Annotated in this window: 48 protein-coding genes (1 of these 48 running past the window's edge); 17 read left to right on the top strand and 31 right to left on the bottom strand. The window is 61.3% G+C overall.

Annotation, left to right across the window (positions count from 1 at the left end; genetic code table 11):
- The 4 genes from VGU25_14665 to VGU25_14650 form a co-directional block, all read right to left on the bottom strand.
- Nucleotides 1-1,125 carry the 5' portion of a glycosyltransferase family 39 protein gene (locus tag VGU25_14665; protein ID HEV2578444.1) on the bottom strand. It extends 489 nt beyond the left edge of the window, so 1,125 of the gene's 1,614 nt are visible here — the first part of the coding sequence; it begins with the start codon at nucleotides 1,123-1,125; its stop codon lies beyond the left edge, outside the window.
- Complete coding sequence (locus tag VGU25_14660; protein ID HEV2578443.1) at nucleotides 1,115-2,722, bottom strand: glycosyltransferase family 39 protein; 1,608 nt, start codon at nucleotides 2,720-2,722, stop codon at nucleotides 1,115-1,117. The genes VGU25_14665 and VGU25_14660 overlap by 11 nt, the downstream gene beginning before the upstream one ends.
- Nucleotides 2,719-3,765: a UbiA family prenyltransferase gene (locus VGU25_14655; protein HEV2578442.1), complete on the bottom strand. Its 1,047-nt coding sequence runs from the start codon at nucleotides 3,763-3,765 to the stop codon at nucleotides 2,719-2,721. The genes VGU25_14660 and VGU25_14655 overlap by 4 nt, the downstream gene beginning before the upstream one ends.
- 174 nt (nucleotides 3,766-3,939) lie before the next feature.
- Nucleotides 3,940-4,983: an NAD(P)-dependent oxidoreductase gene (locus VGU25_14650; protein HEV2578441.1), complete on the bottom strand. Its 1,044-nt coding sequence runs from the start codon at nucleotides 4,981-4,983 to the stop codon at nucleotides 3,940-3,942.
- A 119-nt stretch (nucleotides 4,984-5,102) separates the two neighbouring features.
- Here VGU25_14650 and VGU25_14645 point away from each other — a divergent pair, with 119 nt between their 5' ends.
- Both VGU25_14645 and VGU25_14640 read left to right on the top strand, forming a co-directional pair.
- The gene (locus tag VGU25_14645) at nucleotides 5,103-6,809 is read left to right on the top strand and encodes an NAD(P)/FAD-dependent oxidoreductase (GenBank protein ID HEV2578440.1); all 1,707 of its coding nucleotides are present in this window, start codon (nucleotides 5,103-5,105) and stop codon (nucleotides 6,807-6,809) included.
- Nucleotides 6,806-7,183, top strand: a complete 378-nt coding sequence (locus VGU25_14640) for a hypothetical protein (protein HEV2578439.1) — start codon at nucleotides 6,806-6,808, stop codon at nucleotides 7,181-7,183. Before VGU25_14645 ends, VGU25_14640 begins: the two co-directional genes overlap by 4 nt.
- 4 nt (nucleotides 7,184-7,187) lie before the next feature.
- Here VGU25_14640 and folK read toward each other — a convergent pair whose 3' ends face one another.
- From folK to add, 3 genes are all read right to left on the bottom strand, one after another.
- On the bottom strand, nucleotides 7,188-7,658 hold the full coding sequence (gene folK, locus VGU25_14635; protein ID HEV2578438.1) for a 2-amino-4-hydroxy-6-hydroxymethyldihydropteridine diphosphokinase: 471 nt from the start codon (nucleotides 7,656-7,658) through the stop codon (nucleotides 7,188-7,190).
- A gap of 16 nt (nucleotides 7,659-7,674) precedes the next feature.
- Complete coding sequence (gene lpxC, locus VGU25_14630) at nucleotides 7,675-8,589, bottom strand: UDP-3-O-acyl-N-acetylglucosamine deacetylase (GenBank protein ID HEV2578437.1); 915 nt, start codon at nucleotides 8,587-8,589, stop codon at nucleotides 7,675-7,677.
- 144 nt (nucleotides 8,590-8,733) lie between these two features.
- Nucleotides 8,734-9,768: an adenosine deaminase gene (gene add, locus VGU25_14625; GenBank protein ID HEV2578436.1), complete on the bottom strand. Its 1,035-nt coding sequence runs from the start codon at nucleotides 9,766-9,768 to the stop codon at nucleotides 8,734-8,736.
- A gap of 35 nt (nucleotides 9,769-9,803) precedes the next feature.
- Between add and VGU25_14620 the strand changes: the two genes are divergently transcribed.
- The gene (locus VGU25_14620) at nucleotides 9,804-10,361 is read left to right on the top strand and encodes an HPP family protein (protein ID HEV2578435.1); all 558 of its coding nucleotides are present in this window, start codon (nucleotides 9,804-9,806) and stop codon (nucleotides 10,359-10,361) included.
- 2 nt (nucleotides 10,362-10,363) lie between these two features.
- On the opposite strand, the gene VGU25_14615 is transcribed toward VGU25_14620, so the two are convergent.
- The 8 genes from VGU25_14615 to VGU25_14580 all read right to left on the bottom strand — a co-directional run bounded on the left by VGU25_14615 (nucleotide 10,364) and on the right by VGU25_14580 (nucleotide 18,468).
- Entirely contained in the window at nucleotides 10,364-11,059 is a 696-nt protein-coding gene (locus VGU25_14615) for a Bax inhibitor-1 family protein (GenBank protein HEV2578434.1), read from the bottom strand.
- 57 nt (nucleotides 11,060-11,116) lie between these two features.
- Nucleotides 11,117-11,878 carry a DUF2071 domain-containing protein gene (locus tag VGU25_14610; GenBank protein HEV2578433.1) on the bottom strand — a complete coding sequence of 254 codons (762 nt, stop codon included), beginning with the start codon at nucleotides 11,876-11,878 and terminating at the stop codon, nucleotides 11,117-11,119.
- A gap of 3 nt (nucleotides 11,879-11,881) precedes the next feature.
- A complete protein-coding gene (gene efp / locus VGU25_14605) occupies nucleotides 11,882-12,454 on the bottom strand; it encodes an elongation factor P (protein HEV2578432.1) in 573 nt (190 codons plus the stop codon).
- A 28-nt stretch (nucleotides 12,455-12,482) separates the two neighbouring features.
- The gene (locus VGU25_14600; protein ID HEV2578431.1) at nucleotides 12,483-12,965 is read right to left on the bottom strand and encodes a hypothetical protein; all 483 of its coding nucleotides are present in this window, start codon (nucleotides 12,963-12,965) and stop codon (nucleotides 12,483-12,485) included.
- Nucleotides 12,966-13,002: 37 nt separating this feature from the next.
- Nucleotides 13,003-13,533 (bottom strand): protein-tyrosine phosphatase family protein, encoded by a 531-nt coding sequence (locus VGU25_14595; protein ID HEV2578430.1) that lies wholly within the window; start codon nucleotides 13,531-13,533, stop codon nucleotides 13,003-13,005.
- Between the two features lie 98 nt (nucleotides 13,534-13,631).
- Nucleotides 13,632-15,218, bottom strand: coding sequence for an amino acid permease (locus tag VGU25_14590; protein ID HEV2578429.1), 1,587 nt, complete (start codon nucleotides 15,216-15,218; stop codon nucleotides 13,632-13,634).
- A gap of 200 nt (nucleotides 15,219-15,418) precedes the next feature.
- Complete coding sequence (locus VGU25_14585) at nucleotides 15,419-15,574, bottom strand: hypothetical protein (protein HEV2578428.1); 156 nt, start codon at nucleotides 15,572-15,574, stop codon at nucleotides 15,419-15,421.
- A 47-nt stretch (nucleotides 15,575-15,621) separates the two neighbouring features.
- Nucleotides 15,622-18,468: a UvrD-helicase domain-containing protein gene (locus VGU25_14580; GenBank protein HEV2578427.1), complete on the bottom strand. Its 2,847-nt coding sequence runs from the start codon at nucleotides 18,466-18,468 to the stop codon at nucleotides 15,622-15,624.
- Between the two features lie 171 nt (nucleotides 18,469-18,639).
- Between VGU25_14580 and VGU25_14575 the strand changes: the two genes are divergently transcribed.
- A complete protein-coding gene (locus VGU25_14575) occupies nucleotides 18,640-18,984 on the top strand; it encodes a hypothetical protein (GenBank protein HEV2578426.1) in 345 nt (114 codons plus the stop codon).
- A 64-nt stretch (nucleotides 18,985-19,048) separates the two neighbouring features.
- Here VGU25_14575 and VGU25_14570 read toward each other — a convergent pair whose 3' ends face one another.
- Complete coding sequence (locus VGU25_14570; protein ID HEV2578425.1) at nucleotides 19,049-19,675, bottom strand: ribonuclease T; 627 nt, start codon at nucleotides 19,673-19,675, stop codon at nucleotides 19,049-19,051.
- A gap of 42 nt (nucleotides 19,676-19,717) precedes the next feature.
- On the opposite strand from VGU25_14570, the gene VGU25_14565 reads away from it, so the two are divergent.
- Both VGU25_14565 and VGU25_14560 read left to right on the top strand, forming a co-directional pair.
- A complete protein-coding gene (locus VGU25_14565) occupies nucleotides 19,718-20,269 on the top strand; it encodes a TIGR00730 family Rossman fold protein (protein HEV2578424.1) in 552 nt (183 codons plus the stop codon).
- 20 nt (nucleotides 20,270-20,289) lie between these two features.
- Nucleotides 20,290-20,721: a DUF971 domain-containing protein gene (locus tag VGU25_14560; protein HEV2578423.1), complete on the top strand. Its 432-nt coding sequence runs from the start codon at nucleotides 20,290-20,292 to the stop codon at nucleotides 20,719-20,721.
- Here VGU25_14560 and VGU25_14555 read toward each other — a convergent pair.
- The 3 genes from VGU25_14555 to VGU25_14545 are packed head-to-tail and all read right to left on the bottom strand — an operon-like array spanning nucleotide 20,718 to nucleotide 22,553.
- The gene (locus tag VGU25_14555) at nucleotides 20,718-21,530 is read right to left on the bottom strand and encodes an ATP-binding cassette domain-containing protein (protein HEV2578422.1); all 813 of its coding nucleotides are present in this window, start codon (nucleotides 21,528-21,530) and stop codon (nucleotides 20,718-20,720) included. The two genes, VGU25_14560 and VGU25_14555, sit on opposite strands and share 4 nt — an antisense overlap.
- On the bottom strand, nucleotides 21,530-22,009 hold the full coding sequence (locus VGU25_14550; GenBank protein HEV2578421.1) for a DUF4440 domain-containing protein: 480 nt from the start codon (nucleotides 22,007-22,009) through the stop codon (nucleotides 21,530-21,532). The genes VGU25_14555 and VGU25_14550 overlap by 1 nt, the downstream gene beginning before the upstream one ends.
- Before the next feature lie 55 nt (nucleotides 22,010-22,064).
- Nucleotides 22,065-22,553 (bottom strand): nuclear transport factor 2 family protein, encoded by a 489-nt coding sequence (locus VGU25_14545; protein ID HEV2578420.1) that lies wholly within the window; start codon nucleotides 22,551-22,553, stop codon nucleotides 22,065-22,067.
- Between the two features lie 54 nt (nucleotides 22,554-22,607).
- On the opposite strand from VGU25_14545, the gene VGU25_14540 reads away from it, so the two are divergent.
- From VGU25_14540 to lepA, 5 genes are all read left to right on the top strand, one after another.
- Complete coding sequence (locus tag VGU25_14540; protein HEV2578419.1) at nucleotides 22,608-24,764, top strand: molybdopterin-dependent oxidoreductase; 2,157 nt, start codon at nucleotides 22,608-22,610, stop codon at nucleotides 24,762-24,764.
- A 67-nt stretch (nucleotides 24,765-24,831) separates the two neighbouring features.
- A complete protein-coding gene (locus tag VGU25_14535; GenBank protein HEV2578418.1) occupies nucleotides 24,832-26,481 on the top strand; it encodes a peptidase S10 in 1,650 nt (549 codons plus the stop codon).
- A gap of 125 nt (nucleotides 26,482-26,606) precedes the next feature.
- Nucleotides 26,607-27,152: a sigma-70 family RNA polymerase sigma factor gene (locus VGU25_14530; GenBank protein ID HEV2578417.1), complete on the top strand. Its 546-nt coding sequence runs from the start codon at nucleotides 26,607-26,609 to the stop codon at nucleotides 27,150-27,152.
- A 24-nt stretch (nucleotides 27,153-27,176) separates the two neighbouring features.
- A complete protein-coding gene (locus VGU25_14525) occupies nucleotides 27,177-28,121 on the top strand; it encodes an energy transducer TonB (GenBank protein HEV2578416.1) in 945 nt (314 codons plus the stop codon).
- 135 nt (nucleotides 28,122-28,256) lie between these two features.
- Nucleotides 28,257-30,059, top strand: coding sequence for a translation elongation factor 4 (lepA, locus tag VGU25_14520; GenBank protein HEV2578415.1), 1,803 nt, complete (start codon nucleotides 28,257-28,259; stop codon nucleotides 30,057-30,059).
- Between the two features lie 25 nt (nucleotides 30,060-30,084).
- Here lepA and VGU25_14515 read toward each other — a convergent pair whose 3' ends face one another.
- On the bottom strand, nucleotides 30,085-31,011 hold the full coding sequence (locus VGU25_14515) for an alpha/beta hydrolase-fold protein (protein HEV2578414.1): 927 nt from the start codon (nucleotides 31,009-31,011) through the stop codon (nucleotides 30,085-30,087).
- Nucleotides 31,012-31,104: 93 nt separating this feature from the next.
- Here VGU25_14515 and VGU25_14510 point away from each other — a divergent pair, with 93 nt between their 5' ends.
- Entirely contained in the window at nucleotides 31,105-32,538 is a 1,434-nt protein-coding gene (locus VGU25_14510) for an aminotransferase class V-fold PLP-dependent enzyme (GenBank protein ID HEV2578413.1), read from the top strand.
- Here VGU25_14510 and VGU25_14505 read toward each other — a convergent pair.
- A complete protein-coding gene (locus tag VGU25_14505; protein ID HEV2578412.1) occupies nucleotides 32,535-33,725 on the bottom strand; it encodes an acyltransferase in 1,191 nt (396 codons plus the stop codon). The two genes, VGU25_14510 and VGU25_14505, sit on opposite strands and share 4 nt — an antisense overlap.
- A gap of 127 nt (nucleotides 33,726-33,852) precedes the next feature.
- Entirely contained in the window at nucleotides 33,853-34,539 is a 687-nt protein-coding gene (locus tag VGU25_14500; GenBank protein ID HEV2578411.1) for an OmpH family outer membrane protein, read from the bottom strand.
- Between the two features lie 1,224 nt (nucleotides 34,540-35,763).
- Between VGU25_14500 and VGU25_14495 the strand changes: the two genes are divergently transcribed.
- The gene (locus VGU25_14495) at nucleotides 35,764-36,915 is read left to right on the top strand and encodes a response regulator (protein HEV2578410.1); all 1,152 of its coding nucleotides are present in this window, start codon (nucleotides 35,764-35,766) and stop codon (nucleotides 36,913-36,915) included.
- A gap of 117 nt (nucleotides 36,916-37,032) precedes the next feature.
- On the opposite strand, the gene VGU25_14490 is transcribed toward VGU25_14495, so the two are convergent.
- The 3 genes from VGU25_14490 to VGU25_14480 all read right to left on the bottom strand — a co-directional run bounded on the left by VGU25_14490 (nucleotide 37,033) and on the right by VGU25_14480 (nucleotide 40,945).
- Entirely contained in the window at nucleotides 37,033-38,187 is a 1,155-nt protein-coding gene (locus VGU25_14490; GenBank protein HEV2578409.1) for a hypothetical protein, read from the bottom strand.
- 212 nt (nucleotides 38,188-38,399) lie between these two features.
- Complete coding sequence (gene mnmG, locus VGU25_14485; GenBank protein HEV2578408.1) at nucleotides 38,400-40,460, bottom strand: tRNA uridine-5-carboxymethylaminomethyl(34) synthesis enzyme MnmG; 2,061 nt, start codon at nucleotides 40,458-40,460, stop codon at nucleotides 38,400-38,402.
- A gap of 32 nt (nucleotides 40,461-40,492) precedes the next feature.
- The gene (locus tag VGU25_14480) at nucleotides 40,493-40,945 is read right to left on the bottom strand and encodes a DUF1569 domain-containing protein (GenBank protein HEV2578407.1); all 453 of its coding nucleotides are present in this window, start codon (nucleotides 40,943-40,945) and stop codon (nucleotides 40,493-40,495) included.
- Nucleotides 40,946-41,115: 170 nt separating this feature from the next.
- On the opposite strand from VGU25_14480, the gene VGU25_14475 reads away from it, so the two are divergent.
- A complete protein-coding gene (locus tag VGU25_14475) occupies nucleotides 41,116-43,947 on the top strand; it encodes a pitrilysin family protein (GenBank protein ID HEV2578406.1) in 2,832 nt (943 codons plus the stop codon).
- Between the two features lie 64 nt (nucleotides 43,948-44,011).
- Here the strand turns inward: VGU25_14475 and VGU25_14470 are convergent, their stop codons facing one another.
- The 3 genes from VGU25_14470 to VGU25_14460 form a co-directional block, all read right to left on the bottom strand.
- Nucleotides 44,012-44,386 (bottom strand): four helix bundle protein, encoded by a 375-nt coding sequence (locus tag VGU25_14470; protein ID HEV2578405.1) that lies wholly within the window; start codon nucleotides 44,384-44,386, stop codon nucleotides 44,012-44,014.
- Nucleotides 44,387-44,431: 45 nt separating this feature from the next.
- Nucleotides 44,432-45,529 (bottom strand): ACP S-malonyltransferase, encoded by a 1,098-nt coding sequence (locus tag VGU25_14465; GenBank protein HEV2578404.1) that lies wholly within the window; start codon nucleotides 45,527-45,529, stop codon nucleotides 44,432-44,434.
- A 188-nt stretch (nucleotides 45,530-45,717) separates the two neighbouring features.
- On the bottom strand, nucleotides 45,718-47,241 hold the full coding sequence (locus VGU25_14460) for a hypothetical protein (GenBank protein ID HEV2578403.1): 1,524 nt from the start codon (nucleotides 47,239-47,241) through the stop codon (nucleotides 45,718-45,720).
- Between the two features lie 962 nt (nucleotides 47,242-48,203).
- Between VGU25_14460 and VGU25_14455 the strand changes: the two genes are divergently transcribed.
- From VGU25_14455 to VGU25_14445, 3 genes are all read left to right on the top strand, one after another.
- Complete coding sequence (locus VGU25_14455; protein ID HEV2578402.1) at nucleotides 48,204-49,253, top strand: arabinofuranosidase catalytic domain-containing protein; 1,050 nt, start codon at nucleotides 48,204-48,206, stop codon at nucleotides 49,251-49,253.
- Between the two features lie 385 nt (nucleotides 49,254-49,638).
- On the top strand, nucleotides 49,639-50,565 hold the full coding sequence (locus tag VGU25_14450) for an A4/G1 family peptidase (GenBank protein ID HEV2578401.1): 927 nt from the start codon (nucleotides 49,639-49,641) through the stop codon (nucleotides 50,563-50,565).
- 116 nt (nucleotides 50,566-50,681) lie between these two features.
- On the top strand, nucleotides 50,682-51,887 hold the full coding sequence (locus tag VGU25_14445) for a glycoside hydrolase family 5 protein (GenBank protein ID HEV2578400.1): 1,206 nt from the start codon (nucleotides 50,682-50,684) through the stop codon (nucleotides 51,885-51,887).
- 25 nt (nucleotides 51,888-51,912) lie between these two features.
- Here the strand turns inward: VGU25_14445 and VGU25_14440 are convergent, their stop codons facing one another.
- From VGU25_14440 to VGU25_14430, 3 genes are all read right to left on the bottom strand, one after another.
- Nucleotides 51,913-53,340: an ATP-binding protein gene (locus VGU25_14440; GenBank protein ID HEV2578399.1), complete on the bottom strand. Its 1,428-nt coding sequence runs from the start codon at nucleotides 53,338-53,340 to the stop codon at nucleotides 51,913-51,915.
- A 23-nt stretch (nucleotides 53,341-53,363) separates the two neighbouring features.
- Nucleotides 53,364-54,179, bottom strand: a complete 816-nt coding sequence (locus VGU25_14435) for an alpha/beta hydrolase (GenBank protein ID HEV2578398.1) — start codon at nucleotides 54,177-54,179, stop codon at nucleotides 53,364-53,366.
- 84 nt (nucleotides 54,180-54,263) lie between these two features.
- Nucleotides 54,264-57,671 (bottom strand): efflux RND transporter permease subunit (locus tag VGU25_14430; protein ID HEV2578397.1); only part of this gene is annotated, 3,408 nt, incomplete at its 5' end.

Genomic DNA, 57,671 nt, shown 5'->3' with positions numbered 1-57,671 from the left:
CACAATCGCTATAGCGAGGCAGGCGATGGTTGCGCGATAAGCCGATTCCTTACGCAGGGAGGCGCCGATGGCGATGCCGGTTAGTGCGGAGATTCCGAGAAGCGCACCGAGGACGTAGCGCAGCTCCATGCTGTGCGTGACAAAACGGCCGAGGAAATAGCCGAGGATGGGCAGCCCGGCGAGGATAAGCAGGAAGACGAACTCATTCCATGGAAGCGAAATCGCAGCGCGATGGCGAAGGCGAAAGCAGGTCGCCAGCACGATGATGCCGCAGAGAACGATCGCAATCATCATGAGGCGGAGAATCGTTCCGGGTAAGAAGAAGTCGATCAGCAGATTTCGATAGGCGATGACGATCGTGTGCACATTGATGGCGCCGATGTTGTAGTAGTGCTGCCTGAACGGCCGAAGGGCAGGTTGCAGCGGGAGGATCGCAAGGAGGCCCAACAGGCCAAGCGCGATGGCTGCGATGACGGGCCAGTCGAACCGGCGCGTGAGCAGCGTGCGAACAAATTCCGCAGAGACTATAGGGACGAAGAGCAGCACGCCGAAATAGTGGGTGTTGGGGGCCAGCGCCAGCGACAGCGCCAGACAGACCAGCGCGGGGCGAGTGTGGATCCGCCGGGTTGCGGCCTGATAACTGAGCGCGGCGATTCCAAATACTCCGAGCAACATGCCGTAAGGTCGGCCCTCGGTTGCGTAGTAGAGGGTGCCGGTAAGCGCGGGGAGGGCCATGGCGATGACGGCGGCGCGATTGCCTGCGATGTGTCGAGCAAAAAAGAAGAGACAGAACTGCATCACGAGGAAGCCGCAGAGCGATGGCAGGCGAATCGCGAATGCGTTGGCGCCGAAGATCAGGGTGCAGAGATGCGATGCGAAGTGGTAAGCGAGCGGATCGAGCGATATGGGTTGAACGCGCTGGATGTGGGCGATCTCGCGGAAGCCGCCTGCGATGTCAGTGCGGAGGACCAGGAACTCGTCCATCCACATGAGCTTGTTGTAGGACCAGAGCAGCGCGAGAGCGGCGGTCAGCAGAAGCATGCCGGTGGCGGCCAGGGGAAAACCGCCGGGGAAGATTGTGCGTCGGCGTTTTTCCGGAGGCGATGATTGGCTCTTAGTCAGCATGATTCACCGCGCTTGTTGCATTGCAGGGAGACGGGGCATTTATGCGGACAAGCTGCCCCCGCATGACGGGGCCAAGTGATTTTGCTGAGATGCCGGTGGCAGCCATCTCTTGATCGATCCAGGACCATGTGTCCGGATACGAGATCAACAGCGGTTTGTCCTGCTGCAGGAATTGGCAGTATGGCATGACGCGAAGTTGAGAGAAGCGTCCTAGATAGACGGCGGTAATCGCGTTTGTATTGTGTCCCAGCCAGTGAACTTCGCGCGGCTCGTCGTAGACCAGCGTGAGGCGTTGAGCGAGAGCCGGAGTGCGGGCGTAGTAAGTGTCCAGGAAAAAGTCGGTGAGGCTTTGCGTGTAGAGACGCTCGGAAGGATGCGTGTCCAGCTCCTGCTGAAGGCTGGAGGGGATGGTCATACTGGCCAGCAGAGAGGCTCCGCTCGCGCGGGCGGCAGCGATCTGCGCGGAGGTGATCGATATTGCCAGCAGAAGAATGGCGAACTCGAGGGCAGCGAAGAACGGCGTGGAGCGGAGGAAGCGATCGAGCACCAGGGCAGCGACTACCGCGAACGGGATGATGGTGGCGGCGACGTAACGGACCTCCATGGTGTGCGTGATGAAGCGACCGAAGAGAAAGCTGAAGAATGGAAGCGCTGCGAAGGCGAACAATGCTATCCACAGGGATTTGGATTCGCTGGCAGGGCGGCGAAGAAAACGACGGCGGCCTGACCAGAACAAAACAAGCACGCATACGACAAGAGTGAGCGCAGTGAGCCGCTGGGCTGTGATTGGCCATTGGCTATACATCACGAAGAGCTCGCGATAACCCTGCGAGATGTCGCGGATACCGACGCCGTTGATGTAGTAGTGGGTGCGGTAGGGTTGGAGCGCATGACGAAACGGGAGGATGACGAACACGGCTGCAAACCCTGCTGCGATAGCGAGGAGCATGGGCCGGTCGAGTCGACGGCGCTCGATAGTGCGAGCGATTTCACCGGAGGCGACGGGGACGAGAATCAATATCCCGAAGTAGTGGCTGGTGATGGCAAGGGCAATGGAGAGAGCGAGGCCGACCAAAGCCCATGTGCGACCAGTGCGTGAGTGCGACGGCGCTTCAGAATCCTGCGCCACGTACCAGCAGAGGAGCGCCATGGCGTAAAGACCGAGTAGAAGACCGTAGGGCCGCCCTTCCACCGAGTAGCGAAAGCTGGCGGTGACAAGAGGAAGAGTCATGGCCACAATCGCGGCGCGCGCGGAGGCAAGACGACGGACGAGCGCGTAGATCGAAATTTCCATGAGCAGAAATCCGAGGAGCGCAGGCAGCCGAAGCGCGATCGCATTTGCGCCGATCAACTTCATGAAGAAGTGCGACAGCAGATGGTATGTGGGTGGATCGAGAGATATGGGAGAGTGCAGTTGAACCCTGACCACGTGTGCAACCGAAGGCACGCTGTCGCTGTAGAAGGAGAGGAACTCATCCTGCCACAGCAGTCGCGCGTTCGACCAAAGCAGAGAGAGGACCGCCGTCAGGATGATTACGGAAGACGCCAGCAGAAGGGCGAGCGACTGACGGCTCTGCTGAGGTCGCGACTGGCTCATACGGGAGAGACGGAGTATCGCGCGGGGATTGGCACTTCAGATTGCGACTGCTGGTTCAGTGCAGGATTAACCTGCGGCAGCGTGGGGGTGAAGAAGTTTTCAAGCCGTGGAAGGCGAACGAAAAGCAGGATGCCGAGCACGAGCACTGTGGCAGCGAATGAGGCCATTAGCAAAGGCTCGCGGTAGAGCTTCTCGGGGTTCTGCGCGGCGCTCTCAGACTTGAACGCGATGTGGAGATAGATCGCCATTGTCAGCGCCACGAGCGGGAATCCAAGGATCAGCTCCATGCGGTACCGGATGATGAAGGCGCCGAGGAACAGCATGGCCGTGGAGGCGTAGAAGACGACTGAGACGAGCAGCGACTCCGGCGTGTATCGGCGGAAGGAGGCACGGTATGCGCCGGCGACGGAGTGATCTCCAGACTTGTGCAGCTCGTTGAGCTCGGAGAAGCGCTTGAGTGCCATGAAGTAGCAGCCGATCATCCAGTAAGCGACGAGCAGCGAGACCGGCGGAATGAGGAGGCTGGTGACCGCATACCAGCCGAGCAGCATGCGCAGAGGATTGTTGACCGACTCTGTGAGGACGTCCAGGTAGGGAACGTCCTTGGTGCGTACGGGCGGGAAGTTGTAGAGGCAGCCCATCATCCAGAGCACAAGCGCGGTCAGCGCAAACATGCGGGAGATATGCAATCCGATGGCGACGCCGGCGATCATCATCAACAGCCACTGCGCATAAGCAGCGCCGGTGTGAACCAGACCGCGGGCGGCGGGGCGATTGCGCTTTATGGGGTGAAGGCGGTCGAAGGGAGCGTCGAGGACTTCGTTGATGACGTAGTTGCTGCAGGCGACGAGCGTGATCGACACGAAGGCCAGCACGAGTTGCGGCAGCAGATGCCAGGTCCGCAGGCTGGGATCGACGCTGAGCGGAACGATGATGCCAGGCAGAACGAACAGGTTCTTGATGGAGTGGTCGAGCCGGACGATGGCGAGGTGCGCGCGAAGCCGCTCGGCGAAGGAGACCTCAGTGCGCTGGGTTGCTGGCATGAATGGAGTCTGTTTCCTCGAAGGTTATCCAATTCAAGTATAGCGAAGCGTTGTATCCAAAAGAGGCAGAACGAGATGCCGAGACCGGCCGCTCTACAGGCTCGGAACGGAGCCGCGAGCAGGATGTGAAAGCTACTCGCGCAAGGCCTGTTGGCCTCGGTTTATGGGAAGGCTTCAGGAGATCCATTTGAGCAAGCGGATGATTCCCATCGAAGCGGGCTTGCGGTGTGTCGAGACATTCGTGCGCGCGGCGATCTCGGCGCGGTTTGATGCGTAGTACTCGTAGGAGCGGAGCAACATCTCTTCGTTGGTCAGGGTGGGTTTCCAGCCGAGCCGCTGCTTGATGCGATCCGTGTCGAAGACGAAACTCTCGGCGATCATTTTGTAGTGGTAGGGGCCGAGCGGGGAGACACGCAGCTTGTGCGCGAGCATCATGGCAGCAATGGTCGGAGACTTCGGCAGTGAGCGCACTTTTGATTTGCTTCCAGCGGCGCGGATGACGCTCTCGTAGACCTCGCGCATGGAGCGGACGTTATCCGAGCCGATGTGGAAGAGGTCGGATTTTCCGTAACCAGCGGCCTGAATGCAGGCGGTGGCGAGGTCTTCGGCGTAGATGAACTGATAGTGGTTGTCGCCTTTGCCGACGACCCAGACGGTTTTGTTGTCGTCGATGAACTCGTAGAGAATCGCGAGCAGGCCGAGCCGGCCTGCGTCCATGATGGTGGGACAGCGAATCATGACGACGTCGAGATCCGTGGTGAACTCCTGGAGGAGCTGCTCGGCGGCGAGCTTGGACTTTCCATAGAGCTCGATGGGCGCGGGAACATCGCGCTCCTCATGTACCGGATGTCCGAGATTCGACGCCCACAGACAGTTCGTGGAAACAAAGACGAAGGGGCGAACGCCGGCGGCGCGGGCGGTCTCTGCGAGCAGGCGCGTGGCATCGACGTTGGATGTCCAAAGCAGGTGCTCGTCCATCTTCATGCCGTGGGCGAGCTGCGCGGCGACATGATAGACGGCGTCAAAGCGATGCTCGGCGAACGTGCGCGTGAGAAGGTCTTTGTCGCGAAGGTCGCCCTGGATGCTCGTCAGGCCGGGAAGGGTGTCTTCATCGGGCTCGAGATCGATATTGACGACGGTGTGGCCTTCGCGCAGCAGACGTCGCTTGAGTACGCCGCCAAAAAAACCAGAACCACCGGTGACGAGGACATGGGACATGAATAGTTTCATTCTCGATGATGAATCAGCAAAAGTCATTCATTGTGAGCGCCCGACGCGCGTTTCGCCGGTGACGGGACAGGTATACTCGACAGGCCGAAACATCTTCCAACCTCAGGATGTTGATGAAAAAGGCTGTAATCATTGGCGCCGGGCCCGCAGGCCTCACCGCAGCGCTGGAACTGCTTCGCCAGACTGAGATTCAACCGGTCGTGTTGGAAGCAAGTGACGAGATCGGCGGGATCTCGCGCACCATCCGCTACAAGGGAAACCGGATGGACATCGGCGGGCATCGTTTCTTTTCGAAAAGCGACCGCGTGATGCAGTGGTGGATTGAGCTGATGCCTCCTGTGGCGGACGGTGGCGACTCGGGAACCGTTGAGATTGCCTACCAGGGCAAGCGGCATCCGGTGCATGTGCCTGCGGAGTTGCCCGAGGAACCGCCTCTGCGCGGCATGGGACCGCTGACGGTCACGGACGAAAACGCCGCGGGGGTAGCTGACGAGCAGATCGAGTTGCCGCACGAGATGACTCTCGAAGCACCCGACCCCGAGGACAGCGATCACGTGATGCTGATCCGGCCGCGCAAGAGCCGCATTTACTATCTGCGGAAGTTCTTCGACTACCCGATCAAGCTGACAGGCAACACGATCAAGAACCTCGGTCCGGCACGCATGTCGCGCATCGGGATCAGCTATGTGGCGTCGCGGCTGCACCCGATCAAGGAAGAGAAGAGCCTCGAAGACTTTCTGATCAATCGCTTCGGGCGTGAGCTGTACCTGACGTTTTTCAAGAGCTATACCGAGAAGGTCTGGGGGACACCGTGCGACAAAATTTCCGCGGAGTGGGGCGCACAGCGGATCAAGGGGCTGAACCTGACGACCGCGCTGAAGCATTTTGTTCGCAAGGCGTTTGGACGGAACTCTGGCGGGGGAGAAAAAGACGTTGCGCAGAAGGGCACCGACACGTCGCTGATCGAACGCTTCCTTTATCCGAAGTTTGGGCCGGGGCAGCTTTGGGAGCACGTCGCGGACAAGGTCGTTGCTGCTGGCGGCGAGATTCACATGCAACGCAAGGTGGATCGGCTTGTGGTTGAGAACCAGCGCGTGGTTGCAGTGGAAACGCTGGACCCAGAGGGCAGACGCGAGCGCTTCGAAGGAGATTATTTCTTTTCGACCATGCCCATCAAAGAGCTGGTGCGCGCGCTTGCCGACGGCGGTGCGCAGGTTCCGGCGAACGTGCGCGAGGTGAGCGAGGGGCTTGAGTATCGCGACTTCATCACGGTGGGCGTGCTGGCCAACAATCTGGATGTGAAGGAGCCGGATGGCGGTCTGATTAAGGACACATGGATCTACATTCAGGAGCCGGACGTGATGCTGGGTCGGCTGCAGATCTTCAACAACTGGAGTCCGTACATGGTGGCCGATCCGTCGAAGGTCTGGATTGGGCTGGAGTACTTCTGCTACGACACCGACCCGCTATGGTCGAAACCGGATGAAGAGTTGAAGCAGTTTGCCGCGGGCGAGCTCGAGAAGATTGGCATTTTGAAGACGAGCGAGGTGCTGGATGCCCATGTGGCCCGCGTGCCCAAGACGTACCCGGCGTACTTCGGTACCTATGACCGTTTCGATGAATTGCGCTCGTGGGTGGATCAGTTGGACAATCTGTTCCTGGTCGGCCGTAACGGCATGCACAAGTACAACAACCAGGACCACTCCATGCTGACTGCGATGACTGTGGTGGATGGTTTGGCGAAAGGTCACGTGGACAAAGCCGCCGTCTGGTCGATCAACACGGAGCAGGAGTACCACGAGGAAAAGAAGTGAAGAAGCTGATTGCGCTGCTGGTTCTATTGCTGGTCGTCTTTGTCGGCGTTGAGAGAAAACGAGTTTACGTACGTGATCCGCTGGCGAGCGTCACGCGTGACGCCGCCAAAGTGGACGGCGAACAGGTGTACATCAACTTCTACAACGATGTGCTGCTGGAGAATGACAACCCGCCGATGCAGATGATGTTGGTGGAGCAGGGACAACCGATCGGGATTCCGACGAAGCTGCGCTGCATCCACTGGGTCGCGTGCCTCACGGACGCCGATGTGGCGACGACTTATCGCATGGCCGGCACGGTTAGCTCCATGACCAGCAAGGCCGTCGCATTTCGTGACGAGAGCGGCCGGCGCTGGATGGTGAAGCTGCACTAAGTTGCTACTCAGGCAGCGCGTGCAGCAGTTGCTGGATGCTTCGGTGCAGCGTGGGGTGCTGCCAATCGGGGGCAATCTCCGCGAGCGGAGCGAGAACGAAGCGGCGTTCGTGCAGCGATGGGTGCGGAAGCGTGAGCGCGGGATCGTCAAGCACAACGTTCGCGTAGAGCAACAGATCCAGATCGATGATGCGCGGGCCTTTGGGAACGGATGCGGCACGATCGCGGCCCATCGAGTGCTCAATTGCAAGCAGGCCGCGCAGCAGGGTGATGGGCAGCACATCGGTCTCGAGCAGTGCAGCCGCGTTCACGAAGCGGGGCTGGTCGGTGTAGCCGACGGGTTCGGTCTCGTGGAAGCGTGAAACTGCAGTCACATCACCGAGGTCGTCCAGGCGGCGGATTGCTTCGAGCAGGTTGCCGGCGGGCGGGCCGAATCGCGAGTTGAGGTTCGAGCCAAGAGCGATGGCGGCGAGCATGGGAGACGATTGTTCTCTACGCAGCCGAGGTCTGCAGTGCGCGATGGGTCAGCTCGGCTTCAGGGGCGAGCTGCGCACGATTGGCAAACTCCCAGGCGGAGCGATCGCGCAGCAGCCGTTGAACGAGCGCCGTATGCATGGCATGTCCGGCGCGTTCAGCGACAACGCGGCCCCAGATGCGGCGGCCGGCGAGGGCAAGATCGCCGATAAGATCCAGCACCTTGTGGCGAACGAACTCGTCATCAAAGCGCAATGGGCCGTTCTCCACGCCCTGACGTGTGAGGATGATGGCAGACTCAGCAGACGCTCCGCGGATCAGGCCCATGTCGCGCAGCATCGCTTCGTCTTCGCGGAAGCCGAAGGTTCGCGCGGGCGCGATGAGGCTTTCGTAGTCTCCGGATTCAAGGTCGACGCGCAGGCTCTCGCGGCCGATGGGCGTGGGGAAGTCGATGGTGTAGTCGATCTGATAGCCGTCGCCGGGATAAACGCCGATGAACTTCGAGCCCTCAATCACCTCGACCGGCTTGAGGATGCGGATGTACTCGCGCTTGCGGCGCTGGCGTTTGCGGCCGACGGAAGAGATCGCGTCGACGTAAGGCTTCGCGGAGCCGTCCAGAATCGGAACTTCGAGGTTGTCGATCTCGATGATCGCGTTGTCGACTCCGAGGCCGATGAGCGCCGACAGCAGGTGTTCGGTGGTGGAGATCAGGACGCCTTGCCGCATCAGCGAGGTCGCGTAGGACACCTTCGCGACGTTCCGGCCCGTGGCAGCAATTTCGAAGTTATCGAGGTCGGAGCGCCGGAAGACAACACCGGAACCGGCAGGAGCTGGAATAAGCCGGAGGGACACCTCAGCACCGGAGTGAAGGCCGACTCCGCTGAATGACAGCGGTGATTCGATGGTGTGCTCGAATTGGAGTTCTGGACTCAGAACGCGACTCAATGGACCGATTAGTGCCCAGAGTACACCGGCAAATGGCCTGACAGGTGTGTCTAATTTGCCACACCGTTGCTTTTTGTGATGCCTAAAAACTGGGTCGATCAGCCTGAAAGACGGGGTTGGAGCCGCTGCTGGTTACCAGCCGTACCGTTCCACTTCTCCCAGCAGAGCGAGTTTCCGGTCCGGTGGTAAGAAGCTGGCTTCAATGGAGTTAGCGGCCATTTCGCGCAAAGCATCGAGCGGGAACTCGAATTGTTCATGCGCCAGCATGTACTCCTCGAGCAGGTTGGAGCCGAAGAACGGCGGATCATCCGAGTTGAGCGTAACCATTAGGCCCTCTTCGAAATACCGGCGTACCGGGTGGGTTTCCAGCGACGCGCAGCAGCCGGTGCGGAGGTTGGAGGTGATGTTGAGCTCAAGGGGAATCTGGCGCTCGGCCAGCACCTCGATGAGGTCGGGGTCGTGCTGCGCCGACAGGGCATGGCCGATGCGCTCGGCTCCAATGTTCAGGGCCGCCCACACGCTTTGGGGGCCGACCGATTCGCCCGCATGACAGGTCAGGTGCAGGCCAGCCTTCCTGGCTTCCGCGTAGATCTCCCGGAAGTCGCGCGCGGGGCCGCGCTCCTCATCGCCACCGATGCCGATACCGACGACGCTCGGATATTTCTCGCGCAGTTCCGCGGCCTTGCGGAAGACGCGGGCACACTCCTCTACGCCGAAATGCCTCACCGCATCGATGATCCAGAGCAACGAGACGCCGAAATCGCGCTCCCCGCGAACGCGGCCGCGCTCGATCGCAGCCATTACCTCGTCGACATCCAGCCGGTCGAACCGGTAGAGAATGCCGACCGAGATGTATACCTCCGCGTGGCGGATCCCCTGCCCTGCAAGGTCGCGAAGCATCGCGTAGGTGATGGTTTCGTAGTCGGCGGGCGTGTGCAGGCGCTCGGTCACCGCCTTGAAGCTCATCAGGAAGCTGGGAAAGTCATGATAACGATAGACATCGTTCGCCTGGGCCGGCGTGAGCGGGGTGGCGTCGTTCGTTTGCGAGAGCTCGAGGAGGGTCGCCGGGGTGATGGAGCCTTCGAGATGCAGGTGCAGCTCGGCCTTGGGAAGCCCGCGCAGCCAGGATTTGGGGTCGGGCTGCGGAACGTGTTGAGTGCGGGCCATCTGATTAGTGTATCCGGCAAGCGCCGCATCGCCCGATGCACATCCGCATCCAAACGCAGCAGGTGCGCAGGATGGAGGCAGAACAGAAACGGGATCTAGTCGTAGCCCCTCTGGCAGAAGGAGCTCTGATCCTGATCGCCTCGCTCGCTGCCTGGCTGCTGAAACAGCCGCTGATCTTTACCAGCCTTGGCCCGACGGCTTATGAACTAATTGAGACGCCGCACCGCAGGAGCGCTCGCCCGTACAACGTGTTCGTCGGCCATCTGATAGGTGTCGCCGCCGGCTTCCTCGCCCTTACCATCACGAACGCCTGGCGAGTCCCCGCAGTCTCCACGCACAAGGTTCAGTTCCCGCGCATCGAAGCGGCGGTCTTATCGGCTGCCCTCACGGTATTTGGGACGCTTCTTGCGCGCGCCACTCAGCCGGCGGCGATCTCAACCACGCTGCTGATTTCGCTCGGCGAGATGGAGCAGTGGCGCGACATCCTGGTCATCATGGGTGCGGTTGTACTCATGCTGCTGGTCGGAGAGCCGCTTCGGCATTGGCGCCAGAAGCAGATTCCCGACGAAACGACAGCCCGGAAGAGCGGATAGCGCTATCGCCAGCCGCTGCTACGACGGTTGCCACTGCCGCTGCTGCTGCCGAAGATCTGGAGGAGCGCGATGAAGATGTTCAGCGCGTCGAGGTAGATGCTGAGCGCCATCTGCACCGGGCTAAGCCCCATGGCGCCATCGCGCAGCCGCATGAAGTCGATCAGCAGCAGAACGCTGAAGATGGCCAGCGTCGCCCAGGCGTAGAGTCCGGGGCTGACGAAGTGCACAAACATGCTCAGCACGCCGATAACAACCAGGCCGATCAGCGCCGCGAAAACGTAGTTGTAGACGCGCCGGTAGTCGAAACGAACGACCTGCGCGATTGCGCCCATGGCGAACATCCCGACCGCGGTCGTCAGGGCAGCTTCGAAGACAACACTCTCTCCGCCCGGAACATGCAGATAAGCCTTGATCAGCGGGCCGACCTCGACGCCCATCAGCAGCGTGAAGCCGTAGAACAGCACCAGTGCCAGCCCAGGAGACCGGCGAGTGGCGAAGTTGATGGCGAAAATGAGGCCGAAGGTGACGACGAACAGGCCCATGTAGCTGACGCCGCCCAGGAGCGCGGGTGCCATATACGCCCCCGCCGCGGTAAAGAGGAAGCCGGCCGTGGTGATCCACAGCACCTTGCTGAGGAGGCTGGCCGTGGAGCGGCTGTCGAGGATGCGTATGCCTTGTGTTGCGTCGATGGTTCTCATCTGATTTTTCCTACTTCTTAGTGTAATAGACGCAGATTTTGGCCGTTGGTCGCAGAATCAGGCGGGTATGCGGGCCTGGTCTGTCGCAAGACGAGAGCCAGATCGGACCGCTACCGCTGAACCTTCCGCCAGCAGGACGCTTGAGACCCCTTGGTCAGTGAGAAAGGCGAACTGAGGCCCGTAGAGCAGATTGAAGTCGACCGCAACCTCATAGCTCTGCACGCGATAGGTCTGCCACCGGGGGTGCTCGACCTGATACGCGGAGGTGCTGCCGTCACTGCGCCTGGTGTAGCCCCAGTAGTGCTCGGTGATGAACTCCTCTTCGCTGCCTGCTTCGATCGGCTGCGCCGGCAGATCGGCGGCCGCCGAAAGCATGTGCCATCGCCCGCCGAGCTTCCACTCGTACTTTGCGGTCAGGATTTTGTCCGAGGAGGACAGTTCGCTGCGCGTAGGAATCGCCAGGTACGGCTCTTCATAGAATTTTCTGGCGACCCAGGCGATCGCGCGCCGCGGAACAAACTCGCGAATGAATACGACACCGCGCTTCACACCGCCGTCCGACTCCTTCCGCCGAACATAAAACCGCAGGTTGATCTCTTCGAACCTCGTGTGCAGCGGAATCGGAAGACCTTTCACTCGAACCTTGTCGAAGAGAAAGCCGATGAGCGACACATAGCAGCGCGATGCCGCGCCGGGATCGGGCTGATAGAAATCGAGCTCGACGCCGCGCGGCATGTAGGGTTCGAGGAGCGCCGGCGCAACCTCATACTGCACCATGATCAACTTGCGCCACTCGGCCGTGAGGAATGTGGATGGCATGGGCTAAGCCCGGCCGGCGAAGTCTCGTGTCTCCGTCGAAACCCGCACTTTTTCTCCCTGCGTGAGAAAGAGTGGGACCTTGATCTCCAGGCCGGTTTCGAGGCGGGCGATCTTGGTGGCGCCGGAGGAGGTGTCGCCGCGGACGGCGGGCTCGGTGTACTCGATCGTGAGGTCCACGTGCGTGGGGAGGTCGAGGCCGATCGGATTGCCGTTGTACTTGTTGAGTTGGATGAGAAGGCCGTCGATGAGGAAGTCGGCGGCGTCGCCAACCTGCTGGGCCGAGAGCGTAAGCGTCTCGAAGGACTCCTGGTCGAGGAAGTGGAAGCCGTCCGCGTCGCGATAGAGAAAGGTCGCAGGCACGGTGACGAGGTCGGGCTCGCGAAACTTGTCGCCGGCTTTGAAGGTCTTGTCGAAGACGGCGTTGGTGAGTAGGTTGCGCATCTTCAGGCGCACGAGCGTCTGGCCGCCGCGCGCCGTCGGTGTCGAAACGTCAAAATCCAGGCAGGCGTACGGAATGTTTTCGTGCTCGAAGAGCATCTTGCGTTTTACGTTGATAGCTTCAATCAGTGCGGGCATTACCATCCATTATCGTCGAGCCACCGCTCTATTCCACAACTTCATCGGGCTTCAAGAGTTCTAGAACATCAACCTCGCCGTCCCCGCGAGCCATCACGAATGCTGCATTGCGCGGAATGATGTAGTGATTCTCGGTGAGCGGGATTCCATCAAATGCAGCTTCACCGTCCGAAGGCCGCTCAAAGCTTTGCGGCTCCGTCATCATGTGAACGACAGAGCCACCCTTCATAAATACGATGAAACGCTGCAGGTCTGGTCTCGTAGTTCCTTCACCAACGACGCTATCAACTTCCGCCTGGCTCGCATTCATGTCGAAGATGACGATTCGATCCCAATCGCCGGGGAAGACGTCCGCAAGCGTAAAGATGCACGGCTGTCTTCCGTGGCAGGAGCGCTCGCCTTTCCAGTGAATCGCGAAGCTGAAGCTGTGATCGAGTCGCCAGTAGAAGGCGCCCCCAACGATGCACACAAAAGCAATGAGCGATAGAACAACAACAACGAATCGTTTCATTCTTAGCGGGATGGCCGTTTTCGAAGTATAAGCGCCCTTAAATCGCCAGCCCGGCCACCCACTTCGCCTGCTCCGGCGTGTCAGGAACGCTCAGGCCGCGAGCCGCAGAGATCCGGTCGAACGCTTCCTTCGTGGAGAAGCCTTCGAGCCGCATCACCGTCGCCAGCAGAACAGATGACCGTCCGATGCAGGCCCTGCAGTGCACGCCGACGCTGAGGCCTTCACTGGCGCGCTTGTGAACGAACTGCGCGAAGGTGAGGAAGCCGAGCCGCGATGGAGGAACCTGCCGGTCCGGAAGCGGAAAGTTGACGAAAGAGATTCCTGCGGAAGAACACGCCGCCTTCTCTTGCTCAAGATCAAGTTCGCGGGTCTCTTCGGGTGCGAGCAGCGAGACAAGGATGTCGATGCCGTCGTTCTTGAGGACGCGGATATCCTGCTGCAGCCACTCTCCGCCGCGCGGCCGCGGCACAATCGCAAGCTTCAGACGTGAAGCACTCTCGATCCAGAACGGCATCTGTTCGGCCTGATATAACCCAATCGCGTTTGCCACATATAGATAGACGCACAAATCACGCCGTTAACCTCCGGTCATGTTCTGCAGAGACCGACGTTCGCTAACTCGCTGATTCCAGGGATCCGCAGGAAAACAGGCGTGATGGGGTGCTCTCACGCCTGGTAGAACTCGCTCCGCTTGCGGCTGTAGAGGAAGTACACGAAGAGCCCGATGATGAGCCAGACGAAGAATCGGACCCAGGTGATGGCGGGCAGGCCGGCCATCAAAAGCAGGCAGCAGAGGATGCTGAGGATGGGGAAGAGTGGGCCGCCTACGAGCCGGAATCCCCGACGGCGATCGGGCTGTTTGTGGCGAAGAACCATCACTCCGATGGAGACCAGGATGAAGGCGAATAGGGTTCCTATGTTGGTCATTTCGGCGAGAGAACCTACGTCGAAAAGGCCCGCGGGGATGGAGACCAGGATGCCCGCGACGATGGTGGAGAAAGCCGGGGTTCGGAATCGCGGGTGGATTTTGCTGAAGGCGTTCGGCAGCAGGCGGTCCCGGGACATGGCGAACCAGATGCGCGCCTGTCCGTACTGGCCAACGAGAATGGAGGAGATCATCCCCATAATGGCGCCGATGAGGACGAAGAGGCGGACCCAGTGGAGGCGGTGGCCGCCGGGCTCGAGCGAGAGGCGCTTGAGGGCGTTGACGATTGGAGCACCGTCGTTCGCGACCGACTGCCAGGGGACGATGCCGGTGAGGACGAGCGAAACTCCGAGATAGAGGATGGTGCAGGCGACGAGCGTGGCGATGATGCCGATGGGGACGTCGCGCTGCGGGTTGCGGCACTCTTCGCTGGCGGTGGAGACCGCGTCGAAGCCGATGTAGGTGAAGAAGATGATCGAGCCGCCGGCGAGGATTCCAGAGAAGCCATTCGGAGCGAAGGGATGGTAGTTGCCGGGATGGATAAAGCTGAGGCCGAAGAAGACGAAGGCGAGAATGGCGGCGATTTTGACGAGCACCATGAAGTTATTAACGCGGGTGGATTCGCGGATGCCGAGCACGAGGACCACCGTGAGGATGAAGACGACGAGGAACGCGGGGATGTCGAAGCCGGAGTGCCAGCCGGGCAGGAAGATGTCCTTGCCGCTGAGGTCCTGGAGGCCCTGCGGAAGGAACGCGGGCGACAGCCACTTGGGGTCGAGGTGAACGCCCAGCCAGTCGAGAAGATCGACGATGTGGGCGGCGAAGCCGACAGAGACACTCATGTTGGCGAAGGCATACTCGAGGATGAGGTCCCAGCCAATGACCCAGGCGATGAGCTCGCCCAGCGTGGCGTAGGTGTAGGTGTAGGCGGAGCCGGCGATGGGGATCATCGAGGCGAGTTCGGCGTAACACAGGCCGGTGAACGCGCACACGAAGACAACGAGGATGAGCGAAATGGCGAGCGCGGGACCGGCCCCGGGACGGCCTGCGACGGCTCCATGGTGGAGGATGAGATCGATGATCGGCGAGCCCTTCCAGTCGGCGAGCTTGGCCGGGTTACCCCCAATGGCCGTGCCGATGACGGTGAAGATGCCGGAGCCGATGACGATACCGATGCCAAGTGCGGTGAGCGAAACGGGGCCGAGAGTCTTTTTGAGCGAGTGCTCGGGCCGCTCGGAATCGGAGATCAGCTTGTCGATGGATTTGGTGGCGAAGATCTGCCGAGTCTCGGTTTGTTTCGTCGATCGAGTCTCAATCTGGGGAGGCAAGTTGGGCTGGTCGCTCCGGCGGAGTGCTCGCGATGAGTTGCGGCGAATTGCTCTTTAGTATCTCCCAGACTCAGCCTGGCAAACAGCAGAAGGCGGACCCCAAGCGGAGTCCGCCTTCTGCGATTCGCAGGCAGAAGCCTTCGCCAGCTTAATCAACGAGGGCTTTTGCGAGCTTAGTCGACGCGGCTTTTGCGGTCTTTCTATCGCTTCGACTGGCCGCGCGACAGCTTCTTGACCTTGGCCTTGTTGCTGCCACGGGTGGTGGTGCGCTTGGCTTTGGGAGCCGCCTTCTTGCGCGCCGTGCGCTTTACCTTCTTACGCTCTTCCTTATCGGTGATGCTCTTCGTATTTGCCATGTGTGTGTCTCTTTCAGAACTTGATTGTGGCGGCATGCGTGATGAGGTTACAAACGCTCGAGCTGGGCGAACTTCTCCACCAGCTTCTTGGTGCCGTACCCGCTAAATTGTACTGTAATCTTCGCGTCGTCACCCTCGCCCTCTCGCGCGGCGATGATGCCCTCGCCGTACTTCGGGTGCCGGACGCGCACGCCCTTGCCCAGGCCGGTGCGTCCTGTAGGCGCGGGTATGTCCATCTTCGGTCGCGCAGGATAGCGTTTTTCGCCAGGCTTGTAGCTGACGGTTCCCCCCTTGCCGAAGAACGCCGCCGTGTTGTCGAGCGGTCCAGAGCCGCTCAATCGCGAGCGATTCGCGCCGAAACGCTGCGCCGCATAGGTACGCGCCGAACCCGAGTCCTGGCTTTCATCCTCGTAGGAGTAGTGCCGCTCGCCACCCTCGTCGTTATCGCCGCCAAAGCGCCGGCGCTGCGGATACGGCGTCGCGTACGCGTTCCGGTAATCCAGCGCGCCACCGTAATTCGCGGCAGCCCCGAGGTCTTCGATCAGCTTGGAAGGAACCTCTTCGAGAAAGCGCGAGGGCGTGCTCGATTCCGGCATGTCATTGCCGTAACGGCGGCGGTAGCGCGCGCGTGTGAGGATCAGCGTGTCCATCGCGCGGGTCATGCCGACGTAGCAAAGCCGGCGTTCCTCCTCCATTTGCGGAGGATCCATCAGCGTGCGCGAGTGGGGGAACAGACCCTCTTCCATGCCGCACAGGAAGACGAGCGGGAACTCGAGGCCCTTCGCTGCATGCAGCGTCATGAGTGTGACGCGGGCCTCGGCTGAGTACTGGTCTGCATCGGAGACGAGTGCTGCGTGGTCGAGAAATTCGGCGAGGGTCTCGCCACGCGAGGTTGCATCCTGCGCGGCGTTGGCGAGTTCCTTCAGGTTTTCAATGCGCGAGAACGCTTCCGGCGTAGCCTCTTCTTCAAGAGCTCGGATGTAGCCGGAGCGATCGTTGAGGAACTTGATGAGCTCAGGCAGGGTCGCTGGATCGCCGGGCTTTCGGAAGGCCGGCTTGCCTGCTGCATCAAGGTCTTCATCGGCCGCCGCAGCGATGCGATCCAGTTTGGCGCGGTTCGCCTCGCGAATCTTATCCGATGCGGACTTCTTCAGAGGGATGGGAGCGAAGGGGTTGAAGCCGGCTTCGGCAGAGGCAGGCGCGGCGTTCTCGGGAGCGATCGTCGAGATTTCTTCGCTCGGGCCGAAGTCGAAGCCGAAATTGAAGCTCGTATCGAAATCGCTGTTTGCGTCGTTCGCGAGCGTCGGCGGAGGCACAGGCTCCTCGATGCCGAAGTCGAAGGAGGTGTCATCGGCGGAGAGCGCTGCGGGATCAAAGCTTTCGTCGGCGTTGTCAGGTTGCGCAATCGGCGCGGCGTCGGCTGCGAGAGCTGCCGCGAAATCGGGACCGAGCATGGCACGGGCATCTTCGATCAGCTTGCGAAAGCTGCCCAGTGCCGACAACGCGCGCGCCGGCAGAAGCTTCTCTTCGGTCGCGCGGCTGATCGCGTCCCAGGTGCTCATGCCAGTGGTGAGCGCGATGCGCTCCAGCGTGTCCATGGTCGTCTTGCCAATGCCGCGCGGCGGGGAGTTCACCACGCGCGATAACGCGATGGAGTCGTGCGGATTCTGCACCAGCTTCAGATAGCTGAGCATGTCCTTGACCTCGGCGCGATCGTAGAAGCTGAAGCCGCCGACCATGTGGTACTGAATCTGATAACGCCGCAGCGCCTCTTCGACGAGTCGTGACTGCGAGTTGGTCCGATAGAGCACCGCACACCGCGGCTGATCTTCTGTTTGGCCGGCCTCGCGCAGATAGCGCTGAATACGATCGGCGACGAACAGCGCCTCATTCTCTCCATCGGGCGCTTCGTAGTAACCAATCAGAGATCCGCCCTCGCGCGAGGTCCAGAGATTCTTGCCCTTGCGTTGCGTGTTCTGCGCGACAACCGCGCTCGCGCCCTCGAGAATTACCTGCGTCGAGCGGTAGTTCTGCTCAAGGCGAATCGTGCGCGCATTCGGAAAGTCCTTCTCGAACTCCAGGATGTTGCGAATGTCCGCGCCCCGCCAGGAGTAGATCGACTGGTCTTCATCGCCGACGACGCAGACGTTGCCGTGCTTGCCGAGCAGCTTCATCAGCTCATACTGCGGACGATTGGTGTCCTGGTATTCGTCGATCAGCAGGTATTTGTACTTGCGGTTGTAGCGCTCGCGCACTTCGCTGGAAGATTTCAACAGCCGTACGGTTTCGAGCAGCAGATCGTCGAAGTCCATCGCATTCGCTTTGAAGAGCTCGTCGCGATAGATCTTGAAGATGTGCGCGATCTTTTCCTCGAGCGGATTTGTGGAAGCGAGGAAGTACTCCTGCGGATCGATCATATGGTTTTTCGCCCAGGAGATCCGGCCAAGTGCGACGCGCGGCTTCAACTGCTTGTCATCGACGCCCAGCCGCTTCAGCGCCTGCTTGACGACGGCCTGCTGATCGGTCTCGTCGTAAATGGCGAAGCTCTTGGTGAGCCCCTTGCCGCCGACGCGCAGCGCCTCAATGTCTCGCCGCAGCACGCGGACGCAAAAGCTGTGAAAGGTCGCGAGCGTTGGCTTCGCCAGTGTCGAATGACCAAGGATCTTCTCGACGCGCTCCTCCATCTCCTTCGCGGCTTTGTTCGTGAAGGTGACGGCGAGAATGTTATCCGGTGAGACGCCGCGCTCCTGTATCAGGTAGGCGATGCGGTGCGTAATTACACGCGTTTTACCGGAGCCCGCGCCGGCGAGCAGAAGCACGGCGCCGTCGACGGAGATGATGCCTTCGCGCTGCTGCGGATTCATGTTGGCGAGAAGATCGGCCACACCTTTCATTTTAGTCTGTGACGAACACGCGGGCTCTTGTGACGAATAACGTGAAGAATTTGTGAACTTGAGGAACCATCTCGACTCACCTGCGTATAGAAGAGTGCGAGCCGGGCACTCTGTTCCATGGCGGAGTGCCGCGGCCGCGAAAAATTTGCACGCTCAGGAAGAGGTAGAGAGATGATTCGTCGTGTAATTGGAAGCACCATGGTGCTGGCTACTGTACTGATGGCTGGCGAGAGCATGTTCGCGGCACCCTTGACTGCAGTGCGTGTCCCCGTGCACGCGAAGATGGGAAAGACAAAGGATATGGTGAGTTTCCATCTGCGCAACGACTCCAAGGAACCGCTGACGATCAAAGCGGGCAGCCAGGAGATGACACTGGAGCCCGGCAAGCCGGTCGACGTGACGCTGAAGATTGGCGACACGGTGAGCGTCGCCAAATCGACGGCAAAGTTCCCGGAGGGCACTGTTCTCGCTACCGTGAACCAGGACCTGAAGGACACCACAATCGCACTGCGTTAGACGAACAGAGATTTCGAGGTTCGTGCCCGATTCAGAGCAGGCACGAACCTCTGTTTGTCTTTGGTCAGCGAATGGGTTCGATTTTCAGCGATGGCTTTTCGCAGGAATGCAGACCGAGACATGACATCGGTTTCAGGCTCGTTGTAAAGCAGGCCTCAATGGCAGTGAAGCGCTCCTCACGACAGCTCACAACGAGGCTGCCCTCGGGAAGCTGCGGATTCGCTTTGTAAAACAGATCAAGGATCTGCGCGGGACTCATCGTGGTTTCGTGATCGATGTTATCGAACGCCAGCGGCACATCGATCGATGTGAACGCCTCGCGCTCCATCTGGAAGAAGCGCCGTGGCCCCTGCGCCGAGCATGTTCCGTGCTTGTCCCATTCGTGCGCGAGGAGTTGCAGGTCGGGCGTGATGTCGAGATTTTCCCGCGGGTTCAGCGGACCTGCTTCGTGCGAACAAAATACGGGATAGCTCCCGTCGTTGTTCTGCGGCCAAAGCCCGTGCACGACGAAGGTTCGCTGCGGCTTGCACTGCGGCGACACGTCCGCGATGGAACAGAACTCCGGTCCCCACGGCATATCGAGTAGGTAGAAATCAAATTTGCCCGGCTCGCCTTTGTTCTGCGCAGAGATCGGCGTCAACGCCAGGAACAAAACAGAAAGAGCTGTAAAGAGAGCACGCGGTCGCTGCACGTACCACAGGATACTGCCCGCTTCGGTTGATATGCTGAGGCAATGGCGAAGACAAACGCGAAGAACCTCGCGGTGTTTTGCGCGGCCGCAGAAGGCGCGCGCCCGATCTACCGCGAAACTGCCGAGGAGCTGGGCCGGACACTCGCGCAGCGCGGCATCGGGTTGATCTATGGCGGAGCGAAGATTGGCCTGATGGGCGCCGTGGCCGACGCCACACTCGCGGCGGGTGGTCGCGTTGTCGGTGTTATTCCGCACGTGCTGGTCGATAAGGAAATCGCACACGACGGCCTGAGCGAACTGCACGTTGTCGATACCATGCACACGCGCAAGCGGCTTATAGGCGAAAAGGCCGACGCATTTCTGACGTTGCCCGGCGGGTTCGGCACGTTCGAAGAGCTGTTCGAAGTGCTGGCGTGGCAGACGTTAAAGCTCCACGAGAAGCCTGTGGTCCTGTTAAATGTCGGCGGCTTCTATGACGGCATGCTTTCGTTCCTCGACGTATGCGAGCGGGAAGGAATGCTGCGGGGGAACCGCCATCATCTGCTCGTAGCGACTACGGTCGACGAAGCGATGCGTCTGGCCGGTCTGGTGTGAGGCGCGACTAGAATTGAGTTATGTCGCACGAGGGATTCAAAATTGTCGGCGCTGACGAAGCCGCGCGCGCCGAACAGTCAAAACTAGCTGGCGACGCCATCCGTCCGGCGAAGGTTCGGATCGACAAGACGGGTGGCAGCGGCATGACCATCGAATGGCGTGATGGCCACACGAGCCACTGGAATTTCGCATGGCTGCGTGCAGCCTGCCCCTGCGCGACCTGCCACGAGGCTCGCGAAGCAGAAGGCCGCGCGCCCGGCGTAGCCAAGCCAAAGCCAGCATCACTGCTGCCGATGTATGAGGCTCCTGCTCGACCAGCGGATGTGGAGCCCGTCGGAAACTATGCGCTGCGCTTCAAATGGAACGACGGCCACGAAGCGGGCCTCTACTCCTGGGACTACCTGCGCAACGTGTGCGATATCGAAGCGCAGCGGCAGCAACAACAGGGTTAGCGGGCGACTGGCAGCTCAGGCGTGGCGGCGAGAAGTTGCTGCGTGTATGCCTCGCTCGGAGACTCGCAGATGTGCTGCCACGAGCCCTCCTCGACCAGCTTGCCGCGCTGAAGAACCATGACCCGGTGACAGAGATACCGTACGAGCGGCATGGAGTGCGAGATGAACAGGCAGGTCAACCCATGCCGCTGCTGCAGCTCGCGCAGCAGGTTGATGATCTGCGCGCCGACGGAAACATCCAGCGCACTTACCGGCTCATCCAGCACAAGCAGCTCCGGACGCAGCGCCAGCGCTCGTGCAATGTTGATCCGCTGCCGCTGTCCGCCCGAGAACTCGTGCGGATAGCGTCGCAGCGCTGACGCGTCCAGTCCGACTTCGGCGAGCATTGCCGCAAGCCTGGCTTCAATTCCCTCTTTGGGCCGCTCACGATGTATCGCAAACGGCTCGCAAAGAGTCTGCCGAACGGTCATGCGAGGGTCCAGCGCCGCGTAGGGGTCCTGAAATACGATCCCAAGCTTTCGGCGCAGCTTTCGCATCGCGTTCGGTGACAGGGCGAGCAGATCGAGCTTACGCGGCGAGCCGTCCGCGTGTCTGTCGTGAAGCAGCACCTGTCCTTCCGTCGGCTCCAGCAGGCGCAGAACCATCCGCGCGACCGTGCTTTTGCCGGATCCCGACTCGCCCACCAGGCCCAGCGTCTCGCCACGGTAGAGGTCAAACGACACGTCGTCGACGACCCGGACGGGACCGAAATCCTTGGACAGATTCTTTGCTTCTAAGAGCAGCTCAGAGCTGCGGACCGGAGCGTGCATTATGTGCTTTGACTGAAGATAATCTGCCATCCGTTCGGCGTCTTTTCAAACAGCTCCATAAATGTGCCATCGATTGAACCGCCTGACTTTTTCGAGCGGTTGAGGTGATACTTCCCGGTGGCGAGTGCATAGTTGTCGCCCATTGTGCGCACGTCGATGTCGGTGTCTTCAATCTCACCCATGGCGTCCTTGTTGGGAAAGTTCTGCCGATAAGCCGCGCGAATGTTGTCGACGCCGCGCACGAGGTTTGCCAGGACAGCCTGGGTGTCGGGCGCATCTTTATAGTGCGAGAGATAGCCGTCCAGATCGCCTTTGTTCCAGGCGTTCTGCTGCGCGAGGATGATTTTGACCACATCCAACTGCTGCCGGCTGGCCGTAAACAGCGGATCAGAATTCTGCGAAACGGCAGGCGTTGGCAGCAGCAGAGCGGCGCAGCAGACGCCGGCGAGTGCGATCGGAACGAGACGGCGGAATCGCATTAGGCCCTCCCTCGGGACAACATCATCATACGAGCCGTGACGTTTGACCGCGGCTTTAGTGAGCCGGTCTTGGATTATCCGTCGTGGCGTCGCGGATGATCTTCCAACCCGACGGTGTCTTCTCCACAACCAGCAGGTAATATCCGCTCGCGTCTCCGCCACCTGCCGATGTGCGCTCCAGATGGAAGCGGCCTGTCACCGTGGCAAAGCGTTGATCGAGCGGCTGAACCTCGAGATTCGAGAAGGTCAGCTTCCCCATTGCCTCGGGATTGGGGAACGACTTCCGATATCCCTCCAGCATCTGCTGATATCCGCGCCGGATCGTCGGGCCCATGAACAGGATGTCCGAAGAATTCTTGTAGCCCGTAGCGAACGCGTCGAGGTCGCCACGATTCCAGTCGTCTGCCTGCCGGTTCAGCATCGAGAGGATCGCCTGGGAGTCGTTGGAAGGCTTTCCGGCCTGCGCGGTCGCAGCGGATAGGTTCGGGCCGGAAAGCAAGATTGCAGCAGTTAGAACGAGCAAGATCCGAACGGACAAACGCATGGCATGGCTCCAAATAGTGTCGGGTTCAGTGAGTGACGAGCCTAAAATATAGCTATGCCCGCGGAATTCGCCAATACCGCAGTCCAGACGCGCACGGTGCACGCCGTTTGCACGCACGATTGTCCGGACTCCTGCGGCGTGCTTGTCACGGTCGATGAGCTCACTGGCCGGGCTGTGAAGATGGCCGGCGACCCCGCGCATCCCGTGACACGCGGATTTCTGTGTGGCAAGGTCGCGCGGTACCTCGAGCGGGTGTATTCACCGGAGCGCCTTCTTTACCCGATGCGCCGCCGCGCGGGCGTACCAAAGGGCCCACTCCCCAAAGGTCGCGAGCCCGAGTTTTTCGAGCGCATCTCCTGGGACGAAGCTCTCGACGAGATCGCGGATCGGCTGAAGAAGATAGCGGACGAGTTCGGTCCAGAGAGCATTCTTCCTTACAGCTACGCGGGGACGATTGGTCAATTGGGCTATGGCTCCATGGATCGCCGGTTCTTCTACCGGATCGGCGCCTCGCAGCTCGACCGCACCATCTGCTCCGCCGCTGGGACCGCCGCGCTCAAGAGCATCTACGGCACGCGGCTTGGAACGGCCCCGCAGGATTTCGCGCGCGCCGGTCTCATCATCGTCTGGGCCGGCAACGTCCACGGCAATAACATCCATCTCTGGCCATTCATCGAGGAGGCGCGGCGCAGCGGTGGCGAGCTCATCGTCATCGACCCCTACCGCACGCGGACTGCGGCACTTGCCGACGAACACCTGCAAATCCGCCCTGGCACGGATGGACTGCTCGCGCTCGCGATGATGCACATCCTGTTCCGCGAAGGCCTGGAAGATCGCGACTACCTCAACGAGTTCACCAATGACTGGCAGCAGCTACGTGAGTTTGCCCTACGTCCGGAGCACTCGCCTGAGCGCGCCGCTGCCATCACGGGCCTCAGCGTCGACGCGATCGAAGCTCTCGCGCTCGCGTACGGCCGCGCGGGCCGCGACGGGCGCGCTCCCGCAGCGATACGGCTCAACTACGGCATTCAGCGCGGCGAAAATGGCGGCACAGCAGCACGCGCGGTCGCGATGCTGCCGCTGATCACGGGAAGCTGGAAGCAGTACGGTGGCGGGCTGCTGCTCTCCACCAGCGCTGCGTTTCCGTTCCAGCAAGAGAAGCTGCACATGCCGGAGCTGATGAAGGCCAGCCCGCTTGGCCGCGCTGCCCGCACCGTCAATATGAACCAGCTCGGCGACGCGCTGACGCAACTGAATGATCCTCCGGTGAAAGCGCTGTTCGTCTATAACTGCAATGCTGCTGCTGTGGCGCCGGACTCGGAGCGGGTGCACGAAGGACTCCGCCGCGACGATCTCTTCGTCGTCGTACACGAGCAGTTCTTCACCGACACGACGGACTACGCCGACATCGTGCTTCCCGCGACCACGTTCCTCGAACACAAGGAACTGATGGGCGCGTACGGACACTACTTCGCGCAGATCTCGCAGCCGGCGATTGCGCCGCTCGGTGAGGCGCGCACGAACGTGCAGATCTTTGCCGAACTCGGCCGCCGCATGGGGTTCGAAGAGCAGGCGTTTCGAGAAGGCGAAGATGATTTGATCGCGCAGGCTCTCGACAGCACGCATCCCTGGTTCAAAGGCATCACAAAGGATCGGCTAGAGCGCGAAGGGATGGCTCCGCTCGCTCTGCCAAAGAACGAACGCGGTGAGGTGCTTCCCTTCAGCACGCACGAGTGGTTCCAGACACCCGACCGGCGCGCGAACCTCCTGCCGCTGCCAGAGTGGCACGCCGCCACAGAGTCGCGCGCGAACACCGAAGCGGCGGCAAGGTTCCCGCTCGAGATGCTGGCGCGCAAGGGCGACAACTATATGAACACCACCTTCGCCAACCTGCCGAATCATCGCAAGATGGAGAGCCGCGCTGCAGGCATGATTGAGATGCGCGCCGAGGATGCTGCAGTGCGCGGGATCTCCGGAGGGGACACGGTCCGCGTCTGGAACGATCGCGGCCAGATTCAGCTCACCGCGCGAATCAGCGAGTCCATTCCGCTGGGCACCGTCGCCTCGCGGCTGGACTGGCAGAAGCTCTCACATAATGGCGTCAATGTGAACGAGCTCACCAGCCAACGGCTTACCGACATCGGCGGCGGCGCGACCTTCTACTCGACGCTCGTCGAAGTTAGTAAGCTGGAATCTCTTCCGCTCGCATAAAATCAAACTTCCACAAAGTTGGGCAATTTACAAGCTCTCTGGAGGACCTGCGCGCGTGAAGCATTGTGTGAAATTGAGTCTGGCTGTATCCGCTCTCATGATTGCCGTCTGCCCTGCATTTGCGCAGCAGACGCCCCAGAAGTCGACCACCACGACAACCTCGACGGTGACCAGCGAAGCTGATAAGCACAGCATGGCCCTTCCGGCGGACTCCGTCACCGAAGGCAGCGTCGCAGTCGAAGGCGGAAAGGCGATCGCCTTCCGCGCCGTCGCCGGAATGCTGACAGTAGGCGCGACCGACAGCCAGGACGCGATAATCGCGCTCGACGGTACGATCCTGCCCAACTCGGGCGTGGAGTTGCCCGCAAAACCGGAAGACAGGCCGGCAACTGCGCGTATCTTCTACACCGCTTACTTCGCCAAAGACGCCGACGCGCGCACCCGCCCGATCGTCTTCCTCTACAACGGCGGCCCGGGCTCGGCGACGATGTACCTGCGCATGACCAGCATGGGGCCAGTGCGCGTGCAGATTCCTGATCTGCAGCATCCAGTCGGCGGACCGTATCAGATCGCACCCAACCCGTATTGTCTGCTCGACGCTGCCGACCTCGTCTTTATTGACGCGCCCGGCACAGGTTACAGCCGCGTAGAAGGCAAGGACGCTTTCAAGGCCTTCTACGGCATTGACGGCGATGCAGCCGCGTTCGACCGCTTTATCCGCCGCTTTCTAACGAAATACAATCGTTGGGATTCAGCCAAGTTCCTGTTTGGCGAGAGCTACGGCACTACGCGCGATGCGGTGCTCGCCAGAGCGCTCCAGCGTCATGGCGTCGATCTCAACGGTGTTGTCTTCCTCAGCCAGATTCTCAGCTTCGACAACTCGGCCGATGGGCCGGACTCGAATCCCGGCACGGAGAACGGCTTCTTCCTTGCGCTGCCAAGCTTCGCCGCGACGGCGTGGTACCACCACAAGGTTCCGAATCAACCCGCCACACTCGAGCCGTGGATTCACGAGGTCGAGCAGTATGCGCTGACCGACTACGCGGCGGCTCTATTGCAAGGCGCCGACCTGAGCGCGGATAAGAAATCAGCGGTCGCCGCCAAGCTCGAAAGCTACACCGGCGTTCCCGCTGCGCTCTGGCTCAAAGCGAACCTGCGCCTCACCGGAGCCGAGTTCTCCAAGTACCTGCAGGACCCCTCGGACATCACGACCGGCCGACTGGACTCGCGCTTCGAAGGGCCCGCGATGGACCCTTTGTCGCGCGATGCCGACTACGATCCGTTCTCGGACTCGATTGAGTCTGCCATCCTCGCTGCGATGAACACCTATGCGCATGAAACGTTGAAGTTCGGCGAGAACATGACCTACAAGCCGAGTGCGCGCGAGCCCGGCTTCAATTGGGAGATGAAGCACCACGCCTACGGCCCGCAAGGCTGGGACGGAACCAGCACCAATGTGATGGGAGACATCGCCTACACGATGAAAGTAAATCCGCACATGCACGTGCTGTTGATGGGCGGGTACTTCGACTTCGGCACCCTCTACTTCGGCGCAACCTACGAGATGAAGCATTTGCCCATCCCGCAGGAACTCCAGAAGAACATCGAGTACAAGTTTTTCCCCACCGGCCACATGGTCTACGTGAACGAGGATGCGCTTCACGCCCTGCACGACCGCACGGCGCAGTTCATCCGGGAGAACGCCGGCGGACGCTGAGCGAGCCTCCAGCGAAAGCGCAGCGGCCAGGCAAATGCCTGGCCGCTGTCACTTTCTCGTCAAAAACTTCACTGAACCGCGAACACTTTTCCCGCCTGAGCGGTCTACATCAGTGAAGGCTTACGATGCAGCGGCAACCACCGCGAATTGAACACGAAGACCGGCAGGCCACGTTCACGCGGCTTGCCAGCGAGCACGGGCGATTCCTCTATCGCATCGCGTGGAGCGTTCTGCGCCACGCCGAGGATGCCGAAGACTGCGTGCAGGAGGCGCTGCTCAAGCTGTATCGCGGCGAGGGCTGGCGCCAGATGACAAACGAACGGGCCTTCGTCGGAAGCGTCGTTTGGCGGCTGGCGATCGATCGCCGCAGTGCCCGGCGATCCGGCACAGAGGATTCGGCAGAGTTGCAGCTCGCCGACTGGCGGCCGACACCGGAGACCGCTGCGGCAGAGCACGACGAACGGCAGCTTCTGCGTGAGCTCATCGCCGGGCTTCCGGACGAGCTGCGCGACACGCTTCGCCTCTCCGCGTTGGAGGAGCTCAACTCGCGCGAGATCGGCGAGCTGATGGCTGTACCTGAAGGGACCGTGCGCACGCGGCTGATGCGGGCCCGCGCCGAGTTGCAGAAAAGATGGGCGGCGCATCGAGGTGAACCAATCTCCTCGCGCTGAGGACGATTGCAAAGGAGATAGGCGATGCGTAACAACGAAACCGAGACGCTCGAATTCGACAAGCTGCTGAGCGATGTACTGCACGAAGAGAGCGCATCAGCCGAAGGACCCGCAGGTCTCGAGCAACGGCTCGCGGCACGTTTCGCGCAGGAACATGAGCAACCAATCTGGAGCGCACGCCCCTTCGCCTTTGCGGAAAGCATTGCTACCAAGCGCAGCACCGCATCGCTTTGGACCGCGGTTGGTTTACACGCCGCCGTGATCGGTGTCATTGCGATACTGATAGCCGCGAAGGTGCCGATAGCGGCACCGGTGAAGAACGCGGTGACGGCGCTGCTGGAGCCTCCGCCGACACCGCCGGTGGCGCCCCAGGCGAAGAAGATTGGCGGCGGTGGTGGTCAGCACGACCTCGGCCCCGTGACCCAAGGCCATCTGCCCAAGCTGGCGCAGACGCAGATTGTTCCGCCCAAGGCGCCGCCGACCATTCCGCCCAAGCTGGCGGTTGAGCCGAGCGTGATTGTGCAGCCGAATTTGAAGCTCGCCGACAACACGATGCCCAACCTGGGCGTGCCCAACTCGAACCTGAAGGGGTTCTCGATGGGCAACGGCAACGGCACGGGGATTGGCTCGGGTGACGGCGCCGGAATCGGGCCTGGATCGGGCGGCAATATCGGCGGCGGCGTGTATCAGGTGGGTGGCTCGGTGCGGCCGCCGATTGCGATCTACACGCCGGATCCGGAGTTCTCGGAGGAAGCCCGCAAGGCCAAGTTTTCGGGCAACGTCGTCGTCTCGCTGATCGTGGGAGCGGACGGCAAGCCGAGGAACGTGCACGTGCTGCGCGGTGTGGGCATGGGACTGGACGAGAAGGCTGTCGAGGCCGTGCAGCAGTACAAGTTCAAGCCCGCGATGCAGAACGGCAAGCCCGTCGCGGTGTACCTGAATGTTGAGGTCAACTTCCAGATCTTCTAGGGAAGTGAGTAGTGAAGAGTGAATAGTGAATAAACCAAAAGCTTTGTAGGGCAGCGGTCTTATTCACTACTCACTCTTCACTATTCACTCCTCTGCTACCCTAGAGGTTCGGGGCTTTTGCCTCGGCCCCAAAGCATGGACCCCAAGTACATCCGCAATTTCGCGATCATCGCGCACATCGACCACGGCAAATCCACGCTCTCCGACCGGCTGCTCGAGCTGACCGGGTCGCTGACGGCGCGCGAGATGCAGGCGCAGGTTCTGGACGCGATGGACCTCGAGCGCGAGCGCGGCATCACCATCAAAGCCCACACCGTGCGCATGATGTACACGGCATCTGACGGCAACACCTATCAGCTCAACCTGATCGACACGCCCGGCCACGTCGACTTCTCCTACGAGGTCTCGCGCTCGCTGGCCTCCTGCGAGGGCGCCCTGCTCGTCGTCGATGCGTCGCAGGGCGTCGAGGCCCAGACGCTCGCGAATGCGTACCTCGCAATCTCTCACGGTCTCGAGATCATCCCGGTCATCAACAAGATCGACCTTCCCAGCGCCGACATCGAGCGCACCAAGGAGATGATCGAGAAATCCGTCGGGCTGCCGGCTGATGACGCGGTTCCCGTCTCGGCCAAGACCGGACAGAACGTTGCTGACATTCTCGAAGCCGTCGTGCACCTCCTGCCTCCGCCGAAAGGCGACGCCGACGCTCCGCTGCAGGCGCTCATCTTTGACTCGTGGTTCGATGCGTACCGCGGAGTCATCGTGCTCGCGCGCATCATCAACGGACGGCTGCGCAAGGGCGACAAGATCAAGATCATGTCGAACGGGAAGACGTTCGACGTGGAGTCGATGGGCGTGATGACGCCGAAGCCCGTCGAGCTTGAAGAGCTCAGCGCAGGCGAGGTCGGCTTCTTCGTTGCGACGATCAAGAACGTCGCGGACACGAAGGTCGGCGACACGATTACCTCGGTCGATAATCCCGCTGCGGAAGCGCTGCCCGGCTTCGAAGACATCAAGAGCATGGTCTTCGCCGGCCTCTACACCGTCGACTCCCACGAGCACGCGCTGCTTCGCGACGCGCTCGAGAAGCTGCGCCTCAACGACTCCAGCTTCAACTTCGAGCCTGAGTCCTCCGTTGCGCTCGGCTTCGGCTTCCGCTGCGGATTTCTCGGGTTGCTGCATCTCGAGATCATCCAGGAGCGCCTGGAGCGCGAGTACAACCTCGACCTCATCATTACCGCGCCCGGCGTGCAATACAAGGTCACCATGACCGACGGCAAAGTTCTCACTGTCGACAATCCCTCGCGCTGGCCCGACCCGAGTGAGATCGAGCAGGTCGAAGAGCCCGTGATCGAGGCGAAGATCCTCACCAACGAGGAGTATCTCGGCGGCATCCTCAAGCTCGTAGAAGAGAAGCGCGGCCGCCAGAAGAACATCGAGTACGTCAGCCAGACGCGCGTGATGATCACCTACGAGCTCCCGCTGAACGAAATAGTTTTGGATTTCTACGACCGCCTCAAGTCCGTCTCGCGAGGCTACGCTTCGCTTGACTATCACCTAACTGGGATGTGGGTCTCGCCGATGGTGAAGATGGACATCCTCGTCTCGGGCGAGCCCGTCGATGCGCTCTCCATCATCGTGCACCGCGACTTTGCCTACGACCGCGGCAAGGCGCTTGTCGAAAAGATGCGCGAGCTTATCCCGCGCCAGATGTTCGAGGTGGCGATTCAGGCCGCGATCGGCTCGAAGGTTATCGCGCGGTCGACCGTTACGGCCATTCGCAAGAACGTCATTGCCAAGTGCTACGGCGGCGACATCAGCCGCAAGCGCAAGCTGCTCGAAAAGCAGAAGGAAGGCAAGAAGCGGATGAAGCGCATCGGCAAGGTCGATATTCCGCAAGAGGCTTTCCTCGCGGTGTTGAAGGTCGGCGAAGAGTAGGCGGATATTTTCGGCAGGTGGGTCGTTATCGCCCCGACTCTTCCGGAAAGAGAAACTGAGCAGCGGCACTGAAGCGCTCCGCCCATGCGGTCTCATTGTGGTGTGCGCCCGGCGTGATCACCAGCTTCATCTCTGTTCCATCCAGATTGCGGAAGTTGTCGGCAAGCATGTTGGTCGCGTGCACAAAGTCGCTGTTGATCACGTCAGCGCTCACCCCACGTTTGCGATCATCGTCTGCATTCGAAACAAGCTCGTCCGTGCCGGCTCCGATGAAGATGCGCGCAGGCGGCAGCAGCAAACCGCGCGTGGCTCGAATGAGTTCGCCATTGCCGGTCTGCAGCGATGGGCTCTCAATCAATCCAAGTCCGAAGACCATTGGTCTTGCAATCAACACATCCAAGGCAGCAATGCCGCCATACGACGATCCACCGATCGCCGTGTTGGAGCGGCCGGTACGTACGCGATACTCCTTTGCGATGTGCGGCACAATCTCATCCGCCAGGAACGAAGGGTAGTCTACTCCGTGCGGCTTAAGATCGGGGTCGTATAGCGAATCGGGAGCGGGCAGAAACTCGTCGGCGCGTTCTTTGCCTGCATTGTCAACGCCGACGACGATCAGCGGCTCTACGCTGCCGGCCTGAATCAACCGCGTGAGCGTCTCATCAATCTGCCACTCGTGGCCGAACGCACTCGTGCAGACATCGAAGAGGTTCTGCCCGTCGAGCATATAGAGAACGGGATAGGTGCGACTTGCGTTCGCAGGGTCAGAGTAACCCGGAGGCAACCACACGCGCAGCGTGTGCGAGCCTGAGAAAACTTTGCTGTCAATGTGCTCGGCGCGCAGATCCCCGACGACCGTGGAGTGACAGGACGGCTTCACCTGAGGGTTGACGGCGAGGGGAAACAAGAGACTTAGGAGAGCAATGCATCGCCGGAGACATACGAAAGGCATGCGTCATTATCCCCCGGGCGCGTGAGGGACGAGGGCGTTCTTCCGCACATCGCGGAGTGAGGATTTGATTCCGGCAGTGGTAGCATCGCCTCGATGAGCAACGACTCCACCTTCGCAGGTCCTTTGAACTCAGCGATGCGCCATGCCCTCGCGCATCTCGACGACATTCGCGAGCGCCCGGTCGATGCGACCGCTTCACTCGAAGATCTGCGTCGTCGCATCGACATCCCACTCACCGGCACCGGCCTCCCATCCGAGCAGGTCATCGACGAACTCGCTGTCGCGTGCGAAGGCGGAATCGTCGGCAGCGCCGGGCCGCGCTTCTTCGGCTTCGTCATCGGCGGCTCGTTGCCGGCTGCACTCGCTGCCGATTGGCTCACTTCGGCTTGGGACCAGAATGCGGGGCTGTACGTGATCGGGCCCGCGGCTTCGCTGGTCGAAGAGGTTGCGGCTGGATGGTTGAAGTCGCTGTTTGGATTGCCTTCAGAAGCAAGCTTTGCCTTCGTGACCGGATGCCAGATGGCGCATGTGACCGCTCTCGCCGCAGCAAGACATCAGGTGCTGGAGCGGGCAGGATGGAATGTGGAACGCGATGGGCTGGGCAGCGCTCCTGCGATTCGCATTCTGACAAGCACGGAGCAGCATGCGACGGTGCCGAGGGCGACGCGGCTGCTCGGGCTTGGGACCGCGTGCATCGATACCCTTCCCTGCGATGAAGAAGGCCGGCTGCGCGCAGATGCGTTGGAGAATGCTCTGATGGAGCGGGCAGGCAAGCCGACGATTGTCGTGCTGCAGGCCGGCGACCTCAATCGCGGAGCGTTTGATGACTTTCGCAGGTTGATTCCACTCGCGCACGAGCATGCGGCGTGGGTGCATGTAGATGGTGCGATGGGATTGTGGTGCGCCGCATCGCGGAAGCATCAATATTTGCTCGACGGCGTGGCTGCTGCCGACTCCTGGAGTACAGACGGCCATAAGTGGCTGAATGTTCCGTACGACTGCGGCTACGCCTTTATTCGTGACGCGGCGGCGCACTATGCGTCACAGAGCGTGCATTCGTCGTACCTGGTGCAAGGTGCGGGAGCGCGCGACCAAGTCGACTGGACACCGGAGTTCTCGCGCCGCGCGCGCGGCTTTGCAACGTATGCGGCTCTGCGACAGCTTGGACGCGATGGCGTGGCGGAGTTAGTGGATCGTTGTTGCGCGATTGCGCGCGAGCTTATCGAACGCGTCGGTGCGCTACCCGGAGCAAGCGCACTTTGCGAGCCGCTGATCAATCAAGGGATGGTGCGCTTCTTCGATCCGCGGCCGGATGCAACTGAGTCCGATCATGATCGCGTCACAGATGCCGTAGTAGTCGGCATCCGCGCATCCGGCGAGGCCTTCTTCACACCCACAACATGGCATGGAATGCGCGCGATGCGGATCAGTGTCTCGAACTGGCAGACAACGATGGAAGACGTTGCGCCAGTAGTGGCGTGCGTCGCGCGTGTTCTCGCGGCAGAGCGGACGAGAGTCAGCTCCTAACTGCTGACTAAAGCTCCCTTATCAACCGAAGGTGCAGGAGCGCCGCTCGTCTTTGCCATCTCCGCGCCGCGCAGCCAGCGGTTCGCCGGCTCGGTGAACGAGCGCGCCAGCGCCCACGCAAGAGGAGCTGTCGCAAGCAGCATGCCAATTACAAACGCTGCCACGACACCACGCCGCACATGGTTCGGAAAGTGCTGAGCGAACAACGCAACGCCAAAGATCACGATGAACTCGTGCGAGAGGTAGAGCTCATAGCTGTGCCGCCCGAACCACCGCAGCGGCGCGCTCCATCGTGAGCCGCGCTTACGGCGAAGCGTCACTGCGGCCATCACCAGGCAGACAGACAACGCGAGCAGAGCATCATCGGTACCGCTCTTCCCGAGCGTGCGCATAATTGTCCCGCGCGGTGATACCGCAATCAGCAGAATTCCAGCCCAGCCCGCGATCTCGATCACCCGCAGCCATGCAGATCGAATCTCTCGAGGGGAGAGCCGGTCCACAACATAGGCTGTCAAACATCCGAGCGCGATGCTTGCCATGCCGGCAAGATACGAGTTCTCAGCCTGCAGATCATTCTTCGCCCATACGACTCGCGCGAGCGGTCCGAGAGCAAACAGCGCGACTGCAAGCGCGATCCACATCCAACGACCCACCGAACCGCCGCGGAACAGCACGAGGCTGATCAGCGGGAAGAAGAGATAGAACATCTCCTCAATCGATAGCGACCACAGTACCGTCCAGCAGGCCGGCAGCCATGCGTTGCGCGACGCTTCCAGCCAGTTGAGATGAAACGTAAGCGCTGCAAACAGAGCGCGCGGCAGCGTGAAGAACTTTTCGTTGATCACATAGCCGTCGACGTGCAGCAGATGCAGCGCGGTCAACACACACAGCATGAGCAGCAGCAGCGGCATGATCCTCGCGAACCGGATCCGGTAGAAAACACGCGCTCGAATAGCATCAAGCGAGCCGAATCGGCGCAACGACGTCAGCGTAATCAGAAATCCGGACACAGCGAAGAACGTCGTCACGCCGTTGCCGCCGTTTTGAAAGAGGAAATGCCGCGTGTACACCGGCCAGTCTCGTCCGAGCCGCACATGAGCGCCCGCGAAACGTATCCAGATATGCAGCAGAATCACTGCAAGAATCGAGAGCCCGCGCAAAATGTCGATTCCATCCAGCCGGGACACAGCAGGTTTACGGTCCAATTCGCTGAGCACTGGCCGAATTCTAATCGAGTGTGTGCCGGCAACATCGATCCGACAAAGCAGAGCGGAGGCCCGAAGGCCTCCGCTCTGTGGTCAAGCTGGTTAGCGATTAGTGGGTCGCGGTCGCCGGACGCGAAGCACCGGACGGCGTCGTGTGATGCGCAGTCGGAGTCGGAGCAGACGGCGCCGGAGCCGAAATTCCCGAGCTGGTGTTGTACGCGTTCACGACAGCCTGCGTGATGTCCGTCGTCTGGTTGAACCACAGAACCGGATTCGGCGTCTGCTGGTTGCCGCCAACGTTCAGCATCAGCGTGTATCCGTTATCCTGCGCATACTTCACCGCAGCCGCGCCGACCTTCTGCGCAACCTTGCCATAGGCCTCCTGCAGGTCGCCCTGGTAGGCGTTCTGCGCGTCCTCGGCATCACGGTTCAGTTGCTTCTCCTTCTCGTCGATCGTGCGGAGACGACGCGCGCGCTCGTCATCCGTTGTAGTGGCGGGCAGACCCTGGGCCTGCTTCTTCAGCGAGTCGACCTCGGCCGCCTCACCGTCGATCTTCGACTTCTGCGGCTCGTACTTCTTCTGAACCTCGGCCATGGCACGCTGTCCTTCGTTCGTAGCGACAACGGCCTGCTCAAAGGCAATGATGGCGACCTTCGCGGGAATAGGCTGGGGAGTCACAGCAACATTGGCAGCCGGCGCCGCGCCGGTACCGGCTGCCGTTGCAGCCTGTGCTGTAAGAGTGGGGACGGCGAGGCCGGCGGCCAACGCTGTGGCAAGGACAAGCGTGCGGTTCATGTGGTGGTTGTTGCTCCTTCGGGATCGAGAACTTGGTGTTCGCAAATTTGATTTCATGGAGTGGGAGCTGCGCCACTCACCGGGCTCCCCAGCAAGATCAATTGCTGGGGTGGCCACCCTCCGCGTCCTGCTTTCATGTCGTTCTCACCTGAAAAGCACAGGTGAGAGAGGCGCGGGCAGATGCTGTGGGGCCGACTGCACCAAATTATATAAGACCCGAAGCATGGCTGGTCAAACGACAAACGAGCCTCGCGTCCCTGCAGAATCGCGTTCAAAGAGTGAGACGTTTGCATCGGTCGACCGTTTCACGTGCTATCGGACGCGACTCTCGGCCGCTCAAAGTCCAGATAAACGAAGTATCTCCTTCCGAAAAGCGGAGCCAACGACCCTGGATTCTCCGATTTTGGGTAGGCAAAACTCCCAGCCCTACGATTTTGTAACGATTTGCGGCCACCCAAACTTTGGTACGCCGATTGCTCTATCCCCAGTGTTCGACCTTTGCGTCGCATAGCGGCGTACAGCGGTGAACGTCCAGCGGTGTTTGACAGACCTCCAACAGTGAGGCACGCCCCGCAGGGACGCTCCGAAGGGAGCATTTCGGAGGCCAGTGACTGGCCATGTAGGGGTCCGAGGGCCATCTTCCGGGGAGGGGAGGTGGCCCAACGGCTTTCTGATCATAAGTATGGTGGATTCCCGGGTGCTGACCGGGTCGGTGCGCCAGGTTACAGAGAAAGAAGAGCTTGCACAGAAGTTGTCCCGGCGATATACTCGGTAGTGTTCCGGGCGCGGAGCGCATGAGCCACTGGTGGGCATTGCCCCTGAAGGCTGCACGACTCCCAGACGCCCGCAGTGGGAACAAGGATATCTCTGGAAAATCGAAAGGTTGGACGGTCGGGCCGGATCGTATACCGGCACAGAACCGTCTTGTCCAAGGGGCGTGTCCAGACCCGCAGCAGGGATAATGCAGGGCGACCATAGAGTTCGAGGTCGATGATTGCGGCGGAGTTCTTCAGCGCGAACGCGATGCGCTCGCAGAAGTTGAACCCAGCCGGTGAGTGAGTTAGAAAGCCGTTCCAAGAGCCAAGATTTGAGATCGTCGGAAGACTCTCCTGTTCGGATCGCGGCTCGCGCAGAGCACCACCCAAGCGCGAGGCACGAAGCCGCGTCTCCGGTCACTCCCGGAGAGCTTCTTGGAAGGACACAGTAAGGGGACCAACAGCAACCATGTCAGAACAGAATGTAGTGGACGCGCCCGAGCAGTTTGGCGGCGACGGATTTGATGGCGACGACTTCGACGGCGCAGCCAACGAGGCTGGCGGACCGGCGGCCCCAGGTATGGGGCAGAGCAAGAGCAGCCGCAGGCGCCGCCGCAAGCGGAAGAACAAGCTGATGGCCGTGGCGACCCCCGGTGAGGGCGGCGCCACGCCGGCTGCGACCGACGACGCCGTGGTCCCCCCGGGAACGATTGTCATGGAAGGCGAGAGCCTCGCCCTTGCCGCCGGAGCCCCGGCCGGTAACGCTGCACCCACGATGCGGCGTTCACCACAGGGCGGCCAGCAGCCGCAGTTCGGTCAGGGTCAGGGGCAGGGAGGCAAGCGCTGGAAGAAGAAGTTCCGCGACCGCGAGCGCCGCGTCCGCAGCGACAACCCCGGCAATGACTTCCGCGCCGAGAACAGCGGCGGATACAGCAACGGCAACGGCGGATATGGCGGCGGCAACGGCTACCGCCAGAATGTGCCGGATAACTTCGGCAACCTGGTCGGCGGCTTCAAGCGCAAGAACAAGGGCGGCCAGTCCAGGGAACGCGGGTTCGTCGGCCCGATGGACCACAGCTACCGCGCCGGCGACGCCAACTATGCCGACTCGCCTCCATCAACCATTCAGCTGCACGGACATCGCCGTCATCGCCACCAGGGCGACAACCAGCCGCTCGACTTCTCCGGCCCGCGGCCCGTTCCGATTCCTGAGGACGCGGAGACGCACATCTATCTCTTCATCGAGGACCTGTTCCTGACAGCCAAGATCAACGAGACCGCGCGCAAGCTCGGCGTGAAGGTCGCCTTCATCAAGAACGAAAAAGAGGCGCTCGCCGACTTGACGAGCGGCGAGGACGAGAACAAGCCGTCGCTGATCGTATTTGATCTCAACAACGCAAACGCGAAGCCGCTGACGGTGATCCCGAAACTCAAGGCCAAGCTGAAGCGCTCGGTCTCGATCATTGGATTCCTCTCGCACCTGCAGGGCGATCTCAAGGCCAAGGCTGTGGAGGCAGGCTGCGACGTCGTGATGCCGCGAGCAGCCTTCTCGCAGAATCTGCCGAATCTCCTGCGTCGCTATGGCGTCGACAGCGAGGAAGAAGTTAACTACAACTACTGAGAGATCAGAAGCAGAGGCTAGAAACAAGAAAGCGCTACGAGCCATTTGGCTGTAGCGCTTCTTCTTTTGTCTTTTCGAGCTAAGTCTTTGCGTTTACCTGATCTCTGTTCCCTCGACCTACAACGACGACTGCGCCGCATCCTTGAAGAAGTCCAGCGTGAGATCGATGACATTAAGGTTGCGGTCCGTTGAGGGAGCGAATGAGTAGTCCAGCCCCTTCAGATTCGCGCTCTCCTGCACCTTTGCGTGCAGCTCATCAATAGCAATCTGGTCATAAACGTCGCCCGGCGCCAATGCGAGCATCTTGCGAACTTCGGCCTCCTGCGTTGGCGAAAGGTTCTTCACCGTCACCGTACGCAGCCTGTACTGCGGGCCGGTCACGGTCATCAGGCGGTAGTTCGCAGTCGCATGTTCGGGATCCAGCTCCGGCTGATCGACAAAGTGCACCGACGCGTATCCGGCCTGGAAATACACCGTCATAATCGAGCTCTCAAGCCGATCGAAGGCATACGGTGTCGCCACCTCGCCCGTCTGCAGATCGAAGTATCCGGACAGATCGCGGTCATGCAACAGCGGTCCACCATCGGCGCTGATCATGCCCACGTGATACAGCGGCCCGGCAGATACCTCCGCTCTCAACGGAACGTAATAGCTCTCGCCTACGCGCATCGGATGACCTGCGGTCACCGTGACTTCGGCCGAAAGATATCCGTGCCGTTGCAGCGGCTCAGCCAGTTGATGTGCCTGCAGAAGATTCGCGCTCGCATCGAAGGGCTTGCCCTCCATCTGCCTTGCAACCCGCGAAACCAGATCGCCTTCGGGCGACGAGTCCACCTCGATCCCGCCAACCAGAACCTGCGGGGACGAGATGCTGAACACAATGTGCGGGCGCTGCGCCGTTCCCGGAATATAGAACGGCAGTGTCTTCATAAACGCTGAAACGACGGCCGACGTCTGCGAAGGTTCGTCGCTGTCCACCGTCGCGTGAACGCCCTTCTGTGCCAGCATCGCCGTCAATGCATCACGAACCTGCGCCTCCTGTGCCGAGCCGCGACCAACCTCATCACCCAGGCTCGGGATGCGGTGCTTCAACTCGGTTCGAATCTGAGCGTCGGTCCACCACGGAAAATTGCTGAACCTATAGGGAAGCCGTTCAGAAACAGGCTGCTGCGGCGTCTGCGGAGCCTTGCTGGCTTGGCCCACAAGAGCGGGCGTGCAGACTGGCAGGAGCAGGAGGGAGAGAAGGCCGGCGGTCAGCGATGCGGTGCGCATACAGGGTGCCCGAATAGAGAATATGACACTTTCGGGGTATTCGCTGCATAATTCGTGGGACTTCTACGGTACGCCCGTAAGTAACTTTTGTTCGAGTGAAAAAAGGCCTGTGTTTCCGATGAACCAAGGAAGTTAACTCCCACCTCAAGTGTCACTTGAGGTATCGGCAGGAATCCGGCGGACAAGAGGCGCACCCGCCCTGAAAAGGCACCTCAGGCGCTTCGCCGCGCCTCGGCCTCAGCTTGATTCTCCCGGCCCCGCATCTCTCGGCTCCGGATCTCCAGGAAGCACTGGATCAGTGACAGCGCCGCCGGCGTCACCCCTGGCAGTCGGCTCGCCTGCCCGATCGTCGACGGCCGAACCCGTCCCAGCTTCTCCACCATCTCCCGCGACAACCCGCTCACGGTCGTGTAGTCGAAGCTTTCCGGGATGACCCGCGCCTCATCCCGCCGCAGCCGCTCCATGCTCTTCTGCTGCTGGGCCAGGTACCCGGCAAACTTGATCCCGGTCTCGACAGTCTTCATCTCGTTCCGGACCCACACAGGCAGCGCCTTGCCCGCGCCATACCTGACCGCCTCCAGCGCCGCCACCCACGACGCTAGCTCCGGCGTCCCAGCCAGCCGCTCCATCAACACCGGCAGCAGCAGCTCCACGCTGACTGGCGGCCGCTTCAGCAATTGTGCCGGCCGATCACCCCTCGCCGGCGCCGCCCCGGCATCCTCCGGCCACATACCCTCCAACACCGCGGCCTCGACCTCGGAAAGCTTTCCATTTTCAAGCAATTGAGTGAACGCCGCCGCCCTGGCCTGCTTGGCCTCAAAGCCACCCCAGGCCACATCGTCGATCAGTCCCAGCCTGCGCCCATGCGGGGTCAGCCGCACATCCGCGTTGTCAATCCGCAGGTGCAGCCGGAACTCCGCCCGCGAGGTAAACATCCTGTACGGCTCATCCGTTCCCTTCGAGATCAGGTCGTCGATCAGAATCCCCGTATAGGCCTCGGTCCGATCCAGCGTAAACGTATCCGGCTCTTCACTGACTCGCTGACCCGCTGACTCGCTGGCTCGTTTCGCCCACAGCGCCGCGTTGATCCCCGCCATCAGCCCCTGGCACGCGGCCTCCTCGTAACCCGAGGTTCCATTGATCTGCCCCGCCAAGAACAGTCCCGTAAAGCTCTTCACCTTCAGCGTGCGGTCCAGCTCCGTCGGATCAATCGCGTCGTACTCAATCGCGTACCCCGGCCGCAGCATCTCCGCGTTCTCCAACCCCGGGATCGACCGCACCATCGCAGCCTGCACCTCCATCGGCAGCGACGTACTCATGCCGTTGATGTACACCTCGTGCGTCTTCAGCCCCTCCGGCTCCAGAAAGAACTGGTGCGAGGTCTTGTCCGGGAACCGCACAATCTTGTCCTCGATCGACGGGCAGTACCGCGGCCCGATGCCCTCAATCTGCCCCGTAAACATCGGCGAGCGGTGCACATTCTCGCGAATCAGCCGCAGCGTCTCCGGCGTCGTCGTCGCAATATGGCAGGACACCTGCGGCAGCGGCGGCGTCCACTTCGCACTCCCATCCTCTGGCTTGCTCCTGAAGCTGAACGGCGTCGGGTCCGCATCACCCGGCTGCTCCTCAAAGCGCTCCCAGTCGATCGTCCGCCCATCCAGCCGCGGCGGCGTCCCGGTCTTCAGCCTGCACTGCCGCAGCCCCAGCTTCTTCAGATTTTCGCCGAGCAGCACACTCGCCGGCTCACCACTCCGGCCCGCCGTGTACTGCTGCTCGCCGCAATGGATCAGGCCATTCAGAAACGTCCCGGTTGTCACTACAACGGCGTGCGCATGAATCACCCGCCCATCGCGCAGCTTTACACCGGCCACGCGATCCCCATCTTGCTCGAGGTCCACCACCTCAGCCTGCTTGATAAACAGGTTCCTGATCGACTCCAGCTTTTCGCGCATCTTCACGCGATACAGCGCCTTATCGCACTGCGCGCGCGGCGACCACACCGCCGGCCCGCGCGACGTATTCAGCAGCCGGAACTGGATCCCGCACGAGTCCGCAACCTCGCCCATGATGCCGCCCAGCGCGTCCACCTCGCGGACCAGGTGCCCCTTCGCCACGCCGCCAATCGCCGGATTGCACGACATCTGCGCGATCAAATCCATGTTCAGCGTGAACAGCGCCGTCCGCAGGCCCATCCGCGCAGACGCCGCCGCGGCCTCGCAGCCCGCATGGCCCGCGCCGACCACCAACACATCGAACTGCTCGGAAAAAGCCATACATCCCAGTTTATCTGAGAGCGCACCCGACCCTACGCGCCGAACTGCCGCAGATGATGGTCGAGATGCTTATACATCAGCGCCGACCACTCGCTCGGTTTCAGCGCCCCAAAGAACGAGTGCGCATAGTCCGTACAGCCCCGCTCTCCACCTGCCACAAAGCGCTCCAAGGCCCCCATCAACCGCGTGCGCGAGCCCTCTAAATCCGCATCGGGCGCAACCACCAGCGCTGCCGCTGTAGGTGAGTTCCGCCTCATCGGCACACCCTCCTTCAGCACCATCGGCTTGACGATGCGGCCCAACAGCCGCCCGATCAGCGCCCGCGGAGGCTTCAACTCACCCGTTGCCATCTCCAGCCCACGCGCACAATGCTCCATCATCTGCGCAGCCGACATCTTGCCCCACTGCCGCTGGCTTTCCGGAGTCACCGAGCGAATGCGCTGACGAAACTGTTCAGCCGTAGCCGGATCGAAGAGGTCTTCCATAGCCGCAGACTATAGAGAACTCCACACCCTCCCGCAACAGCCCCTCCGCTACACCGCCCGGCTCAATCCATAGCTCGCAAGATTTCTGCAGCGCAGTTGCGCCTCGCACGACTATGCTGGTGACTCGCTTAATGCCCTTGCCGTTTTCGAAACAGGAGAGAACCAGAACGATGAGATGTACGCTGAGACGCCCCGGCCTCGCCACCCTTGCCCTGCTCTTGACGTTGACCGCGATCCGGCCGGCCTCTGCCGTCCAGCCTGACGCACATAAGCTCAAGCTCCCCGAGCTCAAGTACGAAAAGTACACGCTGCCCAACGGCCTTACCGTGATCACGCATGAGGATCACCGCCTCCCGCTCGTTGCCGTTGACCTCTGGTACCACGTCGGCCCGCTGAACGAGCGCGCCGGCCGCACCGGCTTCGCCCATCTCTTCGAGCACATGATGTTCGAGGGCTCCGAGCACGTCGGCGAGAAAGCGCACATCAAGGATGTCCAGTCCGTCGGTGGAACCGACATCAACGGCACCACCTCCTTCGATCGCACCAACTACTTCGAGACCATGCCCAGCAATCAGCTTGAGCTTGCACTGTGGCTCGAGAGCGATCGCATGGGCTTCCTCATGGAAGGGCTCAACCGCACGCTGCTCACCAACCAGCGCGACGTCGTCCGCAACGAGCGCCGCCAGGGTGAAGGCCGTCCATACTACGTAGCAAACGAAGCCCTGATGCACGCGCTCTTCCCTGCCGGCCATCCCTACTACGGCAATGTCATGGGCAGCCACGCCGATATCGAGTCAGCGCGCGTTGCCGACGTGCGTGACTTTCACCAGCAGTACTACACGCCCAACAACGCCTCCATCGCCATCGCCGGCGACTTCGATCCCAAAGTCCTGCGCGCTCTGCTGACGAAATACTTCGGCCCCATTCCGCGCGGCCCTGTGCCTCCGCCCGTAAATGTCACAACCCCGCCGATCACGTCGCAGAAGCGTGTCTCCGTCACCGACACCGTAAGGCTGCCGCAGATCCGCTTCGGGTGGCTCACGCCTCCCGCATACACGCAGGGCCAATACGATACCGACGCCGCAATGTACGCGCTTGGCGCAAGCAAGGCCAGCCGCCTCGATCAGGCGCTCGTCTACAAGTCCCAACTGGCGCAGAGTGTCACTTGTGGCAATGACGCGCTGAAGCTCACCGGCATGGCGCAGTGCATCGTCACCCCGCGCCCCGGCGTGAAGCTTGAGGACATCGAAGCAGCCTTCTGGAAGGAGGTTCAGCGCCTGCAGCAGGAGGGCCCAACAGCAGAGGAGTTGCAGTCGTACAAAGCGACTACGCTCACCGAAAAGATCAGCGGCCTCGAGCGCCTTGGCGGCTTCGGCGGTGTGGCTGACACGCTGGACGAGTACAACCAGTACACCGGCACGCCAGGCTTTTTGCCCAAAGACGTCGCGATGACCGAAGCCGTGACGATCGCGGGCGCGAAAGCCGCGGCCGTGAAATACTTCGCCAGCAATGCCGCGGTCGTCGTCTCCTGCGTTCCCGGCGAGAAGGTGCTGCATGACGTTCCGCGCAGCCCCGCAGACACCGACGCAAACGTAAAGCTCACCGATCCGTACACGCCGCAGTTTGAAGCTTCACAGGAGTGGCGTAAGACCGAGCCGAAGGGCGGCCCCCCGCCGGTGGTTCATCTGCCTGTGCCCACGACCTTCGCGCTCGACAACGGGCTGAAGGTCTACGTCGTCGAGGAACACGCACTCCCCATCCTCTCCGCCTCGCTCGTCACACGCGCGGGCAGCGAGACAAATCCCAAGGACAAGGGCGGTCTCGCTACGCTCGTCGCCGAAACCATGGGGGACGGCACCCAGAGCCGCGACCTCACCAGGCTCGCCGACGATGAAGAGCTCATCGGCACCGCCATCTCTCCCGGCGCCAGCATGGATGGCAGCTTCGCCGGCGTGACCGTGCTGACCAGCAACACCGATCGCGGCATGGACCTGCTCGCGGACGTCATCGAGCATCCTGCGTTCCGTCCTGAAGACCTCGAGCGCCGCAAGAAGCAGCGGCTAGTGCGCATCGCGCAAGAGACCGACTCCGTGCAGATGATGGCGAACCGCGTCGGTCCGAAGCTCGTCTTCGGCGACAGCCCATACGGCGCCTCGCCAACAGGCACAACCGAAAGCGTGCAGGCACTCACACGCGATGATGTCACCAGCTTCTACAGCAGCCACTTCGGTCCTGCGGATTCCGCTGTGATCTTCGCTGGCGACATCACACCGGCTGAAGCTCGCCGCGTGGCACAGCAATACTTCGGCAACTGGACCGGAACAGCGAGCCAGGCCGTGACGCTTCCGCCCGCGCCCGAGATGCAGCCGACGCACGTCGTCATCGTGGACAAACCCGGCGCTCCACAGACCGCCCTGATGGCCTTCGGTCTCGGCGTGCCGGCAAACTCGCCCGATCTGCCTGCCCTGCAGGTGATGAACTACACGCTCGGCGGGTCCTTCGCTTCGCGCATCAACATGAACCTGCGCGAGCAGCATGGCTACACCTACGGCGCGAGCTCCTTTTATCAGGGCTTCCGCGCTGGAGGCGACTTTATTGCCAGCAGCCTGGTGCGCACTGACGTCACGGCTCCCGCGGCAAAGGAGCTGATGTCGGAGATCACGCGCTTCCCCTCGAACCCACCCACTGAAGCTGAACTGAACGCAAGCAAGGACGCTCTCGTGCAGTCGCTGCCCGGCCGCTTCGAAACAACCTTCGCAGCCGCTGGAGCGATGCAATCCATCTTCCTCTACGACCGTCCGCTCGACTACTACGCGACTCTACCGGAGAAGTACCGCGCAGTCACCGCGGAGGACGTTGCGAAGGTCGCCCGGGAAGACCTCCATCCGAACAATCTCGTCATCGTCGCCGCCGGCGACCGCGCCAAGATTGAGCCCGGCCTGAAAGACGCCGGTCTCGGTCCCGTCGAGGTCCGCGACATCAACGGTGATCTGGTGAAATAGCGAGTTAGCCAGTCAGCAAGTCAGCGCATAAGTGCTCTGGCTAACCGGCTTGCTCACTGGCTGACTAGCTCATTTTCAAACTTCGGAGCAGGCCGTTGAGAATACGCGACACCTCCTGGCATTGCGCGATGAGAGTGTCTGCTGCTTCGCGAGTGCAATAGCCTAGGCCTGCTGCCAGTTCCAATTGAGTCTCCAGCTCATAGGCCGAACCGCGGGCCTGGGCCAGAAAGACTTTGAATCCTTTGTCTGTGAGCCGGCCGTGACCTTCAGCGATGTTGCTTGGTACGGATACGGCGGCGCGGCGCATCTGTGCCGTAAGCCCGAACTGCTCAGATTTCGGAAAGGCTTCCGTGATCCTGTACACATCTTGAGCCGCAGACATCGCTTTCTGCCATGCGATCAGATCCCGAAACCGCTTAGTTCTTCTCTGCTCAACCACGATGTCTCGCTGACTTGCTGACTCGCTGACTTGCTGACTCGCTGACTACGCGTGGAAAACCGCCAGCGCTTTTTCAAGATTTGCCGGACTATCCACGTGACACGTCACCAGGTTCTTGTCGATCTTGTGGTTCAAACCCTGCAGGACCTTGCCGGGGCCGACCTCGATGAAGTGCGTTGCACCGGACTCCGTGAGCAACTGGATGCATTCCACCCAGCGCACCGCGCCGGTCACCTGCCGGATCAGCGCATCGCGCGCCTCAGATCCGCGGCGCAGCAGTCGCGCATCTACGTTCGCCGCAACGGGAAACGCTGGATCGTTGAACGTAATCGCCTCAAGCACACCCGCAAGCTGCTCCTCGGCCGGCTGCATCAGCTTGCAGTGAAACGGCGCACTCACAGGGAGCATCAGAGCGCGCTTCGCGCCAGCCTCCTTGCATAACGCGGAGGCCCGTTCGACCGCCTGCTTCGATCCGGAGATGACCGTCTGCTCCGGTGAATTCAGGTTGGCGGGAGCCACAACAGCCGCGACGCTCGCCGCTGCCTGAATCGCGGTCTCCGCCGGATTATTCGGATCGTTCAGCGCATCGATGGCTGGAGCCGACTGGGCGGACGGGTTTCCCGGCTCGTCCGGCGGCGGCGAGAGTTCGTCCTCGACACGGGCGCAGATGTCGTTGATCCGGGCGGCGGACATGCCGAGGATAGCGGCCATGGCTCCCTGGCCCGCAGGGACAGCCTCCTGCATGAACCGTCCGCGCGCCTTCACCGTGCGGACCGCTTCGGCGAAGGTGAACGTGCCTGCGGCAACATGCGCCGCGTACTCGCCCAGGGAGTGGCCGGCAGCAAATGCGACCGTCAGGTTCCGGCGCTTCAGCTCAGGCTCCAGGGCACGGAGGGCGGCTATCGATACGGTGAGGATCGCCGGCTGGGTGTTCTCGGTGAGCTTCAGATCTTCCTCCGGCCCCTCGAAGATCAGCTTTGAGAGCGGAAACCCGACGGCGGCGTCGGCTTCGTCGAAGATGGCCCGGGCGGCGGGGACGGTGTCGTAGAGGGCGCGGCCCATGCCGACGAATTGGGAGCCCTGACCTGGGAAGAGGAGGGCGATCTTTGGACTGGTTTGTGTGTTGTCGTTTGTGTCGGTCATGAGCGTTTCAGTTTAGATGCGAGGGGGTACCCCTCCCCCCGTACTTTCTTGCGCAAATTCCTGGATGCAGAGACTTTAGGTCCGGACCAAATGATCGTACTACGCACTGAAACCCGGCCAAGGCCGGGTTTCCAGCATCGCTCTCATCTTAACAGGGCGTGTCAAGAGAGACTGTCCTGTCAAGTGGGTCACTCGATGAGGCCGGTCACAAAAGTCTGCTGGGCGTCGGCGGTGGCCAGGGAGTAGAGGGCGAACTGGCGGCTGGATCGGGCGCGAAGCTCGAACAGCAGGCTCGCGCGATGGGAGTCGTCAGGGTCGACGGCGTCGACCAGGCGCATCCAGGGGGTGCGGTCCAGATGGTTCTCGTCCGTGACCGACTTGAGCGAGACCTGGAGCTCGCCGGAGGGCAGGCGCTGGGCGACGACGGTAACACGGACAGGCGGGCTGTCCAGTCCATTGGGGGCAGTGGTCGGAACAGCGGCCGAGTAGACGAAGGTGGGCAGGCCGCCGTAGCTGAGGGTGTAGCCGGCGATCTGCTCGTCGGTGAAGACGAGCGGCCCGGGTGCAGCAGCGGCTGTGTGGTGCGTCGCCGTGTGCGTGGTCGAGTGCGTAGCGGTCGTATGGGCGCTGGTCGAATGAGTTGTGGCCGAGTGCGCGGTGCTGGTTTTTGAAGCAGTTGCGGTGTTCAGCTTCGGTCCGGTGCTGGGTGCCGAGCCGGGTACGAGATGGTTGGTGGCGAGATACTCGCGCGCGATCGGCTCAGCCAGCTTTTGCATGGCGGCCATTGTCTCGGCGCGCTCGGTTGGGGAGTCCCACTCACGGGCGAAGACGTGGGGCGAGTTGTTGGCGGCGTCAGAGACGGCCACGGCCTGATGCAGGTTGGGCGGCACGCCAGTCAGCTGCGGAGGAGCCGTTGCGGATTCGACCTTGCCATGGTGCAGCTCTGGGCGGTCGGGGTCCTCATTCAGCGAGGTCGGCATGGGCTCGACGCCGGAACCAGATTCCTTTTTCTTCTTTTGCTTCTTGGGGTCCTGATCGGCGCGATGGCCGAGCGTTGGACGGTCAGGATCGTCCTCGACGTCCTTCGTCCCGAGCGAGGTGGGCTCGTTGTCCACCGAATCGGCGTCGTTCCGCTTCGTCATGTGCGGGCGATCGGGGTCGTCGGGCGGAGCCGGTGTGCTGTTTTTCGCGGTTGTTGTGGTCGAGTTGTCATCGCTCGGGTGCGGGGAGGCGACGAAGTGCGGTCGTGAGTCGTCGTCACTACCGACGATAGTCGCGGGCGTGGCCGAGTGCTGAACGAGTTGCTTGGCCGCAGGTTCGGCCGACAGCGGGAGGAAGCGGCCATAGCCGTACCAGGCGCCGAGCGGATTGTCGTCGGCGGAACTGCGCTTGTCGACGATGTCGCGGGCGTAGTCGAGGTCGAGCGTGCCGATGATGTTGCCGGAGCGCTGGACGGCGTAGACGTTGCCAGTCTCGAGGGCCAGCGGGATCGGCTGGGCGAGGAAGACGCCGGCATCCTGAAAGCGGCCGTCGATAAAGAGCGAGACCGGGATGAGACGGGCGGCGTCCGGCTTGGTGAGGTCGCCCGTCCACTCATAGACGCCGACGGCACGGGTGACATGCTGAGGCTTGCCCACGTGGTGCATCTGGGCGGAGATGGGCAGAGCGAGGGCGAAGATGATGCAAGGGCCGATGATGCGCGTGCGGAGCATGGCTGTTAATAGATTAGACGGATTGTGGGGAAGCCGGTTCCAAGTGCCGGAAAACGCCCGCGGGACCACAGCCGCGACGCACAGTTTAGGACTGGCCCGTGTGCCCTCTCATCCCAGGCACGTTTGAGCGAGAAGACATCGTACTGATAGAGCCTTCGGTATAGCTTCCCTTCCGATTTCTCAAGACGATTGGGAATTGTTCGATTCGCATATGATCACGATCCCCGGCCTACCATGTGGAGTTTTGCCGGGACGGAGATCGCTGGGAATCCACTATTTTTCCGATCGTGAACTTGACCCTTTCGTATTGAAAGAGGCTGGCTAGCTTGGTCATATTGCCACCAAAGCTTCATCGTGACCAGCGCGAGATGCCCAACCCAGCTGTCTGAGATATCTTGGATCGCGTCTGGAGACGCGAGCGTGGCGAAGCAGTGATCAGACCTCTTGCAAATCTCGTGCTCTTTACCTATCTGGCGTACCGGGCCTTCACGACGTTGGTGATCATGCCGCTGGCTATGTCGCACTGGAGTCTGGGCTGGATGTACTTTGTTGCTCTGTTCTTATTCGCGCTGGGAATTGCGGTCTTGAGCTTCAGATCGAGTACGTGGCTGGCGGCGTGGGGCGCAGTGCTGTTTATCGGGATATCGCTGGTTTACTGGTGGGTGTTTGTCTGCAGGCGAGGAGCACCGATCTGGAGTGATTTCTGTTGGCTAGTCATTCCTGAGTTCTGTTTCTCTGTGGCCGTGATCACTCGGTGGTTTGCATGTCGGGGCGATTCCCCAAACGAGAGACCGATTGATGATGCAAGCGCTGCATCTCGCGTGTCTTAACGCGCGATATCCCACCCTGCCGCTACGCGTCGAGGATGGGGCAAGCGGCAGCGTGATGCCCGTGTGAGAATTCTGTTGTCGGGTCAGGGCGCCGGCGACAAGGTCCGGACGAAAGACAGAGGCAGGATCCTTATGAGGCTGAAACTACGCGGATTGCTCCCGAAAGCGATTTCATGCGCAGCGATTGCTTTGACTGTCGCGATGGTGCAGCCATCTTCAGCACAGGCGGTTGGGGCTGCGCCGCAGCCCGTCGGGCCTCGTCCATGCGATCTGTATGCGCCCGCGACTCCGTGTGTGGCCGCGTTCAGTACGACGCGTGCGCTGTATAGCTCGTACACGGGACCGCTGTATCAGATCACTCGCGTGAACAACAACGCGAGCATGGACATCGGCCTGCTGCCAGATGGCTATGCGGACACGGCGCCGCAGCCTCAATTTTGCAGGGACACCTTCTGCGTCATTTCGAAGCTGTACGATCAGTCGCCTAATCACAACGACTTAGTGCCGGCGCCGCCCGGCGGTGCGATGCACGGCCTGGGACCGGATGGCTACGACATCCCTGCCATTGCAGACGCGCTGCCGCTGACTGTGGGCGGGCATAAGGTTTTCGGTGTTCTTGTGAATCCGGACACGGGCTACCGCAACGATGCGCCGAAAGAGACCGCAGTGAACGGGCAGCCGGAAGGCGTGTACATGGTCACCTCCGCGCTTCATCTGAACGACAAGTGCTGCTTCGACTTTGGGAATGCCGAGACAAACAACCTGGACAACAAGGCCGGCCACATGGACGCGATCAACATCATGTGCCACGGCGATCCATGCAAGCCGGACGCCGGGCTCGACATGGAGGACGGCATCTACGGCCACCTGGCGGTGCCCGCCGGCACGGTGTTTGTGACCGACATGGGAGCAAGTGACGGTCAGCACAGTTATGCGATCTACCAGGGCAACGCGCAGTCCGGCGCGCTGACGACGACCGGCGTGATTCCTCTGCTGCCGAACTATCAGCCGATGCTTCAGGAGGGTGCCATCATTCTTGGCATCGGCGGCGATAACAGCAATGCGGCGACGGGATATTTTTTCGAAGGCGTGATGACGAAAGGAATGCCCGACGCGAAGACGATGAACGCTGTGCAACGAAATATTGTGTCGGCCCGATATGCCGGCAGGTTGCAGCCGTAAGACATCTGGGCTGTGCATGAGAGCAGGAATGCTCTGATCACGACGATAGATGCGCAGCCCGTGGCCGGCATGTTTCCGTCTTGACCTTGGACAGAACAGGCGACTAGCCTGACGCGTGTCGTGACGAAACCGCCGGCATCCGACCGGCGAAGTTTGAACTCAAACGAACGGTTTCGCGCGCGCGGTCTATGCGGCCTTGCCTGCCGGCGCCTGTCGGCCAAAGGCGTCTCTCTCCCGGTCTCTTGATGAATTCTCGATGCCGATGGACCTGCCTTCCGCGCAAAGGGCGGATGGCGGACCCTGCGACTGGATGGGCCCTCCAAAACTGTCGAGCCTGCCGGAGATCTCGCGCGCTGCGGGAAGATGCAGGCGGAAGGATGATGTTATGCAAACGACGAAGCTTTCTGACAAGGTGTCTGTTCGCACGTTCCCAAAACCGCCTGCGGGATTCGATCCGTTGACGAGCGATCCGCGGCTGCTGTCGCAGTATGGATATCCGAAAAAACCTTCGGACCCCACGATGGCTGCGCGATGGGAGGAGATGATGCGGCGCGGGCCGAAGTTCGTTGACCCCGAGTTTGCGCCCAAGCCGCGCAAGCAGCGCCGCCTGCCGAAGAAGATGCTGGACCATGGCGTGGAGAACACGGACATATGGTCGGGCGCGGTGGTGCATGCACCGGCAGGTGACAGCTTTATGTGGGTAGAAGGAACCTACACGATTCCGGACGCCTACCCGCCGGGCGGAGCACAGGATGGTGTGTGGTATTCGGCATCGACGTGGGTAGGCATTGACGGGCTCGACGGCTCGGGAGATGTACTTCAGGCGGGCTGCGACTCGGATGTGCAGAAGTCGGGCAGCAGCGATTCGAGACAGTTGAATCCGTGGTGGGAGTGGTATCCCGCGGGCTCGTTCTGGATCACGACGCTGAAGGTGGTGCCGGGCGACACGGTGAACACGTTGATCTGTGTGACCTCGGGCTCCACGACGCAGGCCACGGTGTACCTCTACAACCTGACGAGCAACATCGGTGTGCACTTCCTGGCGGACGCGACGGCGCCGACGACGCTGGTGGGCAATGTGGCGGAATGGGTGGTTGAACGGCTGTCCATCAATACGGATAGTCCCGAGCTGGCGCAGTACGGCGAGGTGTTCTTCTCGGAGATGAATGCAGGAACAGTGAAAGGCAAGCTGCTGCAGGGAGGAACGGGAAACACCATCAACATGGTGGATACGAGCAACAACGTCCTTTCCGAAGGCATCATCCTGACGCCGACGGCGGTGGAAGTGAAGTACGTGGGACCGCTCTCGTGAGAGCGCGGCAGGTGAAGTGAGCGAAGAGGCGAGCTGATCTGGCTCGCCTCTCTGCTTTTGGCGGAGGGCTGGAGTGTTTCTTGACATCGGGATGGTTGCTGCTTAGTGTCAAAGGCATGAAGAGACCGGTATCTGGCTGGATTGCGCTCCTGAGCGTTCTATCGATTGGTTGCATGGGGCTGTCGTGTGGCGGAGGTGCAGCCAACAGCGGCGCTACACCGGTCACGCCAGTGCAGACGACAACGCAGCCGGCGTTTCCGCTGCACACGGCGGGAGCATTCATCGTCGACAGCAATGGGAACCGCGTGCGGTTGAACGCCTTCAACTGGTACGGTGCCGAGGAGCAAGACTACGTTGTCGCGGGTCTGCAGGCGCAGTCGCTGACGAGCATTGTGAGTGAGATTAAGGCGCTCGGATTTAATGCGGTGCGGCTGCCGTGGTCAAACCAGATGGTGGAGAGCAATCCGGTAGTGGGCAGCTATGCGCTCACGGCGAACCCGAGCATGCAGGGCGAAAATGCGCTGACTGCCTTTGATCAGGTAGTGAACGCGCTGACGAATGCAGGCATCATGGTGATTCTCGACAACCACATGAGCAACGCGCAGTGGTGCTGCAACACGACCGACGGCAATGAGCTCTGGTACAACAGCGCGTATCCGCAGACGAGCTGGATTGCCGACTGGCAGATGATGGCGGCGCGGTATAAGAGCAACCAGCTTGTGATTGGAGCCGACCTGCGCAATGAGCCGCGCGCTCCGGCAACGTGGGGCGGCAGCGCGAGCACGGACTGGCATGCGGCGGCGGTACTGGGCGGCAATGCGGTGCTGGGTGCGAATCCGAACCTGCTGATCTTTGTCGAAGGCGTGAGTTATGCCGGCGATCTTTCAGGCGTGGCTAGCCTGCCGGTGCAGCTGAATGTGAGCAACCACGTGGTGTATGAGGCGCACGACTACGGCTTCTGGTACTCGAACCTGAGCAGCGAGAGCAGCTACGACAGCACCATCACCAAAAACTGGGGATACCTGGTGACCGGCAGCAATCCGCAGCCGGTTTGGATTGGAGAGTTCGGCACGTGCAACACAAGTGCGACCTGTGTGAGCAGCACGAGCAACGCGAACAACGGCTTCTGGTTCGGTTTCCTTACGGACTACATCAAGACGCACAATCTCGACTGGTCGTACTGGTCGATCAACGGGACCGAGGCGACGGGCAGCACGCGCACGTGGGGAGCGCCGGAGACGTACGGCGTGCTGAATGCGCAATGGAACGGGTCGGCGCTGCCGGCGTTGACGACGGCGCTGCAAGGGATGATGAATCAGTGAGCGCGTGGCAGCCGGCGGGGTGCGATCACTCGGGCTGCGAGGGGAACAGCATGCTGACGACCGTTCCCGCGGATCCGGGACGGGTGCTGCTCCGGACGCGGATCGAGCCGTGGTTCTTGGCGACGAGGTCGCGGGTGATCCACAGCCCCAGACCGGTTCCGCCGATTCCTTTGGTTGAGAAGAACGGCTCGAAGAGATGCTGCCTCACGGAGGGGTCCATTCCGCTTCCGGTGTCCGCAACTGTAATCCGGATGCCGTTCGAACCTGAGGACGGGAACGTAGTCTCGCGGCAGCGCAGAGTCAGCGTTCCGCCGGATCGCATGGCGTCAAATGAATTCGCTACGAGATTGACCAGCACCTGGCGAAGCTCGCCTTCGTAACAGACGAGCTGCGAACTTCCGCTGCAGTCGTTGATCGCCGTGATCCGGGAGTTCTGAAGACGAGCGCGATAGAGGCCGAGGACCGAATCAAATAAGCCGCGAAGATCGACCGCCGTGCGCCCGCTGCTCTGTTTGTGAAATCGAAGCGTGTGAGTGGCAATCTGCGAAACGCGGGCGAGCTCCTCCTGCGCGGTGTGGATGAGAGCCCTGGTGTCTGCATCTGTGTCCCGCTTTCCGAGGATGTACAGCAGGTTCGTCACAGCTTCCAGCGGGTTATTGATCTCGTGCGCGATGGAGCTGGCGAGACGGCCGACGGATGCGAGTTTTTCGGTTTGCAGAAGAGCTTTCTCGGCGAGTTTGCGAGCGGTCACGTCACGGATGATCGCCGAGTATCCGACGAAGATTCCGGGCGCCTCGAGATGCGGGGTCATGCTGATGGACACGTCCACGGGCGCACCGCTCTGGCGGCTGCCCAGAGTTTCGGTGACGACCTCGGCGCCTCGCTTCACTTTTTCGATCGTTTTGGCGAGCGCGGCCCGGCTCTCTTCGGCGATCAGGAGATAGATGGACTTTCCGACAGCTTTATCCGCCGGGAAGTCGAATATCTGCTGCGCGCCGCGATTCCAGCTCTCAATCAGATCGTTCGCCGAGAGCCGGATGATCGCGTCCGAAGACCTGCGCACGACTTCAGACATCTGCTCTGATTCGCGGCGCGCGCGCAAGAGTTCGGATTCATAGAGACGCCTTTGCTTTGCGCCAAAGGCAGCGAGCAGGATGTGGGCTGGCGTTTCACCTTGTTCCGGTCGCAAAACTGCATTCACCAGTGTGGGGACACGCTCGCCATCGTCCTTGAGAAATTCGAACGAGATCTCTTCGAGAGAGCCTCGCAGCATCAGGCTGGGTGCAAACTGCGTTTCGTAGAAGATTGCGCCCCCGGTCGTGAGCAATTCCTGGAAGCGGACGTGAGCGACAATGGCCTCGTCTCGCCCAATCAACTGCAGGAAGGTCTCGTTTGCATAGAGCAGCGTGCCATCGGTAGCAACGACGGCGTAGCCGCAGGGGAAATGCTCCAGCAGATCCCACGCTTCATTGCGATCTATGTGCAGGTGGGCACCGGATTCGCCGCAAGAAACCGCTTGATCTCCGCCGTGACCTCGCCGGGCGCGCTCATGTGCGGGCAGTGTCCCGTCGCATCCATGATGACGAGCTGGCTGTTCGGCAGGCACTCGTGCACATATTTTCCCACGCTCAGTCCGGCGATGACATCTTTCTGGCACTGCAGGATGAGGGTCTTCGCCGTTACGTGAGGCAGGTCCGCCCGGTTATCCGAGAGGAATGTCACGCGCGCGAAGTGGCTTGCGAGGAACGGGTCCATGCGGCAGAAACTGGCTTCGAGTTCAGCGGCAAGTTCAGGTGTGTCGACGTTTCCCATGATGAGCGGAGCCATGGTGGCGGCCCAGGCAACGTGATTGCTTTCGAGCGTCTCCAGCAGCCCCTCGATGTCACTGCGTTCGAAGCCGCCGTGATAGCCCTCGGAGTTGATGTAGCAGGGCGACGGGCCGATCATCGTCAGCGTTTCGATGCGTTCCGGCTCTTCGAGAAACGCGAGCGCGCCAATCATGGAGCTGACCGAATGCCCCACGAAGTGAACGTTCTTCAAGTCATGCTCGGACAGTATCTCCAGGACGTCGAGAGCGTAGCCGCGCAGCGTGCTGTAGCGGGTTCGATCGAAGGCGGATACATCCGAGAGACCGGAGCCGACATAATCAAACAGCACAACCCGGTAGTCGGCGGCAAAATCGGGAACGATATGGCGCCACATGTTCTGGTCGCAGCCGTAACCATGCGCGAATACCAGGGTCTGTTCCCCTGTTCCGACAACCTTGACGTTGTTGCGTTGAGTCGCTTTCACGGGATGAGTTGTCCTCCGGAGTGATCTTGAGAATTGCGGAATGCTATCGAGGCGTGCTTGATTTTAGAGCTGCAAAGCCGGTGATCAGTCGCCTGCCGCGGGAGTGGGGCGGCGCAGGCCGAGTGAGTCAAGCGCCGCGCGGCGCCAGCGTGGGAGGGCAAGGCGCAGACGATCGAACATGAGATAGATCACCGGAGTCGTGAAGAGCGTGAGGCACTGGCTGACGATGAGGCCGCCGACGATGGTGACGCCGAGAGGCTGGCGCAGCTCGGAGCCGGTGCCCGTGCCAAGCGCGAGCGGAAGACCGCCGAGCATGGCCGCCATCGTCGTCATCATGATGGGACGGAAGCGCAGCATGCACGCCTCATAGATCGCCTCATCGGGGGTCTTGTGGTGCTCGCGCTCGGCGACGAGGGCGAAGTCGATCATCATGATCGCGTTCTTCTTCACGATGCCAATGAGCAGGATGATGCCGATCATGGCAATGACGGAAAGATCGATCTTGAAGATGATGAGGGCGAGCAGAGCGCCGACGCCGGCGGAGGGCAGCGTGGAGAGAATCGTGATGGGGTGGATGAAACTCTCATACAGGATGCCGAGAACAATGTAGACGGTGAAGAGGGCGAGGGCGATGAGAATGGGCTCTGTGGAGAGCGACTGCTGGTACGCCTGTGCCGAGCCCTGGAACCCGCCGCGGATGGAAGAGGGCATGCCGATCTTTGCGCGGGCGTTATCGATGACGGCGGTGGCCTGCGAGAGCGCAACGTTGGGCGCGAGATTGAACGAGAGCGTGGTGGCGGGCGACAGTGATTGATGGTTGATGGAAAGCGGAACGCGGAGGTTCTCAAGCCGCGTGACCGCAGAGAGCGGAACCTGCGCGCCGGTTGAGGATTTGACGTAGATGTCGCGGAGCTGCGTGGGGTCGTTCTGGTAGTCCTGCGCGACCTCCATCACGACGTGATACTGGTTGAGCTCCTGGTACATGGTGGAGACCTGGCGCTGCCCGAAGGCGTCGGAGAGCGTGGAGTCGATGGCGAGGGCGGAGACACCGAGCCGCGAGGCAGTGTCGCGATCAATCACGAGTTGGGCTTCGAGGCCCTGGTCCTGCTGGTCGGTGGCAACGTCACGCAGCTCAGGGAGCTGCTGCATGGCGGCCATGAGTTGCGGAGACCAGGTGTCGAGGTCCTGCTGATTGTCGGCGGTGAGCGTGTACTGATATTGCGTGGCGGAAGACCGGCCGCCGATATTGAGCTCCTGCGACGAAGAGAGATAGAACTTCACGCCCGGCATGTTGGTGGTCTTGGGGCGAAGGTGGTTGATGATGGCGTCCGCGGTGAGGCCCTTTTTGAGCCGATCCGCGCTGGGGTCAAGCGTGACAAACATGCGCGCCGAGTTGGAGGCGCCGCCGCCGGGGCCACCGCCGCCCAGGAAGCCGAGGACGTTTTGCACGCCGGGCTCCTTCTGGACGATGTCGGCAATCTGCGTCATGGCGCGGCGCGTTTCGTTGAAGGAGGTGTCCTGCTGGGTTTGAAGCGTGCCACCGAGACGGCCGGTGTCCTGCAGTGGGAAGAAGCCCTTGGGCACGATGAAGTAGAGATAGATGTTCAGTCCGAAGGTGAGCAGGAAGACGACGAAGGTTGCGATCTGGTGGCGGATCACCCAGCGCAGGCCGCGCTCGTACTCGCCGGTGAGCCACTTGAGATGCCTGTCGCCCATGCGGTAGAACCAGCCCTTCTGCTCGTGATTGATGGGCTTGAGGAACTTGGCCGCGAGCATGGGGGTTGTGGTGAGCGAGACGACCAGCGAAACGCCGATGGCGGCGGAAAGTGTAACGGCAAACTCGCGGAACAGACGCCCGACGATGCCGCCCATCAGCAGAATGGGAATGAAGACGGCGACCAGCGATGTGGACATGGAGAGGACAGTGAAGCCGATCTCCTTGGAGCCGAGCATCGCGGCCTGGAACGGGCCGAGGCCTTCCTCGAGATGACGCGTGATGTTCTCGATGACAACGATAGCGTCGTCGACGACGAAGCCCGTGGATATGGCGAGCGCCATTAGGGAAAGATTGTCCAGCGTGTAACCGAGCAGGTACATCACGCCAAAGGTGCCGAGCAGCGAGAGCGGAACCGAGACCGACGGAATCAGCGTCGTGCGGCCTTCGCGAAGGAAGAGGAAGACGACCAGAATCACGAGCAGGATGGAGATGATCAGCGTGCGCGTGATGTCCCTGACCGAGGCGCGGATGGTGCCGGTGCGGTCGAGGACGACCTGAATTTTGATGGCCGGATTGATGGAGCCCTGAAGCTGCGGAAGGATGGCGAGTACGTTGTCGACCGTCTGGATGACGTTCGCGCCAGGCGCCTTGAAGACGACAACGAGAATCGCGGGCTTGCCGTTGAAGGTTCCGCCCGTGTGGACGTCAGCTACAGAGTCGACCACCTGCGCAATGTCGCTGATGCGAACGGTGCCGGAGGCGTTCGCGGCGCCGACGGCCGTAACCTGCGAGGTCGCAAAGTTGGTGACTCCGGTGCTCGACGTGGAGTTGGTGCTGGTGCCGGAGGCGTTCGAACTGACCGCTGCGTTGCCCGTGGAAGCGTTGGAGGTGGTCTGTCCCGTTGCGCTTCCGCTCGTTGCGCTGGTGGATGTCACCGCCGAGGCGAGTGACGCCGGCAGGCCGGTGGATGCGCTTCCGTTCGAGACCGGGCCCTTGCTCGTCGCGATAATCAGCGGAGCGTACGCGGCAGCGCCGAAGAGCTGATCCGTGGTGGATAAGGCAATGCGCTGGGACGGGCTGTTGATGTAGCCGGTCGGCTGCATGACATTGAAGGTGCCGATCGCGGTCCGCACATCTTCAAGCGAGAGACCCTTGGCGGTGAGCAGGTACGGATTGATCTCGAGGCGCACGGCCGGGCTGGAGGAGCCGCCGGTGAACACCTGGCCAACGCCCTGCACCTGCGCGATCTTCTGCGCGAGGATCGAGTCCGAGGCGTCGTACATCTGCGGCTTCGGCACAGTGTCGGAGGTAAGCGCGAGGATGAGGATCGGCGAGTCTGCCGGATTGATCTTGCGATAGGTGGGATTGGAAGGAAGATTGGCAGGTAACTGCGCCCGGGCAGCGTTAATCGCCGCCTGCACGTCGCGCGCGGCGCCGTCGATGTCGCGGTCCAGGTCGAACTGCATCGTGATGCTGGTCGATCCGGTGCCGGAGGAGGACGTCATCTGGTTTACGCCGGCGATGCGGGTGAACTGACGCTCCAGCGGAGTGGCAACGGCGGAGGCCATGGTCTCCGGGTCGGCGCCGGGCAGCGATGCGCCCACGGAGATGACGGGGTACTCCACCTCCGGCAGCGAAGAGACCGGGAGAAGCTTGTACGCGACCGCGCCGGCGATGATGATCGCGATCGAAAGCAGGAAGGTGGCGACAGGGCGCTTGATGAACGGCGCGGAGAAGTGGACGGTGTCGACCTCGCCGGAACTGGACTGCCCGAG

The sequence above is a fragment of the Acidobacteriaceae bacterium genome (assembly GCA_035944135.1).
GTDB lineage: Bacteria > Acidobacteriota > Terriglobia > Terriglobales > Acidobacteriaceae > Granulicella.
This window is presented reverse-complemented; position numbering and strand designations above follow the sequence as displayed.

Excerpts from the sequence above, each read along its gene's own strand:
- VGU25_14550 (HEV2578421.1), bottom strand. The coding sequence starts at position 22,009 with ATGCGATTCCGCCGTCTCGTTCCGATCGCACTCGCCGGCGTCTGCTGC.
- VGU25_14545 (HEV2578420.1), bottom strand. The coding sequence starts at position 22,553 with ATGCGTTTGTCCGTTCGGATCTTGCTCGTTCTAACTGCTGCAATCTTG.
- VGU25_14655 (HEV2578442.1), bottom strand. The coding sequence starts at position 3,765 with ATGCCAGCAACCCAGCGCACTGAGGTCTCCTTCGCCGAGCGGCTTCGC.
- VGU25_14515 (HEV2578414.1), bottom strand. The coding sequence starts at position 31,011 with ATGCCTTTCGTATGTCTCCGGCGATGCATTGCTCTCCTAAGTCTCTTG.
- VGU25_14560 (HEV2578423.1), top strand. The coding sequence starts at position 20,290 with ATGTCGCACGAGGGATTCAAAATTGTCGGCGCTGACGAAGCCGCGCGC.
- VGU25_14610 (HEV2578433.1), bottom strand. The coding sequence starts at position 11,878 with ATGCCATCCACATTCCTCACGGCCGAGTGGCGCAAGTTGATCATGGTG.
- VGU25_14460 (HEV2578403.1), bottom strand. The coding sequence starts at position 47,241 with ATGCTCCGCACGCGCATCATCGGCCCTTGCATCATCTTCGCCCTCGCT.
- VGU25_14475 (HEV2578406.1), top strand. The coding sequence starts at position 41,116 with ATGAGATGTACGCTGAGACGCCCCGGCCTCGCCACCCTTGCCCTGCTC.
- lepA (HEV2578415.1), top strand. The coding sequence starts at position 28,257 with ATGGACCCCAAGTACATCCGCAATTTCGCGATCATCGCGCACATCGAC.
- VGU25_14615 (HEV2578434.1), bottom strand. The coding sequence starts at position 11,059 with ATGAGAACCATCGACGCAACACAAGGCATACGCATCCTCGACAGCCGC.
- VGU25_14555 (HEV2578422.1), bottom strand. The coding sequence starts at position 21,530 with ATGCACGCTCCGGTCCGCAGCTCTGAGCTGCTCTTAGAAGCAAAGAAT.
- folK (HEV2578438.1), bottom strand. The coding sequence starts at position 7,658 with ATGCTCGCCGCCATCGCTCTTGGCTCGAACCTCAACTCGCGATTCGGC.
- VGU25_14530 (HEV2578417.1), top strand. The coding sequence starts at position 26,607 with ATGCAGCGGCAACCACCGCGAATTGAACACGAAGACCGGCAGGCCACG.
- VGU25_14650 (HEV2578441.1), bottom strand. The coding sequence starts at position 4,983 with ATGTCCCATGTCCTCGTCACCGGTGGTTCTGGTTTTTTTGGCGGCGTA.
- VGU25_14600 (HEV2578431.1), bottom strand. The coding sequence starts at position 12,965 with ATGAAACGATTCGTTGTTGTTGTTCTATCGCTCATTGCTTTTGTGTGC.
- VGU25_14645 (HEV2578440.1), top strand. The coding sequence starts at position 5,103 with ATGTTGATGAAAAAGGCTGTAATCATTGGCGCCGGGCCCGCAGGCCTC.
- VGU25_14465 (HEV2578404.1), bottom strand. The coding sequence starts at position 45,529 with ATGACCGACACAAACGACAACACACAAACCAGTCCAAAGATCGCCCTC.
- mnmG (HEV2578408.1), bottom strand. The coding sequence starts at position 40,460 with ATGGCTTTTTCCGAGCAGTTCGATGTGTTGGTGGTCGGCGCGGGCCAT.
- VGU25_14490 (HEV2578409.1), bottom strand. The coding sequence starts at position 38,187 with ATGCGCACCGCATCGCTGACCGCCGGCCTTCTCTCCCTCCTGCTCCTG.
- VGU25_14620 (HEV2578435.1), top strand. The coding sequence starts at position 9,804 with ATGCACATCCGCATCCAAACGCAGCAGGTGCGCAGGATGGAGGCAGAA.
- VGU25_14585 (HEV2578428.1), bottom strand. The coding sequence starts at position 15,574 with ATGGCAAATACGAAGAGCATCACCGATAAGGAAGAGCGTAAGAAGGTA.
- VGU25_14445 (HEV2578400.1), top strand. The coding sequence starts at position 50,682 with ATGAAGAGACCGGTATCTGGCTGGATTGCGCTCCTGAGCGTTCTATCG.
- VGU25_14575 (HEV2578426.1), top strand. The coding sequence starts at position 18,640 with ATGATTCGTCGTGTAATTGGAAGCACCATGGTGCTGGCTACTGTACTG.
- add (HEV2578436.1), bottom strand. The coding sequence starts at position 9,768 with ATGGCCCGCACTCAACACGTTCCGCAGCCCGACCCCAAATCCTGGCTG.
- VGU25_14565 (HEV2578424.1), top strand. The coding sequence starts at position 19,718 with ATGGCGAAGACAAACGCGAAGAACCTCGCGGTGTTTTGCGCGGCCGCA.
- VGU25_14540 (HEV2578419.1), top strand. The coding sequence starts at position 22,608 with ATGCCCGCGGAATTCGCCAATACCGCAGTCCAGACGCGCACGGTGCAC.
- VGU25_14480 (HEV2578407.1), bottom strand. The coding sequence starts at position 40,945 with ATGGAAGACCTCTTCGATCCGGCTACGGCTGAACAGTTTCGTCAGCGC.
- VGU25_14510 (HEV2578413.1), top strand. The coding sequence starts at position 31,105 with ATGAGCAACGACTCCACCTTCGCAGGTCCTTTGAACTCAGCGATGCGC.
- VGU25_14660 (HEV2578443.1), bottom strand. The coding sequence starts at position 2,722 with ATGAGCCAGTCGCGACCTCAGCAGAGCCGTCAGTCGCTCGCCCTTCTG.
- VGU25_14455 (HEV2578402.1), top strand. The coding sequence starts at position 48,204 with ATGAGGCTGAAACTACGCGGATTGCTCCCGAAAGCGATTTCATGCGCA.
- efp (HEV2578432.1), bottom strand. The coding sequence starts at position 12,454 with ATGCCCGCACTGATTGAAGCTATCAACGTAAAACGCAAGATGCTCTTC.
- VGU25_14525 (HEV2578416.1), top strand. The coding sequence starts at position 27,177 with ATGCGTAACAACGAAACCGAGACGCTCGAATTCGACAAGCTGCTGAGC.
- VGU25_14495 (HEV2578410.1), top strand. The coding sequence starts at position 35,764 with ATGTCAGAACAGAATGTAGTGGACGCGCCCGAGCAGTTTGGCGGCGAC.
- VGU25_14450 (HEV2578401.1), top strand. The coding sequence starts at position 49,639 with ATGCAAACGACGAAGCTTTCTGACAAGGTGTCTGTTCGCACGTTCCCA.
- VGU25_14580 (HEV2578427.1), bottom strand. The coding sequence starts at position 18,468 with ATGAAAGGTGTGGCCGATCTTCTCGCCAACATGAATCCGCAGCAGCGC.
- VGU25_14500 (HEV2578411.1), bottom strand. The coding sequence starts at position 34,539 with ATGAACCGCACGCTTGTCCTTGCCACAGCGTTGGCCGCCGGCCTCGCC.